A 56,577-nucleotide genomic window follows, 5' to 3' on the forward strand; every position below is an offset into this window, starting at 1 on the left:
CTCCGGCGAGCCCTGTTTCCGCCAAGCCCGGTGCCCGTCCGGCACCCCGGTCCGAAGCGCCGAGCCAGTCCCGCCCCGGTGGCGGCCAGGCACCGCGTCCGGGTGGCCCGCGTCCTGGCAACAACCCGTTCGCCACTTCCCAGGGCATGCCGCGCGGCCGTGGCGGCGACGGCGAACGTCCTCCGCGCCCGGGCAACAACCCCTTTGCAACCTCCCAGGGCATGCCACGTCCAGGCGGCAGCCGCACTGACGGCGAACGTCCGGGCGGTCCCCGTCCCGCTCCCGGTGCGGGTGGACCCCGTCCGGCAGCTGGTGCCGGCGGACCCCGCCCCGCAGCCGGAGCCGGTGGACCCCGTCCGGGTGCCCCGCGCCCCGGTGCACCCCGTCCGGGCGCTCCGCGCCCCGGCGGTCCGGGCGGCAACCGGCCTAGCCCGGGCATGATGCCCAACCGCACCGAGCGTCCCGCTCCCGCAGGCGCAGGCCGTCCGGGCGGAGCCGGTCGTCCCGGCGGCGGTCCCGGTCGTCCGGGCGGCGGTCCGGGCGCAGGCACCGGTGGCGGAGCTCCCGCCGGCGGTGGCTTCGGCAAGGGCGGTCGCGGTCGCGGCGGTACCCAGGGTGCCTTCGGCAAGGGCGGCGCAGGACGCGGCAAGCAGCGCAAGTCGAAGCGCGCCAAGCGCCAGGAACTCGAGCAGATGAGTGCTCCGTCGCTGGGTGGCGTATCCGTACCCCGCGGCGACGGCAACACCGTTGTTCGGCTCCGTCGCGGTTCGTCCATCACCGACTTCGCTGACAAGATCGAGGCAAACCCCGCAGCGCTTGTCACCGTGCTTTTCCACCTCGGTGAAATGGCTACGGCTACCCAGTCGCTCGACGAAGACACGTTCGGCCTGCTCGGTGCCGAGCTCGGCTACCAGGTCCAGGTTGTCTCGCCGGAAGACGAAGAGCGCGAGCTCCTCGATTCCTTCGATATCGACCTTGAGGCAGAACTCGAAGCCGAAGGCGACGATGTCCTCGAACCGCGCCCGCCGGTTGTCACCGTCATGGGCCACGTTGACCACGGTAAGACCCGACTGCTCGACGCCATCCGGAAGACCAACGTGGTTGCCGGCGAACACGGCGGCATCACGCAGCACATCGGTGCCTACCAGATCAGCCACGTGCACGAAGGCACTCCGCGCGACATCACGTTCATCGACACCCCGGGTCACGAGGCGTTCACCGCCATGCGTGCGCGTGGTGCGAAGGTCACCGACATCGCCATCCTGGTTGTCGCAGCCGACGACGGCGTCATGCCGCAGACGGTGGAAGCGCTCAACCACGCCCAGGCTGCCAACGTGCCGATCGTCGTCGCGGTCAACAAGATCGACAAGGAAGGCGCGAACCCGGACAAGGTCAAGGGCCAGCTCACCGAGTACGGCCTGGTTCCCGAAGAATACGGTGGCGACACCATGTTCGTTGAGGTTTCTGCCCGCCAGAACCTGAACATCGAGGAACTGATCGACGCCGTCCTGCTTACCGCAGACGCCGCCCTGGACCTCCGCGCCAACCCGGACAAGGACGCTCGAGGCATCGCCATCGAAGCGAACCTGGACAAGGGCCGCGGTTCCGTGGCCACCGTCCTGGTCCAGTCCGGTACCTTGGCTGTCGGTGACACGATCGTGGCCGGTACGGCCCACGGCCGCGTCCGCGCCATGTTCGATGAAGACGGCAACGCCCTCGACATCGCACTCCCGTCGCGTCCGGTCCAGGTCCTCGGCCTGTCCAACGTGCCGCGCGCAGGTGACACCTTCCTGGTAACCGCCGACGAACGCACGGCCCGCCAGATCGCCGAAAAGCGTGAAGCAGCGGACCGCAACGCCGCCTTGGCCAAGCGCCGCAAGCGCATCAGCCTCGAAGACTTCGACAAGGCTGTCGCCGAAGGCAAGATCGACACCCTCAACCTCATCCTCAAGGGTGACGTTTCCGGTGCCGTGGAAGCCCTCGAAGACGCCCTGCTCAAGATCGACGTCGGAGACGACGACGTTCAGCTGCGCGTCATCCACCGCGGTGTGGGTGCCATCACGCAGAACGACGTCAACCTCGCCACGGTGGACAACGCCATCATCATCGGCTTCAACGTCAAGCCCGCCGAGCGCGTGGCCGACCTCGCCGATCGCGAAGGCGTGGACATGCGGTTCTACTCCGTCATCTACTCGGCAATCGACGACATCGAGCTGGCCCTCAAGGGCATGCTCAAGCCGGAGTACGAGGAAGTCCAGCTCGGTACGGCCGAAGTCCGCGAAGTGTTCAAGTCCTCCAAGTTTGGAAACATCGCAGGCTCGATCGTCCGCTCGGGCATCATCCGCCGTAACACGAAGGCACGCGTCAGCCGCGGCGGCAAGGTCATCGGCGAAAACCTCACGGTTGAAACGCTCAAGCGCTTCAAGGACGACGCCACCGAGGTCCGCACGGACTTCGAGTGTGGTATCGGTCTTGGCTCGTACAACGACATCGTCGAAGGCGACATCATCGAGACCTTCGAAATGCGCGAGAAGCCGCGCTCGTAGGGCGTTCGCTTTGGGTGGGGCCGTTGGATCTTTCCGGCGGCCCCGGCCCGTTCCGCCGATATGGGGGCCCCGCCCCTTCGCTGGGTGGCCCGATGCCACTCCCGGGCCCCCATATCGGCTCCACGGGCCTCTGCGGGGAGCTCGCCGTGGGCTGTTCTCGGCTGCCACGGCATTTTTGAACTTAAGTGCGTTGGTTTGTATCGCCGTCGTACGGAACTTTAGGAGTAAAAATGGCTGATCCGGCACGCGCTGCCAAGTTGGCGCAGCGGATTAAGGTTGTCGTGGCCGAGGCGCTCGGCCGGCGGATCAAGGATCCGCGCGTCGAGAACATCACCATCACCGACGCACGCGTCACCAACGATCTTCAGCACGCCACCGTGTATTACACCGTCTTCGGTGACGAAGCCGCCCACACCGATGCCGCCAAGGCGTTGGAAAAGGCCAAAGGCGTGCTGCGCCAGGAAGTCGGACGCAACATCACCGTGCGCCTGACGCCCACCCTCGAGTTCGTTGCAGACCTCATTCCGGTCAACGCCTCGAACCTTGAGGAATTGTTGCGCGTCGCCAAACAGCGCGACGCCGAAGTGGCCGCGCTGGCCGCCGGCGCCACGCACGCGGGCGACGCCGATCCTTACAAGAGCGATGCCCCGCAGGACGAGGACATCGACGAAGACGACTTCGACGAAGAAGACATCGACCTGCGGGCCGATGAGGATATCGACGAAGACAGCGGCGTATAACCCAAGGATTCGGGGGAAGGCCGGCCCCACGTGGAGCCGGCCTTCCCTGCCTTCAAGCGCCTTCGATGGCTAAGATCGGAGCATGGCGCCGGACGAAGCTCAACAGCGGGGGACTTATCTCGACCACGCGATCAGGCTCGCCGTGCAAAACGTGTCCGACGGCGGCGGTCCTTTCGGCGCCGTCGTGGTCACCCCGGACGGACGCATCCACGAAGGCGTGAACAGGGTCACCCGCGACAACGACCCCACCGCGCACGCGGAAGTCGTCGCGATCAGGCGCGCCGCCCTTGAAATCGCTTCGTTCGACCTCAGCGGCTCCGTGCTCTACGCGAGCTGCGAACCGTGCCCGCTTTGCCTTTCGGCCGCCCTCTGGGCCAGGATCGGCCACATCTATTACGCCGCCGACCGCCAAGGAGCTGCCCGCGCGGGCTTCGACGACGCTCTCTTCTACGAATACTTCGACGGTGCCCGTCCCACGCTCCTGCCGGTGGACCACACGCCACGGACGACGTCGGAAGATCCCTTCGACGCGTGGCGGAACGACGCGGAACGAACTGACTACTGACGGCGGCCGATCACTGACGAGCGGCTACCGCCGCGGCGGGAGGTGTTTGACGCCGTCTAGCAGTTCCTGCTGGTCGCCGCACAAAGCGATGCGGATCCAACCCTCGCCGATGGAACCGAACGCGGTGCCCGGCGCCACCGCCACGCCTGATTCCGCGAGGAACCGGTGCACCCACGCGCGGACGTCGCCGCCGCTGGCATGCGAGACGTCGGCCCACAAGTAGAAGGCCCCCTGCGCGCCCAGGAACGGGATGCCCTTTTCAGAGAGGACCGCGGAAGCCGCGTCACGGTTGGAACGGTAGTGCTCGCGCGCAGCGTCGACGTAGTCCTGCGGGCCCGTCAACGCCGCAATGGCCGCGTATTGCGACGGCGAAGCAACACAGGAAACGATCGCCTCCATGACGTTGTTCATGGTCCGCTCCAAGCCGGGCGGGCAAATGAGCGCACCGATCCGCAAACCCGTCAGGCCATAGGTCTTCGACAGCGTGAGTGACGTGAAGACCCGTGCTTTCCCGGGCTCGACGCTGTCGAAACGGGCAGGGCTCGTGTGCGGAACCTCGAAAGTGAAGGCCTCGTAGCATTCGTCCGAAATGATCCACAGATCGTGCTTGACCGCCAGTTCCACGAGTTGCCGCGTCACATCCTCGCCGATCACGGCGCCCAACGGATTGGACGGCGAATTCAGGATCAGCACCTTCGTCCGTGGGGTGATGAGCGCCTCAATGTCCTCGATGTGCGGTTGGAACGCGTTTTCGGGGTAGAGCGGGTAGCGCACGGGCACGGCATGAATGAGGCGGCTGGTCATCACAAAGGTCGGGTACCCGGGATTCGGGATCAGGACTTCGTCCCCGGGCGCGAGGAGCAGGCTCATGGCGAAGTGCAGACCCTGCTGCGCGCCGTCCACGACGTAAACCCGCTCGGCGCCGACCTCAACTTGGTTGTGGGCCCGGAACCTTGCGGCGAAAGCTTCGCGCAGCGCCGGGATTCCGGCATTCGGGGTGTAGTTCGTCTCGTCGCGATCGAGGCAGGCGATGCCTGCCTCCAGGACATGCCGGGGGAGTGCGAAGCCGGGTTCGCCGATGCTGAGCGTTATCGCTCCCGGAGTGCGCCATGCCGCCTCGGTGATTTCTCGAATCTGGTTCACGGGGACGTCCGGGATGTGCGCGGCTAGCTCAGGCATGGGGCCATCTTAGCTGCGGCCGCCCAACTCCTTCGGCAGTCCGGCGGGGACGGGCGGGCATCGGCAGGCCGCCGGACGCATGCCTCGGCGCGGATATACTGGGAGGCGTGCTTTCTGGACTGGTGATCGTCGACAAGCCGCAAGGATGGACCAGCCACGACGTGGTTGGCCGGATGCGGAGGCTGGCCGGTACCCGGAAAGTCGGCCACGCCGGGACCCTGGATCCCATGGCTACAGGAGTCCTTGTCCTGGGAATCAACAAGGCCACAAGGCTTCTGACCTACATCGTCGGCACGTCGAAGACCTACTCGGCCACCATCCGCCTTGGCGAATCGACCATCACGGACGACGCCGAAGGCGAGGTCACAGCGAGCCGCAGTGCCGCCGGAGTCACCGAGGACGCCATCCGGGCAGGGGTGGTGCAACTCAGCGGCGACATTCAGCAGGTTCCCAGCAGCGTGAGTGCCATCAAAGTCAACGGCGAACGGTCCTACGCGCGCGTCCGGTCCGGTGAAGAAGTCAAGCTCGCGGCCCGTCCCGTGACCATCCACCGTTTCGATATCCACGCCATCCGAAGGCCCGACGACGGCAAGACAGTCGACGTCGACGTCACCGTTGAGTGTTCTTCCGGTACCTATATTCGAGCGCTGGCGCGCGACCTTGGCGAGGCACTCGGCGTCGGCGGCCACCTCACGGCGCTTCGCCGCACCCAGGTGGGACCGTACACCCTGGAGCAGGCCCGCACCCTCGAGCAATTGGCCGAGGAACTTGAAATCCTCGACATGTCGGACGCGGCGCGGGCACTGATGCCCAACCGCGAACTGAGCGACGCCGAAACCACCGAAATCTCCTTCGGCCGCCGCATTGCCGCCGGACCCGATGCCGGTACCGATCAAGCGGCTACCGCCGAAAACCCCGCCGCCGCCTTCTCGCCTTCCGGCGAATTGGTGGCGTTGCTTGCCGACGCGGGAAGCTTCGCCAAGCCCGTCCTGGTGTTCGCGCCGGACACCGGCAGAACGGATGCCGGCAGCCCGGCCGACGAAGGGCAGGCATCCTAGGCATGGATGGATACTTCTACGCGGTCCTGATTGTGGGCCTGTTGTCGACGATCATTTGCGTCGTCGCGGGCGTGATGAAAAAGGCGCCTAACGACGTCACGATTTTGTCCGTTGCCGCCGTCGAACTCGTTTTGCTCGTATATCTCGTGGGCTCGATTATCCGCGTGGCGCTCGGCGAGAAAATCGCCGGCGAGCCCTGGGAGTTCTGGGGATACATCATCACCGCGCTGATCCTCCCGGTCGGGGCCGTGTACTGGTCCATCCTGGAGCGGACGCGGTGGAGCAATTTCGTCATGGGCGCAGTAGGAATCACTGCGATGGTCATGGCGGCCCGCATGAACCAGATCTGGTACTGACATTGGAAGAAGAAGCAGACGAAGTGACAGTTGAGACCACCCCGAAGAAGACCCGGGACACCCGCAATACCGGTCCCGGAAGGCTGCTGATCGCGGTCTACGCGGTTTTCGCTATCTCGGCCACCGCGCGTGCCGGGTACCAGATCCTCACCAAGTTCGCCGATGCTCCCTTGGCGCATGTCCTCTCGGCCTTCGCCGCCGTGGTGTACATCGTTGCCACGATTTCCCTTGCGAAGCCGGGACGGACCTGGTTCAAGGTTTCGCTTGTGGCCGTCCTCGTCGAATTGGTCGGTGTCCTGGTGGTGGGGGCAGTGAGCCTCTTCGATCCGGTGGCGTTCCCGCACGACACCGTGTGGTCCTACTTTGGCAGCGGCTATGGTTTCGTGCCCTTGATCCTCCCTGTCCTCGGCTTGCTCTGGCTCTACCGGCGGCGTCCGTCGGGCAGCGCGTAGCAGGTAACCTTAGAGAGTTCCGGGGCCGGACCAGGCCGCCGGGCATTAGCGACTACCAGCAGTAAAAGGCGAGGTTGATGGTCCACATCTGGAACGATCCCACCGAGGTCCCCGAGGATTTCGGTCCAAGCGTCGTTACCATCGGGAACTTTGACGGCGTCCATCGCGGACACCAGCAGGTGCTGTCGCAGCTTTTGCGCACGGCAGGGCAGCACGGTGGACGGTCCGTCGTCGTCACCTTCGATCCCCACCCGTCCCAAGTCCACCATCCGGACTCCGCCCCCGAACTCATCATGGGCCTGCAGGACAAGCTGGATGCCTTGGCCGACTTCGGCGTCGACGCCGTCCTTGTCATGAAATACAACCTTGCCCTGGCCGCGATGACTCCGGAGGAATTCGTCAGCACCGTCCTGCTGGACGGCCTCCACGCGGCGCAGGTCGTGGTGGGCCACGACCTCCGCTTCGGCGTTGGCAACTCAGGCGACGTCGAAACGATGCGGACCCTCGGAGAGAAGCTTGGGTTCGGGGTACAGGTGGTCACCGAGTACGGCGCCGGAGGCTTCCCGGTACACGACGACGGCGGCACGGACCGCCGCTGTTCCTCCACCTGGGTGCGCGAGGCACTGGCCGAAGGCGACGTCGAGACCGCGGCGGCCATCTTGGGCCGGCCCCACCGGATGAGGGGCGAAGTTGTCCACGGTGCCGCGCGCGGGCGCGCCCTTGGCTTCCCGACGGCGAACCTGGATCACGGATCGACCGGATACATTCCCGCGGACGGCATCTACGCAGGCTGGCTCGTCGACGAGTCCGGCACCCGCTGGCCGGCCGCGATTTCCGTCGGCTCCAACCCGACGTTCGACGGCGTGAGCCGCCAGGTGGAAGCCCACGTCATCGACCGGCCCAACGAGGCTGTGGAAGACTTCAACCTCTACGGCCAGACCGTCGTCGTCGAATTCACGGCGCGCCTCCGCGGCATGGTCGCGTATCGGGGACCCGAGGCACTGGTCGAGCAGATGCGGCTGGACGTCGTTCAAGCCCATAAGCTGCTCCTCGACCAATAGAGAGAAAAATAGCGAAAGAAGCCCCGTGAGCGTTGAAAAGAACACCCGGCCACTCGACGAAGGCATCGTCAGGGATTTCAGCTCTCGCATGAGCTATGGCTCGTACTTGCAGCTTCCTGTGCTGCTGAGTGCCCAGCAGCCCGTGAGCCGGCCGGAACACCACGATGAGTTGCTATTCATCATCCAGCACCAGACCACTGAATTGTGGCTCAAGCTGGTCCTGCACGAACTCCGCAGTTCCGCGTTGTGGCTGCGCGAGGACGATCTGGGCGCCGCGCTCAAAGGGATTGCACGCGTCAAGCACATCCAGAAGACGCTCACTGAGCAATGGTCGGTGCTGGCAACGCTTACTCCTACCGAGTACTCCGAGTTCCGCGGGTTCCTGGGCAACGCCTCGGGCTTCCAATCGAGCCAGTACCGGGCTGTCGAGTTCATCCTCGGGAACAAGAACGCCAAGATGCTGCCGGTGTTCGAGTCCGACCCGGAGTCAAAGGGGATGCTTGAGGAGCTCCTTCACGCTCCGAGCATCTACGACGAATTCCTGGCCTACCTGTCCCGGCACGGTTATGACGTTCCGGCCTCCGTCCTGGAACGGGACGTGACCGTTGCCCACGAATTCGCTCCCGAGCTTTTGCCCCTTTTCAAGCACATTTATGAGCACGCCGCGGACAACTGGGCCGCTTACGAGGCCTGCGAGGAACTCGTGGACCTGGAGGACAACTTCCAGTTGTGGCGGTTCCGGCACCTGCGCACCGTGCAGCGGACCATCGGACTGAAGACCGGCACCGGCGGCTCAAGCGGCGTCTCCTTCCTGAGGAAGGCGCTCGACCTCACGTTCTTCCCGGAACTGTTCGCGGTCCGCACCGAAATCGGGCAGTGACCCGCCTTTGAGGAGCGTCACACGGCTCCTTTCGACATCTTTGCCGGGCTGCCGGTAAACTGGGGGATGGATCCGGCTGCAGTCCGTGGCGGCTGGACCTGTTTTGTGTGCGGTCAACGCCACTGACAACCCGGCAGTGAAGCGCTGAATCGGGACGCACGGCACAACTCTAGGAGTTCATGTGGCACTTGAAGCCGCTGTTAAGCAGTCCATCATCGAGGCATACGCAACGTCCAAGGGCGACACCGGTTCGCCGGAGGTCCAGATTGCGGTCCTGACTCAGCGGATCAAGGATCTGACTGAGCACATGAAGGAGCACAAGCACGACTTCCACACCCAGCGCGGTCTGCTGGCCATGGTCGGTCGTCGCAAGCGCATGCTGGGCTACCTCAAGAAGACTGACATCGCACGCTACCGTTCGCTCATCGAGCGCCTCGGCCTGCGCCGCTAGTTTGACTTCGGGCGGCCCGATCCCTGGACCGGGCCGCCCTCTTCACGACAACTACATCACAGACCCAAAAAGAGGAGTTCGATCGCACGCGCATTCGCGGTCCTCGGTAGTGATCCCCGGGAGGACCGGCCATCGTTTTGATGGCCTTGCCCGTGGGTCTCGATCGATGACCGGGTGTCGTCCGGGCCAGGAAAAGACGCTGGTCCCGGGTTGTGCGGCGGACTTCCGCAATCAAGAAACGGAGGTGACTCTCAATGGAGGGTCCCGAAATCCAGTTCTCAGAAGCCATCATCGACAACGGCCGTTTTGGCAAGCGGGTCATCCGCTTTGAGACCGGCCGCCTTGCCAAGCAGGCCGCCGGCGCCTCGATGGTCTACATCGACGACGACACCGCCCTGTTGTCCGCAACCACGGCAGGCAAGTCCCCGCGCGAAGGCTTCGATTTCTTCCCGCTGACCGTGGACGTCGAAGAGCGTATGTACGCAGCCGGCCGCATCCCGGGCTCTTTCTTCCGCCGTGAAGGCCGCCCGTCCACCGAAGCCATCCTCGCGTGCCGCCTCATGGACCGGCCGCTGCGCCCCGCATTCGTCAAGGGCCTGCGCAACGAAGTCCAGATCGTCGTTACCGTCCTCGCCATCAACCCGGATGAACTTTACGACGTCGTCGCGATCAACGCTTCGTCCATGTCCACCCAGCTTTCCGGACTCCCGTTCTCCGGCCCGATCGGTGGCGTTCGCGTCGCATTGATCGCCGACGAGCAGGGCAGCGAATGGGTTGCCTTCCCGAAGCACTCCCAGCTTGAGAACGCCGTCTTCAACATGGTTGTCGCCGGCCGCATCGCCGGTGACGACGTCGCCATCATGATGGTTGAAGCCGAAGCCACGGACAACTCCTGGAACCTCATCAAGGAACAGGGTGCAACCGCCCCCACGGAAGAGGTTGTGGCCGAGGGCCTCGAAGCCGCCAAGCCGTTCATCCGCGCCCTGTGCGAAGCCCAGGCCGACCTCGCTGCCCGCGCTGCAAAGCCCACGGTCGAGTTCCCGGTCTTCCTGGACTACGAAGACGACGCTTACGCCGCCGTCAAGGCCGCTGCAGCCGAGAAGCTTGCCGCTGTCTTCCAGATCGCCGACAAGCAGGATCGCGACAACGCCTCCGACGACCTCAAGGACGAAGTCCTGGGTGCCCTCGCCGGCGAGTTCGAAGGCCGCGAGAAGGAACTCTCCGCAGCATTCCGTTCCCTGACCAAGCAGGTTGTGCGCCAGCGCATCCTGAAGGACCAGGTCCGCATCGACGGCCGCGGGCTGACGGACATCCGCCAGTTGACGGCCGAAGTTGAGGTCCTGCCCCGCGTCCACGGTTCCGCCATCTTCGAACGCGGCGAAACCCAGATCATGGGCGTCACCACGCTGAACATGCTGAAGATGGAACAGCAGATCGACTCGTTGTCGCCGGTAACGCGCAAGCGCTACATGCACAACTACAACTTCCCGCCGTACTCCACCGGTGAGACCGGCCGCGTCGGTTCGCCGAAGCGCCGCGAGATCGGCCACGGCGCCCTTGCCGAGCGCGCCTTGGTTCCGGTCCTGCCGTCGCGCGAGGAATTCCCGTACGCCATCCGCCAGGTGTCCGAAGCCCTCGGATCCAACGGTTCGACGTCGATGGGTTCCGTGTGTGCCTCCACGCTGTCCCTGCTCAACGCAGGCGTGCCGCTCAAGGCTCCGGTTGCCGGTATCGCAATGGGCCTGGTGTCCGACGAAGTGGACGGCCAGACCCGTTACGCGGCCCTGACCGACATCCTCGGCGCCGAAGACGCTTTCGGTGACATGGACTTCAAGGTGGCTGGCACGGCCGAGTTCGTCACCGCCATCCAGCTGGACACGAAGCTCGACGGTATCCCCGCTTCTGTCCTGGCCGCAGCCCTGAAGCAGGCCCGTGAAGCCCGCTTGCACATCCTGGACGTCATCAACGCCGCCATTGACACCCCGGATGAGCTTTCCGAGTTCGCGCCGCGGGTTATCGCCGTCAACATCCCCGTTGACAAGATCGGCGAGGTCATCGGCCCCAAGGGCAAGATGATCAACCAGATCCAGGAAGACACCGGCGCCGACATCTCCATCGAGGACGACGGCACGGTCTACATCGGCGCTACCGACGGTCCGTCTGCCGAAGCAGCACGCGCAGCGATCAACGCCATCGCGAACCCGCAGGTGCCCGAAGTCGGCGAACGCTACCTGGGTACGGTCGTCAAGACCACCACCTTCGGCGCATTCGTGTCCCTTACCCCGGGCAAGGACGGCCTGCTGCACATTTCCGAGCTGCGCAAGCTGGCCAGCGGCAAGCGCGTGGACAACGTCGAAGACGTCGTCTCCGTGGGCCAGAAGATCCAGGTCGAGATCACCAAGATCGACGACCGCGGCAAGCTGTCCCTTTCCCCGGTTGTAGCCGAGGAAGAAGGCGCATCCTCGGAAGAAGCTCCGGCCGAAGAAGCCGAAGTTTCCGCAGAGTAGCCTCTACCGGCACAACACGCGGCGGGACCGGTGGACATGTCCACCGGTCCTTCCCGGTTTAACAACGAACCCGGGCCAAACCCGCTGGTACGATTGCACCCAGATTTGGCAACCGTGGTTTCCTGCAATGCTGAAAGGTCTTAATGACTGTCGTACCCCTCCCTCTTGCGCAGACCGTGCCAGGAGGCGAACTGATCCATGGCGCCGAAGGCGGCTCCGTTGTCCGACGTTCAGTGCTGCCGGGCGGCGTCCGAGTGCTCACCGAGGCCATGCCGGGGCAACGATCGGCAACCATCGGTTTCTGGGTGGGAGTCGGATCGCGGGATGAAGCGGAGGGCCAGCACGGCTCCACCCACTTCCTCGAGCACCTGCTGTTCAAGGGCACCAAGCGGCGGACCGCGCTGGAGATCGCATCCGCGTTCGACGAGGTCGGCGGCGAATCGAATGCCGCCACGGCCAAGGAAAGCACATGCTACTTCGCGCGGGTACTCGACTCCGACCTGCCCATGGCCATCGACGTCATCGCGGACATGATCACCGGCGCCGTGCTCGAACCTGCTGAACTCGAGCAGGAACGCGACGTCATCCTGGAGGAAATCGCGATGGACAGCGACGACCCCACCGACGTCGCCCATGAGAAGTTCGTTGCCGCGGTACTCGGCGTGCATCCGCTCGGCCGCCCGATCGGCGGCACTCCGGCGGCCATCAAAGCCGTCTCGCGCGATTCCGTCTGGGAGCATTACCGGCGTTACTACCGGCCTGAGGAAATCGTCATCACCGCGGCTGGCGGATTGGATCACGACGTCGTTTGCCGCCTCGTGCTCGACGCCTTGCGGACAGCCGGTTGGGAACTGAAAGAGGGCGCCGCGCCCGTGGAACGCCGCTCCACGGCCCGGGCAACGATCACGGGCACCGCGGGTCTGCACGTCGTCAAGCGTCCCGTTGAACAAGCGAATATCATCATGGGCTGCCCCTCGATCGTTGCTACCGACGAACGCCGCTTCGTGATGAGCGTCCTCAATGCAGTACTTGGCGGTGGCATGTCGTCCAGGCTCTTCCAGGAGATCCGCGAAAAGCGCGGCCTTGTCTACTCCACCTACTCCTTCGCATCCGCCTACGCGGACGCGGGCTACTTCGGCATGTACGCAGGATGCACGCCGTCAAAGGTCACCCAGGTCCTGGCGCTCCTCGGAGCCGAACTGGACAAGCTCGCCGCCGACGGTATTACGGCCGAGGAACTCCGCAAGGCCGTTGGCCAGCTTTGCGGTGGAATTGTCCTTGCGCTTGAGGACACCGGATCGCGCATGTCCCGCCTTGGCCGTGCCGAGCTCGTTTCGGGCGAATTCCAGGACATCGACGAAACCCTGGAACGGATCAAGTCCGTCACGGCCGAACAGGTCCAGGACCTCGCCCGCGTCCTGGCATCGGCTCCCCGCACCGTGACCGTCGTCGGGCCCTTCGACGAAACCGAAACCTTCGGCCTATAGCCACCGGCTTTGTCCCGGGAACATGATGGTGACGTATCCAACGTCGTGCATCGCGGGAGGCAGCATGAATGAGCCATCGAGGAGTCATGCAAGCGTTGCGTTGGAGGCTTTCCTGGGCCATTGGCGGGGGAGTACCGAGTTGGCTGCTTCGCCGTGGGGACCCGCTCGGACCGCTGACGCCGAAGTGACCTTTTCCCGGGCCGCCGGAGGATATGCGCTCGTCCAGAGCTATCGGCACACGGAGCCGGACGGAACGCACTTCGAGGGCCACGGCGTATTCACGGTCGACCCGGACCACGGAGACACCCTGTGGTACTACGTGGACAGCATGGGCCGCCCGCCGGAAGCGCCGGCCCGTGGACAATGGCACGACGGCAGCCTGAGGCTTGAGCGGCGCAGCCCGCGCGGCACTGCCCGGCACACGTTCAAGGTCGAAGGGGGTGTGCTCACGCACGTGGCGGAACTCCGGCTAGGTGATGCACCGACCTTCAGCCCGTTCATGGTTTCGATCTGCAGGCGGGTCTAACCGCCCGCGAATGGCGGCAAGACGTCGACGACGTCCTCGGCACCGAGGGCGGCAAGCCTGTCGCGGACCGCCACCTCGTTCCGCAGGAAGCTGCTCCGGGGGATGATCCGCGCCAACGGCGGTGTCCCGGCCGGAGGTTCGGCGCGTTCGACGGCGAGAATCGCCTCGATCAGCGCGTCCAGGCTTGTTCCTTCCGGAAGGCCGTAGTGTTCCTCTTCGACTCCCGCTGCGGCGCGTGCCGCGGCGAAGTAACGTACCAGCAAAACCCCTAGCCTCCGATTGCGCTCATGCTGCGGTCCGGCTGCACGAAATCGGGTGCGCCGAGGCCGGTGTGGTCCATGCCGTGGGCCTTCGGTTTGATCCACATGGCATCCTGCCAACGCTGGGCAAGCTCCTCGTCGTCCGCGCCTTCCCGGAGCAATCCGAGGAGGTCGAACTCTTCACGCGAGAACAAGCAACTCATGATCTTGCCTTCGGCCGTGATCCTCGTGCGCCGGCAGTCGGCGCAGAAGGGTTCGGTGACCGAGGCAATGATTCCTACGGTGCCCACCACGGGACCGGTGGTTTCGGCGCCGGCGTTGTCCCGGCGTCGTACTTCGAACCGTTCGGCAGGTGCACCGTCGCGCTCCCGGGGGTCCGGGCTCAGGACGAAATCGCGGGACAAGAGCTCACGGATTTCAGCTGCCGTGATCATGTTCCGCCGCGTCCAGCCGTGGTCCGCGTCAAGCGGCATCTGCTCGATGAAGCGGAGCTCATAGCCGCGCTCCACAGCCCAGGCGAGCAGGTCCGGGGATTCGGCGTCATTGATTCCACGCATGAGGACGGCATTGATTTTGACGGGACCCAGTCCGGCGGCCCAGGCGGCGTCGATTCCGGCCAGCACTTTGTCCAGGAACGGGCGCCGGGTCAGCTTCGTGAACGTTTCCTCGTGGAGGGAATCGAGGGAGACATTGATGCGGGTAAGGCCGGCCTCTTTGAGGGCCACTGCCTTCTTGTCGAGACCCACGCCGTTCGTGGTCATGGAGATCGGCAAGTCCGGGTGGGCTTCGCGAAGGGCGGAGACAATGTCTAAGAGGTCTGCGCGGACCAGCGGCTCGCCCCCGGTGAGGCGCAGTTCGCGGACGCCGAGGTGGTCGACGCCGATCCGCACGATGCGCGTGATTTCGGCCGCGCTCATGACGGCTTCTTTGGACAGCCATTCGAGGCCTTCGGCGGGCATGCAGTACGTGCACCGGAGATTGCACTTGTCCGTCAGGGACAAACGCATGTCGGTGGCTCGGCGCCCGTAGCGGTCGAAGAGCCCTCGGGGAGTTCCGGCGGGGCGTGGCGGGGGCACGGATAGCCCGCTTCCCGTCCCGGCACCCTGGGCGGGCGACGGCATGCCTAGCTGAATACTCATATTTCTAGGCTAAGGCAGGGAGCCGCCAAGAGTGATATCGCCCACTGGAGGGCGCTTGTCGCAATGGGCTGCGTGAGTTCTTACGGAATGCATACGGTTGGTCCGGGCGGAAGCGGATCCGGCTCCACCGGGCCGTCCCGAACCTATGCTGAAGGTGTGAACATGCAGCCCGTCCCGCACGCTGCCGATCCCGGCAATCGCCGCATCCTCCTGGTCGAAGACGAACAGACGATCGCCGGCGTGGTCAGGGACTACTTGGCCACGGCGGGATTCCAGGTAGATATCGCGGGTGATGGTTTCACGGCCCTGAGTGTGGCGGCCACGCGGAAGCCGGACCTCGTCATCCTGGACCGGATGCTGCCGGGGCTCGACGGCGTTGAGGTGTGCCGCAGGCTGCGGCTCACCATGGACGTTCCGATCATCATGGTTACGGCCCTTGGCACGGAAGACGATCGCATCCTTGGCTTGGAAACCGGTGCGGACGACTACGTCACCAAACCTTTTTCACCCCGGGAACTCGTCCTGCGCGTGAAATCGGTGTTGCGGCGCAGCATCCCGGAGTTCGCCCCGGAACCGCCGGTCGAGATTGCCGGCTTCGCCTTGGATCCGGCATCGCGAACGGTGCTGCAGGATGGTAGGCCACTGGCGCTGACCGCACGTGAATTCGACTTGCTCGCGTTCCTGCTCCGGCGTCCAAACCAGGTCTTCAGCCGCGAAGACCTCATCAAGGCCGTATGGGGGTGGGACTTCGGGGATTTGTCCACGGTCACGGTGCATGTCCGGCGCTTGCGGGAAAAGATCGAGGTCAACCCGGCCACTCCGGTCCTCCTGAAGACCGTCTGGGGAGTCGGGTACCGTTTTGATGCAGTGCTGCCGGGTACCCGGCCCGCTTCCGAAGCGGGTGAACATGCGGTCACCTGAAATGTTCACGATCCTTGCCTGGATGGTGCTCTGGGCAGTCCTTATCGGTGCTTTGACGCTTGCCTTGCTCCGGCTCCTTCGCGGAGCCTCGATCCTGGTCCAGATTTGCCTCGTCGTGGTGGCCACGGTCGGTGTCCTCGTCGCGGGGATGGTCAGCGCTTTCAACGCCATGTTCATTTCCGCCCGCGACCTCGAAGTCATGTGGTACATCCTCGGAGCGGCCTCGGTGGTGGCTCTCGGCATCGCCGTGGTGCTGGGTGCCGGCGTGTCGCGGAACGCCATCCGCCTGGTTGCCGCGGCGCGGCGCCTGGGCAGCGGCGAAACGCTTGACGGCTCAGCCTCGCCCTCGTCACCGGCCCGGCGCCATGCGCCCGCGATGAATTCCGAGCTCGCCCAGCTCGCCAACGAACTCGAGGCGAGCGGCCGGAAACTGGAGGAGTCCCGCAGGCGGGAGGCCGCCGTCGAAACCGCGCGACGCGAGTTGGTCTCCTGGATTTCGCACGACCTCCGGACCCCCTTGGCGAGCATGCGCGCCATGGCCGAGGCACTGGAGGACGGCATGGCATCCGATGTGGGCGCGTATTACCGGAAGATCATCGGCCAGACGGAGCAAATGGCCGCAATGGTCAACGACCTCCTGGAACTCTCCAAGATCCAGGCGGGCACGCTCCGGCTGAGCGCCGAGGCACTGGATGTCTACGACCTCGTGAGCGACGCGATCGCGGATCTTGCCCCGCTTGCCGCGCAGCGCGGTGTCAGGCTCGACGGCGGTGGCGACCGCGAGTGCATGGCCGTCGCCGACGGCCCCAGCGTGGGCAGGGCGATCCGCAATGTGCTCCTCAACGCGATCCTCTACAGCAAGCGCGGTGGTGCGGTCCGGGTGGGCGTCGGACGCGAAGGAAACGCCGCCGTCGTCGACGTCGTGGACAGTTGCGGCGGGATCGACGACGACGACCTCGCCCACGTTTTCGAAACCGGCTGGCAAAAGGACCGTTCCCGCGGCACGCACGCCCTGCTCGACGGCAGCGAAACCCGCTATAGCGGCGCGGGAGTCGGACTCAGCATGGTGGCCGGGATCGTGAAAGCACACGGGGGCGCCGTCACCGTTGAGAACACCGGCGAGGGCTGCCGCTTCTCGCTCCGGCTTCCGTCGGACGCGCGGGAAACACCAATCCCGGCAGTCCCGCTGGCGATTATTTCCACTGAACAGGCAGGCACGACATGAGCAGGACCATTTCGAAGAAGGAACGCACCGGAACGGCGCTCCGCTGGGCCGCTGTGTGCGGCGTGGTTGCCATCGGCCTCGGGGTGGCGGCAGGAGAATTGCTTGCCGGCTTCCTCAGCCCGTCCGTCTCACCGGTGACCGCCTTGGGCGGCGTGGTGATCGACGCGGTACCGGGTTGGGCCAAAGACCTTGCCGTCAGCCTTTTTGGCACGGGGGACAAGATCTTCCTGATCAGCACCATCGCAGCCGTTACCGTGGTCCTCGCCGCGATCGCAGGGATTCTCGAGTTCCGCCGCAACGGCGCGGGACTGGCGCTCGCCGTCCTCGCCGGAGCAGCCGGACTGGCCGCGGTCCTGACCCGGGCACAGGCAGCCCCCGCTGCGGCGATTCCGCCGGTTGCGGCAACGATTGTGGCGATGCTCTTCCTTCGGCTGCTGATCCAGCGCCTCGAAACCTGGCGACCGGGCCCGGATTCCAACGGCATGTCCCTGGCCCGCCGAAGCTTCGTTCAGATGCTCGCGGGAACCGCGATCGCAGCGGTAGTAGCCGGTACCGTGACGGCGATCGTGCGGACAGCAGGAATCGTGGCATCCGATTTCCGCCGCGCAGTTACTTTGCCAGCTCCGGCCACGCCGGCGGAGCAGGTTCCCAAGGGCGCGGCCCTCACCTTGGATGGCCTTGAGCCGCTCGTGACGCCGAACGCCGATTTCTACCGCATCGACACAGCGCTGATTCCGCCGGCCGTGAATCCGCCGGATTGGACCCTCAAGGTGACCGGCATGGTGGAACGGGAGGTCCAGATGGACTTCGCGACGCTTCTGGCCAAACCCATGATCGCTCGCTACGTCACCATTGCGTGCGTGTCCAACGACGTGGGTGGCGACTTGATCGGCAATGCCCTCTGGCTCGGCTGGCCTGTCCGGGAGCTCCTGGCGATGGCTGGCCCGAAGGCCGGGGCGGACATGGTGCTTTCCCGCAGCGCGGACGGCTGGACTGCCGGGACGCCGCTCGAAGCCCTTACGGACAACCGGGACGCGATCCTGGCCGTCGGCATGAACGGCGAGGCCTTGCCGGTGGAGCACGGCTTCCCGGTCCGGATGATTGTCCCAGGCCTGTACGGCTACGTTTCGGCCACCAAGTGGTTGACGGAGTTGAAGGTCACCCGCTTCGCTGACGACGAAGGCTATTGGGTTCCGCGCGGGTGGAGCGACCACGGACCCATCAAGACGGAGTCCCGCATCGACGTGCCCCGTGACGGCGGCTCGGTCAAGGCCGGCACGGTCCAATTCGGCGGTGTGGCTTGGGCTCAACACCGCGGCGTGTCCAAGGTGGAAGTCCGCGTCGACGGCGGCGCCTGGCATCAGGCGACCCTGGCCCCCGGCATATCCTCGGACACCTGGTACCAGTGGCAAGCCGGCGTTGAATTGGCGCACGGAAGCCACGAAGTCCAGGTCCGTGCGACCGACTCTTCCGGTACGGCCCAAACCGAAGTCCGTGCTGCCCCGGCTCCCGACGGCGCGACCGGATTCCATACCATCCACGTCACCGCCAACTGACACTAGGCTGTGAAGGTCTGAGCGAAATCATCCGGAAGGAAAACCGTGGCCAGATCTGTTGCAGCCCACCGCGAAGCCGTGCAGGAACTGCTCTCCGGCCTTGGCAGCCCGCATAGTACCGAAGTAGTGCCGCTGATGGCCGCCCTCGGCCGGGTGCTCGCCGTCGACGTCGTCGCGCCGCTCAGCCTGCCGCCGTTCGCCAACTCCCAAATGGACGGTTTCGCAGTCCGCGCCGCGGACCTCGTTTTCAATTCGGATAACGACGGCGGCGCGGAGCTGGCTGTAGTTGATCCGGTTCCGGCAGGTGCCGCTCCAGCGAAGCTGCTGCCGGGGTCTGCTGCCCCGATCATGACCGGCGCCATGATGCCCGAGGGAGCTGACGCCGTCGTACCGATTGAACAAGCGGTGCCGGATGTTTTTCCGTTGCCGGGGGTTGCGGCGACCGTGCGCCTTCCGGCAACCGATCCCGGAACGTTCGTCCGGGATGCCGGCAGCGACATCTCGGCCGGGACCGTTGCCCTTCGTTCGGGAACCACTTTGGGGCCGGGGCAATTGGGCTTGCTCGCCGCCCTTGGCCTGGGCTCCGTCGAGGTCCGAACGCCACTGCGGGTCCTCCTGGTGCCCACCGGAGACGAAGTCGTGGAGCCCGGCGAAGCCCTGCCCCCGGGCAAGATCTACGACTCGAATGGAACGTTGCTTGAAGCGGCCATGGCACAGGCCGGACTCCATGTCACCCGGGCAGGCGTCAGCGGCGACGATCCTTCCGCGCTCCTTGACCTGCTGCGGAGCCACACCGGGGGAGTCGACCTGGTTGTCAGTACCGGCGGTGTCAGCAAGGGGGCCTACGAAGTGGTCCGCCAGGCAATGGACAGCCAGCCGGTCGAGTTCGTTTCCGTAGCCATGCAACCCGGCGGCCCGCAAGGAATCGGCACCTTCGATGACGTCCCATTCCTGGGATTCCCGGGCAATCCGGTGAGCTGCCTCGTGTCGTTCGAAATGTTCCTTCGCCCCGCGCTCACTGCCCTGCTCGGTAGCCCCGCCGCACGAATCACCTTGCGCGCACCCCTCGCAGAGCACCTGACCTCGCCCGCCGGAAAGCACCAAGTCCGTCGCGGCACCGTGCTCCCTGACGGCACGGTCCGCTTGGAAGGCGGACCCGGATCCCACCTCATCCACGCGCTCGCCAACTCGAATGCCCTGGTCCAGGTCCCCGAGGACGTCACGGAACTCGAGGCCGGGGCTGAAGTGGAAGTATGGATGTTGTGAACAACACTCCAGACCCCGCCGGCGCCACGGCGCAGGTGCGCCATGACGGACCGGGCGCCCTGACGCACTTGCGCCATGACGGTACAGCCCAGATGGTGGATGTCTCCGCCAAGGCCGTAACCACACGCGAGGCCACCGCAACTGCCACCGTCCACAGCACTGCCGAGGTACTCGCGCTTCTTGGGGCCGGTGAGCTCCCGAAGGGCGATGCGCTCGCTGTCGCGCGTGTCGCCGGGATCATGGCCGCCAAGAAAACTCCGGAACTCATTCCGCTGTGCCATCCGTTGCCGATTTCCAAGGTCACGGTGGACTTCGAGCTTGGCTTGGATTCGGTGGGCGTGCTCGCGACCGTCAAGACCAGAGGCGTCACCGGCGTGGAGATGGAGGCCCTGACGGCCGTGTCCGTGGCGGCCCTCAGCGTGTACGACATGATCAAAGCAGTAGACAAGCACGCCGTCATCAGCGGGATCCAAGTGCTGGCCAAGAGCGGCGGCAAGAGCGGCGATTGGACACTCGGCGCGGATGCCCTCGACGGCGGGACTCACCTTGACGCCAGGACGCACCTTGGCGCCGGGACCCCTGACGAAGGAACCAGGGCATGAGCGGCTGCGAGCCCGCCCGCGGTCCGCGGAAGGCCGGCGTCGTCATCGCTTCCAACCGGGCAGCGGCAGGAATCTACGAGGACAAAACCGGTCCGGTGATCATGGATTGGCTGGTCGAACACGGCTACGAGACGTTCCCGGTCATGGTGGTCCCCGATGGCGAGCCCGTCGGTGCGGCGATCCGTGCCCTCCTGACCCAGGAACCCGCCGTCGTGATTACGAGCGGCGGAACGGGACTGAGCCCCGACGACCTCACCCCGGAAGTCACGCTGCCGCTCCTCGACCGTGAAATTCCGGGCCTTATGGAAGGCATCCGCCGCGCCGGGGCCGCCAAGACCCCCATGGCGATGCTGAGCCGCGGACATGCCGGTACGGCTGGCAAGACGTTCATCGTGAACTTGCCGGGATCGCCCAAGGGCGTCATGGACGGCCTTGCCGTCCTGGACCCCGTCATCGGCCACCTTTGCGATCAGTTGGAGGGGAATCATGAGCACTGAAACAGACTTCGAAGTTGTCAGGGCCGTCCTGAGCGCCGAACCGATTTCGGTGGATCAAGCAATCGCGGCCGTCGAGTCGGACACAGCGGGTGCGGTGGTGAGCTTCAGCGGCGTCGTCCGCAACCACGACGGCGGCAAGCCCGTGGACCGCTTGAGCTACAGCGCCCATCCCACGGCACACCAGGTGATGTCCGATGTCGTGGCGCAACTCGTCGCCGAGCACGCCGGCGAAGCGGCCCAACCGGTCCGCATCTGGGCGGCCCATCGGGTGGGCATGCTGGAGATCGGCGATCCCGCGCTCGTTTGCGCCGTGTCGGCCGCGCACCGCGGGCAGGCGTTCGCGGTGTGCTCCGAACTCGTGGACCGGATCAAGGCGCAGGTGCCCATCTGGAAGGAGCAATTCTTCAGCGACGGCACAGCGGAGTGGGTCGGCGCGGGCGAGTAGCCGGGGCGGGGCAAGCGGCACCGTTCCGAGCCATCCCTGCGTCAACGGTAGGGTTATAGGCATGACCGAACAACTCGCTGTTGCCGTGCTGGGCGCCCACGGGCGCATGGGTATCGAAGCCGTCAAGGCGGTAGAAGCGGCCGCTGACATGAAGCTTGTCGCCGCCCTCGGACGCGGCGACTCCCTCCAGGCCCTCCTCGACGCCGGTGCCAAGTACGTTGTGGACCTGACCGTGCCGGACAGCACGGAAGCGAACGTCCGTTTCGCCGTCGAGAACGGCATGCACGCGGTTGTCGGCACCACGGGATGGGATTCCGAACGGCTTGGGGCCTTGCGTAAGTTGCTGGCCGCCAACCCGGCCGCGGGTGTCCTCATTGCCCCGAACTTCGCCCTCGGATCCGTGCTTGCGTCGGCCTTCGCGGCCACGGCGTCCAAGTATTTCGAGTCGGTCGAGATCGTCGAACTGCACCATCCGAACAAGGTGGACGCGCCTTCCGGCACGGCTGTGCGGACTGCCCAGCTCATTGCGGCCGCCCGTGCAGAGGCAGGAGTACCGGCAAGCCCCGACGCCACGGACACCGAACTTGAAGGGGCACGCGGATGCGACGTTGACGGTGTCCGTGTCCACAGCGTGCGGCTGCGCGGCCTCGTGGCCCACCAGGAAGTCCTCCTTGGCGGACCGGGCGAGCAGCTCACCATCCGGCACGATTCCTTCGACCGGGCGTCGTTTATGCCGGGCGTGCTGCTTGGGCTCCGGAAGGTCGCGTCCCACCCCGGCCTCACGGTCGGACTGGACGGCTACCTGGACCTGGGGCTGTAACCGCATGGCTTCGCTGTGGAATGCCTTCAAGGAGAACCGCACCAAGATCTGGGTCGGCGCGGTCACTTTGTTGCTGCTCCTCTATTTGGTGGTGACTTTCCAACGTTCCATCCTGCTGCTGAGTGATCCGAGCCTCGTGGCAAAGGGAATAGGCGCCGGCTACCTGGTGCTCCCGATCATTGGAGCGTGGGCCTTGATCCGCGAGCTCTTGTTTGGCGCGCGCACGGAAAAGATGGCTAGGGTGCTCGAAGCCGAGGGTGGCCTTCCGGTGGACAACCTCCCGCGGACGCCGGGCGGCAGGATCGTCCGCGCCGCTGCGGACGCGGAGTTCGAAAAGTACCGTGTGGAAGCCGAAGCCGCGCCTGAAGATTGGCGATCGTGGTTCCGGCTGAGTTGCGCTTATGACGCGGCGGGCGACCGCCGACGGGCGCGGGAGTCAATGCGCGACGCCGTCCGGTTGTTCCGTGCGCAGCCCACCGCCGCGGGGGAATAGCAGGGCCCTGGCCCATATGCCTTGTATTCGAATATATGTTCGAATACCATGACTGCATGAACGAACCTTCGAAGCGGCCGAACGCATCTCCGCGTGGTTTGGATGGACCCGGCTTGGATGGACCCGGCTTGGACGGCCCCATGAAGGCGATGAGTCCGGGTGTCGTGGACTTTCTCTTCCGGCAACTCGTGGCGGGGGAGCCTCCGGAGGATGTGCAATGGCGGAAGGAAGGTTCGGTCCTGGGCGAGCAACCGGCAGGCGCTGAGCTGGCCCGGCGGCTCGCCGAGGTGGACCTCGAGTCGCTGACCCCCGGCGAACTGTTCGACTACGTGCGGGCCGCGCAGCGTTTGGGGGTGTGGGCGGACCGGCTGCGCGAAGCGGCGGTCGCGCTGTATTGTTCGCCGGAGAGGATGGCCTGAGTCTTTGCTCTCACTTCCTTGAATTTGACCACAATCACGGGGGTCCTATTCTCCTAACCCTCAGCGGACAGGGTAACGTTTTGCATATGTCTGACTCTCGCGCGAACGTCCCTGCCCTCGGTACCCTACTGACCGCCATGGTCACCCCGTTCACCACGGACGGCGAAGTCGACTACAAGCAGGCCGCGGAGCTCGCCGTGAAGCTCGTTGACGATGGCTGCGATGGCCTGGTCGTCACGGGAACCACGGGGGAGACTTCCACCCTCACGGACGCCGAGAACCTCGGAATGTTCCGCGCGGTCAAGGACGCCGTCGGGGACCGTTGCGCGATCATCGCCGGTACCGGCACCAATGACACCGCGCACTCGGTGCACCTGTCCCAGGAAGCCGCGAAGCTCGGCGTCGACGGCCTTCTCATCGTCACGCCTTACTACAACAAGCCGAGCCAGGCCGGCGTCCGGGCCCACTTCGAGACCATTGCGTCCGCCACGGACCTCCCCGTCATGCTTTACGACATTCCAGGGCGTTCCTCCATCCAGATCGCTCCCGAGACCATGATCAGCCTGGCGGCCCACCCGAATATCGTCGCTGTCAAGGACGCCAAGGCCGATTTCGCCGCCGCCACGCAGGTCATGCGCGAAACGGACCTCCTCTTCTACTCGGGCGACGACGGCCTGACCCTTCAGTGGATGGCGCTTGGCGCCGTCGGCCTCATCGGCGTCACCACCCACGTCGCCACGCGCCGGTTCCGCGAACTTGTCGACGCCGTCAACGCCAACGACCTCAGCACAGCCCGCAAGATCAACTTCGACCTGGAGCCCGTGGTCCGCGCGACCATGACACGGGTCCAAGGCGCCGTTGCGGCGAAGCAAATTCTTAAATGGCAGGGAGTCCTGCCGAACTCGGTAGTCCGTTTGCCCCTCGTGGAGCCGGACGCCGCCGAGATCGCAATCATCCGCGAGGACTTGGCGGAAGCCGGAATGGACTTCACTGTCTAGACGAATTTCCGCCGGAAAGTAGCTGCATAATGACCCAAACCGCCCTTCCCGGACTTGCCACCCCGCCCAGACTTCCGCAGGGAACGCTCCGGATTGTGCCCCTTGGCGGGCTGGGGGAAATCGGCCGCAACATGGCTGTTTTCGAAATCAACGGCAAGCTCCTGGTTGTCGACTGCGGCGTGCTCTTCCCTGAAGAGACCCAGCCGGGCGTCGACCTGATCCTGCCCGATTTCTCCTACATCGAAGACAGGCTGGACGACGTCGTCGCCATTGTCCTGACGCACGGACACGAAGACCACATCGGAGCTGTCCCGTACCTTCTTCGTCTTCGTCCGGACCTGCCTTTGGTGGGTTCGCAGTTGACGCTTGCGCTCGTTGAAGCCAAGCTCCAGGAACACCGCATCAAGCCGTACACGCTGTCCGTGGCCGAAGGCCAAGTGGAGCAGTTCGGTCCGTTCGAATGCGAATTCGTGGCCGTCAACCACTCCATTCCGGACGCCTTGGCTGTCTTCATCCGGACCGAAGGCGGCAACGTGCTGCACACGGGCGACTTCAAGATGGACCAGTTGCCGTTGGATGGCCGTATCACGGACCTCCGCCATTTCGCCCGGCTGGGCGAAGAGGGCGTGGACTTGTTCATGGCCGACTCCACCAACGCGGACGTCCCCGGCTTCACCACGGCGGAAAAGGAAATCGGCCCCACTTTGGACCGGCTTTTCGGCCAGGCCAAGAAGCGCATCATCGTTGCTTCCTTTTCGTCGCACGTGCACCGCGTCCAGCAGGTCCTCGACGCCGCAGCCAAGCACGGCCGCAATGTTGCCTTCGTGGGGCGCTCGATGGTCCGCAACATGGCGATCGCGGCGAAGCTTGGCTACCTCGATGTTCCACCGGGAATCATCGTTGACCTCAAGAACATCGACGACCTCCCTGACCACCGCGTGGTCCTGATGTCCACCGGTTCCCAAGGCGAGCCCATGGCTGCGCTGTCCCGCATGGCCAACGGCGACCACAGGGTTGTCGTGGGCAAGGGCGATACCGTGATCCTGGCCTCGAGCCTTATCCCTGGCAACGAAAACGCTGTCTACCGGATCATCAACGGGCTGCTCAAGCTGGGTGCCGACGTCGTCCACAAGGGCAACGCCAAGGTCCATGTCTCCGGACACGCGGCTGCCGGTGAGCTCTTGTACTGCTACAACATCCTCAAGCCCTTGAACGCGATGCCCGTCCACGGTGAAACCAGGCACCTCATTGCGAACGGCAAGCTGGCAGAGGACTCCGGCGTCCCGGCTGAGCGCGTCATCCTCAGCGATAACGGCACGGTCATCGACGTCCGGGACCACAAGGCCAACGTCGTGGGCCAAGTGGAAGTGGGCTTCGTCTATGTCGATGGCTCCAGCGTGGGCGAAATCACCGACGCCGACCTCAAGGATCGCAGGATCCTCGGCGATGAAGGCTTCATTTCGGTCATCACCGTCATCAACCGCACCACCGGCAAGATCGTCTCCGGTCCGGAGATCCATGCCCGCGGCGTTGCCGAGGACGATTCCGTGTTCGACGAGATCATCCCCAAGATCAACGCCGCCTTGGAAGACGCCGTCCTGCACCACTCGGACCACACCAACCACCAGCTCCAGCAAGTGGTGCGGCGCGTCATCGGCACGTGGGTCAACCGCAAGCTCCGCCGGCGCCCCATGATCATCCCGCTGGTCCTGGAAGCGTAGCCCGGCCAGGCGCAGGGCAACCCGGCAACGGCTGGACCCGCTCGAAAGAGTTGGTCCAGCCGTTGCCGCATCCGGGCTTTGGCGGATGGTGATCCAGGCACGCAAGCACGGCAACATGGCTTCCTGCGCCCCTCAAATCCGCGGCATGCAAGCCGTTCTGGGGTAGCGTGGCCAATATGGCGACTCGTACTTCCTCCGCGCCTAGAGGCAGCTCCAACAGCAAATCCGGCGGTTCAAGCGGGAGTCGCACTCCGGCGAAGTCCGGCAGGAGCGGCACCACCACGGCCCGCGGCAAGCAAGCCGCCGCCGTCGAACCCCAACAACCCTGGGCCCTCCGGGCTCTTGCCGGCGTGTGGCAAGGGATCGGCCACGTGGTTGGTGCGGGAGTCCGGCGGATCGGCCACGACGTCAGCGACCTCGACCCCGCCGACCGCCGGGACGGCGCAGCCCTCTTCAACCTCGCGCTCGGGGTTTTCATCGCGACATTTGCGTGGTGGGGATTCAAAGGCTGGTTCCCGGACGTCGTCTACAGCATCCTGAACGGAACCTTCGGCTGGATATCCCTGCTTTTGCCGTTCATGCTTTTCGTCTGCGCATTCCGTTTGTTCCGGCAGCCGTGGGACGTCCGGGGCAATAACCGCGTCGGCATCGGTTTCCTGGTCATGGCGGTCGCCGGCACAGGGCTGGCCCACATCTTCGGCGGCCAACCGACGGTGGCCGATGGGTTCGATGGCCTCCGCCGTGCGGGCGGAATGGTCGGCTTCCTTGCCGCATCGCCCCTTGCCGCCATCCACCCCGTGGTTCCGGTGATCGCGTACGGCGCCTTGGCGTTTGTTTCCGTCCTGATCGTGACCGCGACGCCGTTCGGCGCCATTCCGCGCCGCATCCGCGAAGCGTACGAGCACCTCATGGGCGTCGACCTCATGGACGCCGAGGGGAAGTCCGGCGATTCCCACGACCGCAGCTACCTCTACGAGAACGACGCCGTGGAAGCGCCGAAGAAGAAGCGCCGCAAGCGGATCTTCGGCAAGGACGACGACGGCGCCGGGATTGAGGGCTACGTCGGCGATGAAGCGTTCGAGCACGCAATTGTCGACGACGACGCCGCTGCCGGTAAGGGCGCACCGTCCGTGCCGCCGGGCGTTCGCCGCCCGACGCAGGCCGAGATCGCCGTCGAGAAGATCAAGGCTGCGCAGGGGCTTGGGAAGGCGCCTGCGGGCGATGCGACCGAAGCGATCCCGGTGGTGAGCGCCGCGGCCCCTACCGCGCCCGTTATGGTACCTTCGGCGCCGGTCAGTCCGCAGCCGCCTCCCACGCCGATCCCGCAGCGAACCGAGCAACTTTCGCTCGCGGGCGATGTCACTTACACCTTGCCGTCCGCGGACAACCTGACTCCCGGCTCGGTGCCGAAGGAACGGACGGAAGCGAATGACGCCGTCGTCGCCGCCCTGACCGACACCCTGCAGCAGTTCAATGTCGACGCCACCGTCACCGGATTCAGCCGCGGCCCCACGGTGACACGCTATGAAATCGAGCTCGCGCCCGGCACGAAGGTGGAGCGCGTCACAGCCCTGTCGAAAAACATTTCCTACGCGGTGGCGTCGAGCGATGTCCGCATCCTCAGCCCTATCCCCGGGAAGTCCGCGATCGGTATCGAAATCCCGAATACGGACCGCGAAACCGTGTCCCTCGGCGATGTCCTGCGCAGCCAGAACGCGCGGCGGACAGACCACCCCATGGTCATGGGCGTCGGCAAGGACGTCGAAGGCGGATTCGTCGTCGCGAACCTGGCCAAGATGCCCCACATGCTGGTTGCGGGTGCCACCGGTGCCGGTAAGTCATCGTTCGTGAACTCGATGATCACGTCCATCCTCATGCGGGCCACCCCGGACGAGGTCCGCATGGTGATGGTGGACCCCAAGCGCGTGGAATTGACGGCTTACGAGGGCGTTCCGCACTTGATCACGCCCATCATCACCAACCCCAAGAAGGCCGCGGAGGCACTCCAATGGGTGGTCCGCGAGATGGATGCCCGGTACGACGACCTCGCCAACTACGGGTACAAGCACCTTGACGACTTCAATAAGGCCGTCCGTGCGGGGAAGGTCGTGCCGCCGCCGGACTCCAAACGTGTCATCAAGCCCTACCCATACTTGCTGGTGATCGTTGACGAACTCGCCGACCTCATGATGGTCGCGCCGAGGGACGTCGAAGACTCCATTGTCCGCATCACCCAGCTTGCCCGTGCGGCCGGCATCCACTTGGTGCTCGCCACGCAGCGGCCATCGGTGGACGTCGTCACCGGCTTGATCAAGGCGAACGTGCCGTCCCGCATGGCCTTTGCCACCTCGTCGGTCACCGACTCCCGCGTTGTGCTTGACCAGCCGGGCGCCGAAAAACTCATCGGCCAGGGTGATGCCCTGTTCCTCCCCATGGGTGCGTCGAAGGCCATGCGCGTGCAGGGCGCTTGGGTTTCGGAATCCGAGATCCACCGCGTAGTGGAGCACGTCAAGGGCCAGCTCAAGGCCGTCTACCGCGAGGACGTAGCGGCAGAAGCGCCCAAGAAGCAGATCGACGACGACATCGGAGACGACCTCGAGGTCTTGCTGCAAGCGACCGAACTCGTGGTCACCACCCAGTTCGGCTCCACATCGATGCTGCAGCGCAAGCTGCGGGTTGGCTTCGCCAAGGCAGGCAGGCTTATGGACCTGCTCGAATCCCGCGGCGTCGTGGGCCCCTCGGAAGGATCCAAAGCCCGCGATGTCCTGGTCAAACCGGACGATCTCGCCCCGGTCCTCGCGGCCATGAAGGGGCTTGAAGCGCCGGCCGCGCCTGACGCGCACACCGCGGCCCTGAGCGAGAACGCGAACGCGAATATCGCCGTCGGAGGCTACGCGGAGGACCTGGTGGCGGCCGACCTCGAAAACCGCAAGCAGGCCACGGACTACTATGACGGAGCGGACAGCACAGACGACGGGGACGAAGGCGGCGAAGACGCTTGGTCGTTGACCGGACGGTAGCCTAGAGGGGTGACTACATCCGAGGCCAGCAACACCGGTTCGGGCAGTTCCGGAATCTGGAACCTGCCCAACATCCTGACGATGCTCCGGATCGTCCTGGTTCCGTTCTTCGTCTGGTTCCTCTTGGCGGACAACAGTCACCATGGCATCTGGCGCTGGGCAGCAGTTCTCGCCTTCGCCGCGGCCATCTACACGGACAAGCTCGACGGCGACATCGCCCGCAGCCGCAACCTGATCACCAACTTCGGCAAGATCGCCGACCCTATCGCTGACAAGCTCCTCATCGGATCGGCGCTCGTCCTCCTGTCGGCGCTGGGGGAGTTGCCCTGGTGGATCACCATCCTCATCCTGGTGCGCGAATGGGGCATCACCGCGCTTCGCTTCGTCGTGATCCGCTACGGCGTCATGCCCGCTTCGCGCGGAGGCAAGCTGAAGACCGTCATCCAGACTGTGGCGATCTTCATCTACATCCTTCCCCTGGACTCCTTCGCCCCGTGGCTTGTCATCGTGGCTTTCTGGGTCATGATCGTTGCCCTTGCCATTACGGTGTGGACCGGCGTCGAGTACGTGATTGAAGCGATCAAGCTTCGCACCGCCGGAAGCCGGGCATGAGCCGGAGCATTGGCGAGGTCGCGGAATCCGCGGTCGTCCTCGCGATCAAGCAGGGCCTTACGGTGGCCACAGCGGAATCCCTGACGGCCGGCCTGGTCGCAGCAACCCTGGCCGATACCCCCGGCGCGTCAGGCATGCTGCAAGGCGGAGTAGTTGCATACCAGAACTCCGTGAAGTCAGCAGTCCTCGGCGTGCCCGCTGACCTACTTGACGCTGTCGGATCCGTCGATGGCGGGGTAGCAGGAGCGATGGCCGACGGCGCGAGGCGCGCGTGCGGCGCCGACGTCGGAGTGTCCACCACCGGGGTCGCGGGACCCCTGGCACACGACGGAAAACCGGTGGGAACGGTTTACATCGGGATCGCGACGGCGGACGGCAGCGTGGCGTACGCCTACTCGTTCGAGGGGGACCGCCCGGGCATCCGCGCACAGGCATTGTCGGCCGCGCTGGAACGCCTGCTCGAGTGCCTTGTCCAGGCCGACCTACCGCACGTAAAGTAGCCGGGAACAAAAAACGCGGCCCAATAGTTGTTACATTGTGTCGCTTCGGAATGGCCGGGGCGCCTAGGATGTAGAAACAACCGGTCCACCTGCGAGGTGAACCGGATTCACGAGGGAGCAAGGCGATACAGATGGTTAAGCAGCCCGTATCCGTAAACGGCGTTGTCCGCTGGAAGGATGTGGGCTTGGCCGAAAAGGCACCGAGCGAACAGAAGGAGCGCAAAATGGTCGTACTACGCCACGAGATTGGTGATGTTCTGCGCGACGTCCGTCAGCGGCAGGGCCGCACGCTCCGCGAAGTCTCGCACAGCGCCCGGGTTTCGCTTGGCTACCTAAGCGAGGTAGAACGCGGGCAGAAGGAAGCTTCTTCCGAGTTGCTGTCTTCGATTTGCTCGGCTTTGGATGTCCCGCTGTCCGGCATGCTGCGCGAAGTCAGCGACCGCGTTGCCGTCGCTGAGGGCGTTGCTGTCCCTGACACCGTCCCGCAGGAATTCGCCCAGCGCTACGGTCGGGACCTCGACCGCGAACTGAGCGCCGAATTGAACGAGGACTTTACGCAGGGCATGCTCTCCGGCGCACGCTGAGCGGAAGCCGGCAGGCGAAAAGCTTGCAACGAAAGAGGGCCTCACTGGAGGCCCTCTTTCGTTGTGTATGCGGTTGTCTGGGAAGCCGGGGTCGAAGCCGCCGGGCTAGTCCTTGCCGATTCCTTCGCCGTAGGCGGCGTTGAGGCGTTCAATGTAGTCCGCGAGCGTTTGGATTTCATTGAGCGGCCATTCGCCAAGCCGTTCCCGGAACACCTGGCGGCGCGCGTCCTGGACTTGGTGCATTTTGTCCTCGCCCTTGGGGGTGAGTCGAATCGACTGGGCACGTCCGTCCTTGGGGTCCGCTTCCTTGGACACCATGCCGATCCCCTCCAGGAAGGCCACTTGCCGGCTTACCGAAGGCTTTCCGACGCCGATGCATGACGCGAGGTCCGTGAGGCGGATCGGACCTTCCGTGCGGATGATCGACAGCAGGCCGTAGGCTGCCGGTTCCATGTCCGGGTGGACCTGGCGCGAAAGCTGGTAGGACAGCGACCGGGCACGCCGCCAAAACATGCTGAGTTGGTGTTCCACCTGCTGGAGGGCGGCATCGACGTGGTCGTCCGCCTCCACCATTTCCGGCGTGTCGTCGGGAGTATTGCTCATGGCAACCATTCTATGTTCCGGCCCCATGAGAGACTCTATTGGTGCGGATCAGTGACTTCTGGCGGCTGATGGACGATGAATTCGGGGCTGGCTACTCCCGGGTCCTCAGCAGCTCCCTAGTATTAGCCGGTGTCGGCGGGCGCACCGCAGACGACGCTTTGTCTGCGGGATACAGCCCCCGCGATGTCTGGCTCGCCTTGTGCGATGTGCAGGACGTTCCTGCCGAACGTCGGCTCGGACGCGATATCAAGCCCTCGGACGGGGGACGCGGGGCGTACTGAGCTTTGGTCTCCCGAAGACACGCCCCCAATTGTTCGAATATCTGTTCGGATGGGACTATGCTCCTTACAGAGGAATTTTTGATCCTGACGGAGCACATTCCAGCCATTTGGGCGCAGTGGTTATCCACATACACAAAGTCGCACGCAATATTGTCGGTGGCTCGTAATAGCGTCAAGTGAGACAGGAAAAGGCCGGTCAGGCCAGTCCACAGCGAGAAAGCATCAGAGGTGTGAACCATGGCGGCAAATCAGGATCGCGAGAAGGCGCTCGAAGCGGCGCTTGCCCAGATCGACAAGCAATTCGGCAAAGGCTCCATCATGCGCCTGGGGGACGATACCCGGGCCCCCATCGAGGTCATTCCCACCGGTTCAATCGCGTTGGATGTCGCCTTGGGTATTGGTGGCCTGCCGCGCGGGCGCGTCGTGGAGATCTACGGTCCGGAATCTTCCGGTAAGACCACCGTGGCCTTGCACGCCGTCGCCAACGCGCAACGCAATGGCGGCATTGCGGCCTTCATTGACGCAGAGCACGCCCTCGATCCCGACTACGCCGCGAAGCTTGGCGTGGACACCGACGCCCTTTTGGTTTCCCAGCCGGACACCGGTGAGCAGGCATTGGAAATCATGGACATGCTGGTCGGGTCCGGATCCCTGGACATCGTTGTAATTGACTCGGTCGCCGCCCTGGTGCCCCGCGCGGAAATCGAAGGCGAGATGGGCGATTCCCACGTAGGCCTCCAGGCAAGGCTCATGAGCCAGGCTTTGCGTAAGATCACCGGTCGTTTGAGCCAGACCAAGACCACCGCGATCTTCATCAACCAGCTTCGTGAGAAGATCGGCGTCTTCTTCGGCTCTCCGGAGACCACCACGGGTGGTAAGGCGCTGAAGTTCTACGCTTCGGTCCGCATCGATGTCCGCCGTATCCAGACGCTCAAGGAAGGCTCGGATTCGGTCGGCAACCGCACCAAGGCCAAGATCGTCAAGAACAAGATGGCTCCGCCCTTCAAGGTTGCGGAGTTCGACATCATCTACGGCCAGGGCATTTCCCGCGAGGGCGGCATTATCGACATGGGTGTCGAGCACGGAATCATCAAGAAGTCCGGTTCGTGGTTCACCTACGACGGAGACCAGTTGGGCCAAGGCATGGAGAACTCCCGCCGCTTCCTCCGGGACAACCCTGAGTTGGCTGCGGAGCTCGAGCGGCTCATCAAGGAGAAGCTTGGCGTTGGCGTCAAACCAGCCGAAGCGGAAGAGTCGCCGAAGCTGAAGGCCGTTGACGGATAGCGGCCGGGGGCGTAAACGATATTCGGGACCTTCGCCGGATTCGTCGGTAGCGGCAGATCCGGAGCCTGACCCGGAAGCAGTGGCCAGGGCGATTGTGCTTCGCCAACTGACCAACTCGCCCAAGAGCAGGCTCCAACTGTCCCGAAAATTAGCCGAACGAAACGTCCCGGAGGCTGTAGCCGAAGCAGTCCTCGACCGCTTCGAGGACGTTGGTTTGGTGGATGATGCGGACTTCGCGGAAATGTGGGTTCGCAGCCGGGCGCAGTCGAGGAAATTGGCGCGGAGCGCATTGCGGCGTGAACTTGCAGACAAGGGCATTGACGCCGGGACCGCGGAAGAGGCTTTGGCGCAGGTCAGCGATGACGACGAGTTGAACTCGGCGAAAGAGTTGGTCGCCCGGCGGTTGCGGGCCGGTGTGGACCTTTCGGACAGGGCTGAACGGGATAGGCAAGCCCGGCGTTTGGCCTCCATGCTCGCTCGGAAGGGCTACCAGCCATCAATGGCGTTTCGAATCGTCAACGATGTCCTGGATGAGGCTGCCGGAATCTGAGAGCTCCCTGTGAGTATCGCTCTTCCCGGTGTTGGTTCGTAGGTCCGCAACGGCTTGTGGACTATGGTTCTGGAGTGTTCCGAGTCGGAAGCAGGTCAGCTCCAGTGAAACCGTTGTCGTGGCGCCTATCCGCGGTCGTTGTGCCGTTGGTTGCGGCTTCCCTCTTGCAAGGCGGATCGGCGACCGCTGATGACGACGCCCCGCCATCCGGCTATCCCAGCTGGGCAGAAGTACAACAAGCCCAAGGGAACGAAGCCGCGGCCAGCGCTGAAGTGGATCGCATCAACCAATTGCTCACCGGGCTTCAGCAGAAGTCCGGCGAACTGGGCGCCGTGGCCATCAAAGCCGGAACGGAGTACGCCCAAGCTCACGCCGCGTTGCAGCATCAGGAAGCCGTGACGCAGAAACTGGAAGAAGCGTCCCAGCAAGCCAAGGCAAAGTCGGACTCCCTGAAGAAGGCCACGTCATCCCTTGTGGAGAAGGCTTATGAGTCCGGCGGATTCGATCCCGGGCCCTGGTCCCTCGCGGACGCAGCCGTCGAGCCGGACAACATCCAGAGCTATGCCTTGCTGGACCGGGTCTTGGACCGCACCGCCAAGTTGCATGCGGACGCCTTGAGCGCCGCGCAGGCCTCGGACGCCGCAAGCGCCCAGGAAAAGGCCGCCCAGGACGTACTTGCGAAGTTGGACGCCGACGCCGCAGCCAAGTCCCAGGCAGCCGACGCCGCCAGGCGCGCTGCGGAGGACAACGTCGCCTCCACGGACGGCCAACGGAAGACGATGGTCGCGCAGCTCGCTTCCCTGACTTCCACCTCCGCTGCTGTGGCGCAGAAGTACCAAGAAGGCCAGGTTGCCCTTGCGGCGTACCAGGCGGCCCAGGAAGCGAAGAGGGAAGCTGCACAACAAGCCGCGGCACAACAAGCTGCGGCTGCAGCGGCAGCCGCAGCTTCCAACGCCCAGCAGAATCCGCCCGCCGTGGGCGGAGGCGTTGGCGACGTCGTAGGAACCGGCGTTGGTGGCGGTGGAGGCTTCGGCGGTGGGGGAGGAGTCGGCAACGACCCCGCGGGCGCCCAGCAATACGCTTCGTCACGCCTCGGCGCCTACGGTTGGGGTCAGGACCAGATGCAGTGCCTGTTCCGTCTCTGGACGCAGGAATCCAGTTGGATGACCGACGCCACCAACCCCAGCAGTGGTGCGTATGGAGTTGCCCAGGCCTTGCCGGCGGACAAGTATTACTCTGCCGGATCGGACTGGCTGACCAATTACCGCACCCAGATCGACTGGGGCCTCGGCTACATCCGCGACCGATACGGCTCACCGTGCAATGCGTGGCAGCACGAGATGGGCTTCAACTGGTACTAGTCCGAGGGGCTACCCTATATTGGTGAGTTCTCCTTCCGTAGCACCAGCCCAGGCACCAGATTCAGCACCGGCCTCTGATTCGACAAACGTCCAGCGCACCTACCAAGTCCGGACCTTCGGCTGCCAAATGAACGTCCATGACTCCGAACGAATGGCCGGCCTCCTCGAAGAGGCCGGATACGTTCCGGCGGACGGAGGGGTGGCCGACGTCGTGGTCTTCAACACGTGCGCTGTCCGCGAGAATGCGGACAACAAGCTTTACGGCAACCTTGGAGAACTCAAGCAGGTCAAGGCCGCCCACCCGGGAATGCAGATCGCCGTCGGCGGATGCCTGGCGCAGAAGGATCGCGAGACCATCGTACGGAAGGCGCCGTGGGTGGACGCCGTTTTCGGCACCCACAACGTGGGGGCGTTGCCCGCGCTCCTTGACCGGGCGCGCCACAACAACGAGGCACAGCTGGAAATCCTCGAATCGCTGGATGTCTTCCCGTCCACCCTGCCCACCAAGAGGGACTCCGTGTATTCGGGCTGGGTATCCATCTCTGTCGGTTGCAACAACACGTGCACTTTCTGCATCGTTCCGTCTCTGCGCGGTAAGGAGAAGGACCGCCGTCCCGGCGAGATCCTCGCCGAAATCCAGGCGCTGGTGGACGACGGCGCAGTCGAGGTCACCCTGCTCGGGCAGAACGTGAACTCGTACGGTGTGGAATTCGGAGACCGCTTGGCGTTCTCGAAGCTCCTGCGGGCATGCGGCGAGATCGAGGGCCTTGAGCGGGTGCGCTTCACGAGCCCGCACCCGGCCGCATTTACGGACGACGTCATCGACGCCATGGCCGAGACGCCCAACGTCATGCCGCAGCTGCACATGCCTCTGCAATCAGGCTCGGACAAGGTCCTCAAGGACATGCGCCGTTCGTACCGCTCCACCAAGTTCCTCGGGATCCTCGACAAGGTCCGTGACAAGATCCCGAATGCCGCGATCACCACGGACATCATCGTGGGATTCCCTGGCGAGACGGAAGAGGACTTCCAGGCCACCCTTGACGTCGTCGAGAAGTCCCGCTTTGCCTCGGCCTTCACCTTCCAGTACTCCAAGCGTCCTGGCACCCCTGCCGCGGATCTCCCGGAACAGCTGCCCAAGGCCGTTGTCCAGGAACGCTACGAGCGCTTGACCGCCCTTCAAGACCGCATCGCGGCAGAAGAGAACGCCAAGCAACTCGGCCGCAGGGTCGAACTTCTCGTGACCGCTCAGTCGGGACGCAAAGCCGAAGAAACGCACCGCCTTTCCGGCCGTTCCCAGGACCAGCGACTCGTGCATTTCTCCGTGCCGGAAGGCGCCGAGGTCCCGCGGCCCGGGGACTTCGTCACGGTGACCATCACCGAAGCAGCGGCCTTCCACCTCGTGTCGGATCCAGCGACGACGGCGGACTACACTCTGCGGCGATCCCGTGCCGGAGACGCGTGGGACCGCTCGCAGGCCGACTCGTGCGGCGTCCCGGCTCCGGGAAGCGGCTCCGCGAAGGGCGTCTCGCTCGGCATGCCGTCCCTTCCCATTCGACGCGCCTAGCGTGGGAACGGCCCAACCACCCGCCGGCTGGCCCACCACCACGAAGCCGGTGATCGCCGTCGTCGGCCCTACCGGATCGGGCAAGTCCGATCTCGGCGTCGAACTCGCCCTTGCCCTCGACGGCGAGGTGATCAACGCGGATGCCATGCAGTTCTACCGTGGCATGGACATCGGAACGGCCAAGATCAGCGTCGCAGAACGCAAGGGAGTCCCGCACCATCTCCTGGACACCATGGACGTCACGGAGGAGGCCAGTGTCTCCGCGTTCCAAGCAGAATGCCGGGCGGCGATCGATGACATCCACGGCCGGGGCAAACGTGCCATCCTGGTGGGCGGTTCCGGGTTATATGTCCGGGCAGCGCTCGACGTCCTTGAATTTCCCGGCACCGACCCCGAGGTGCGGCAGCGGCTGGAACAAGAACACGAAGCAACGGGTCTCCATCGACTCCAAGAACGGCTTAGGACCGTGGACCCGGTATCCGCCGAGCGGCTGGGCGACGCGCGCCGCGTCATCCGTGCGTTGGAAGTGTTCGAGCTCACGGGGCGCGCGTTCAGTTCCTTCATGCCCACCCGGGAGTACTTCCAAGCGGCTGTACAGATAGGGCTCGACGTCGACCGCGCGGTTTTGCGCGACCGTTTGGCGGAGCGGGTCCGCAGGATGGTGGACGCAGGCCTCCTCGACGAGGTTTCCCGGCTGGACGCCGTCGGCCTTCGCCGCGGTAAGACTGCTTCCCGTGCGCTCGGCTATGCCCAGTTCCTCCGGGTCCTGGACGGCGAGGCAGACGTTGCGGTGGCGTCGGAGGAAACCATTGTCGCGACCCGGCAATTTGCCCGGCGCCAGCTCACCTGGTTCCGCGCGGACCCGAGGATCCACTGGCTCGATTGGCGTGATCCGGGATTGCTGGCGAAGGCAATCGAAATATGCGAGGCCCAAGTGCCGGTGATTTAGGCGCAACCCGCGCTGCAGGTAGCCTTGACCCATGGACGAAACCCTTGCCGCTTCCACTCCGCAGCCTGCTGCCACCGACGGCGCCATGCCCGCTTCCGGACTCCATGGATTGACCTTTTCCAAAGGACATGGGACCGGCAACGACTTTGTCCTCATTGCCGACCCCGAGGACGCGCACCAGATCTCTCCCGAGCAGGTAGTTGTCCTTTGCGACCGCCACCGCGGAATCGGCGGCGACGGATTGATCCGGGCCGTGCCTTCCCGTTTCCTGCCCGAGGGGCGATTGCTGCTCGAGGCCGATCCTGCCGCGGAATGGTTCATGGACTATCGCAATGGCGACGGTTCGCTGTCTGAAATGTGCGGCAACGGCGTGCGCGTCTTCGTTCACTTCCTGCTCGAGCAGGGCCTCGCCTCCCTCGAAGCGGGGGAATCCCTGACCATTGGAACCCGTGGAGGGATCAAGAAGATTGTCCGCACCGCTGAGGGCTATGCGGTGGACATGGGCCCGTGGGAGTTCATTTTCCCCAAGGACGCCACCAGCAAGGCGATGGATTCCCTGGTGAGCGCCGACGGGCTGGAGGTTGCCCGCCCCGGTCTTTCCGTCAGCATGGGGAACCCCCACACGGTAGTGGCGTTGGCAGAGCTCTCGGAACTCAATTCCACGCAACTCTTCAAAGCTCCCGTCGTGGATCCGAAACCCGTCAACGGAACCAACGTCGAATTCGTCGTTCCGGCGGAGCCGCTGGTGCATGACGGCATAGGCAACATCACGATGCGCGTCCACGAACGGGGCGTCGGCGAAACCCAGTCGTGCGGCACCGGAGCGTGCGCGGCCGCCGTCGCAATCCGTCACTGGGCAGGAGAAGGCGCGCCGGACACGTGGCGCGTGAGCGTACCTGGCGGCGTCGTCGGCGTCCGGTTCTTCCGGGGCGAGACGGGCAAGGAACACGTCGAGCTCAGCGGCCCGGCCGTGATTGTGGCTACCGGCTCGCTTTCCTGACCCGCAGGATGCGGAAGGATTTCGAGGTGCTTTCACGCGTAATCGTGAACGAGTCGTCGAGGGTCTCGGCCATCCAGCGCTGAAGCGAGTCCGAGCCGAGGTTCTTCTGGACCACCAGCCACGCGTTGCCGCCTGGCGCAAGCCTCGGCAACCAGCGCAGCAAAAGGCCATGGAGTTCGTCCTTGCCGATGCGGATGGGCGGGTTGGACCAGATGGTGTCGAACATGATGGCGGGGTCGACGTCGTCAGGCAGGCTCGCGGTGACGTTCCGGAGCTCAAGGAGTTCGGCGTTCTCGTTGGTCAGGGCCACGCAACGCTCATTGACGTCCACAGCGTGGACCTTTGCGTGCGGGGCCATGAGGCCCATCGTCAAGGCAATGGGTCCCCAGCCGCAGCCGATGTCCAGGAGGTTACCCTGCGGCGCCGGTGCCGGAACGTCCGCGAGCAGGATCGCCGTCCCTTTATCGATGCCGTCCGGGCTGAAAATTCCGCTTGACGTGTGGAGGCGGCGGGTGGCTCCAACCAGTTCCACCGTGAGTGGCTTGCGGGTGAACGGCCCCGCGGGCTGTGCGCTGAAATAGTGTGCAGACTCCATAGCTTGCCAGATTAGTGGCCAGCGGCAGGCAAGGGAAACCGCGCCGGACGGCAGGCCAGGTTGACAACGGATGATAGCGTAGTAGCCATGTTCTTGATCTTTGAGTAAGCGACTCTTCGCAGTCGGTATTGCCCGCGATGCAGGCCTGCCCTTCCGGCAGTGCCATTCCGCCTTGGCATGACCGTTCCCGGTAATCGCGATGGTTGCCCGGATACTCAGCAGATCGTCTACCTTTCCAACGGTTCCGTGCGGGCTTGGGCTTTTGGCCTAATTGAGTCAGCTCACACGCATGCGGTCCCGGATGGACACCCAGGCGTCGCAAGCCTTGCCAAGGCCTCAGCCCAGCGCGAATTCCGCGCCATCAGACCCGAATCGGCACTATTCTGGATATGCCGAACCCTCATAAGGAGACCATGACCACGCAGAAGAACACCGGACCCGATTCCGACGCCCAGGACATGAGTCCTGAAGAAATCCAGGCGGTTATCGACCGGATTCTCTCCAAGGACGCACCTGCCACGACGCAGGAGCGCGATGCACAGAGAGGCGTGTTCGGCAAAGCCCAGGCAATTTCCCACCTGGACGAAGAGCACAGCGCCTACGACGGCGAGCAGGAAGACCTCGCCGAAAGGCGGGCCTTGCGCCGCACGGCAGGGCTCTCGACGGAACTTGAAGACGTCACCGAAGTCGAATACCGGCAACTCCGCCTGGAACGGGTGGTCCTTGCCGGCCTCTGGACCGAAGGCACCTTGGCCGACGCCGAGAACTCGCTGAGGGAGCTCGCCGCCTTGGCCGAAACGGCAGGATCGGAAGTGCTTGACGGAATCGTCCAGCGACGCATGAAGCCGGACCCCGGAACATTCCTCGGCTCTGGAAAGGCCCAGGAACTCAAGGACATCGTGATGTCCACCGGCGCGGACACCGTAGTGGTGGATACCGAACTCGCGCCGTCCCAACGCCGTGGGCTGGAGGACATCGTCAAGGTGAAGGTGGTGGACCGCACCACGTTGATCCTCGACATCTTTGCCCAGCACGCAAAGAGCCGGGAGGGCAAGGCGCAAGTCGAGCTCGCTCAGCTCGAGTACCTGCTGCCTCGACTCCGTGGTTGGGGCGAGTCCATGTCCCGCCAGGCCGGTGGCCAAGTGGGCGGGGCCGGTGCAGGCATGGGTTCCCGTGGCCCTGGTGAGACGAAGATCGAGTTGGATCGTCGCCGCATCCGTACCCGCATGGCGAAGCTTCGGCGCGAAATCGCCGCGATGAAGCCCGCCCGCGAAACCAAACGGGCCAACCGCCGTCGTAATGCCGTTCCTTCCGTTGCTATCGCCGGCTACACGAACGCCGGAAAGTCCTCGCTGCTCAACCGCCTCACGGATGCCGGAGTACTCGTGGAGAACGCCTTGTTCGCCACCTTGGACCCCACTGTCCGTAAGGCGCAAACTCCGGATGGGATCGGCTACACCCTCTCCGACACGGTCGGCTTCGTCCGTTCGCTGCCTACGCAGCTCGTGGAGGCTTTCCGCTCCACGCTCGAAGAAGTGGCAGACGCCGACCTCATCCTGCACGTCGTGGATGCTTCACACCCGGACCCGGAAGGCCAGATTGCCGCGGTGCGTTCGGTGTTCAGCGAAGTCGACGCCCGGAAGATCCCGGAAATCATCGTCTTGAACAAGGCGGATGTGGCAGATCCCTTCGTCGTGGAGCGGCTCAAGCAAAAGGAACCGCGCCACGTTGTGGTGTCCACCAGGACGGGGCAAGGCATTGCGGAACTCCTGGGAGCCATCAGCACGGCAATTCCCCGCCCGGGCGTGCGGCTCGAAGTCTTGATTCCGTACAGCCGCGGTGAGCTCATCAACAAGCTCCACAACGGCGATTCCGAAATCCTCAGCCTCGAGCACGAGGAAGACGGCACGCGCGTGGTCGCGATGGTCCACGAGAACCTGGCAGCCGAACTGGAGTCGTTCGCCAACAATGATTGAGCCGGAGACGGGGGAACGGGGCGGGACCATGGGGGAGCGGACCGCCCTCGAACTCCTTGATAAGGCGGTCGCCGGCATGGGCGGGCAGAACCGTGAAGGCCAGCACCAAATGGCCCTGCACGTAGCCCGGGCGATCGAGACGGGCGAGCACCTCCTGGTGCAGGCAGGCACGGGCACGGGTAAATCCCTCGCGTACTTGATACCCCTGATTGCGCACGCGATGGAGAGCAATAAACCCGCGCTCGTGTCCACTGCCACGCTCGCGCTCCAATCGCAGATCGTTGGCTGGGACTTGCCCCGGCTCCTGGAAACCATCAACCCGGAGCTGGAGCGCCCGGTCAGCGTCGCGCTGGTCAAGGGCAGGGCGAATTACGCGTGCTTGCACAAGCTGGAAGGCGGCTTTCCGAGCGAGGAACCAGCTGAAGGGCAGTTGTTCTCGCTCGGCGAGGACACGAGCGTTCCGCATCTCGCTGCGGCCATTGGCGGACCGTCCTCGCAACTCGGCAAGGAAGTGCTGCGGCTTCGGGAATGGGCCGCGAAGACCGCGACCGGGGACCGCGACGAACTCATGCCCGGAGTTACGGACCGGGCGTGGCGCCAGGTTTCGGTCACGTCCATGGAGTGTCTCGGGGCCCAGAAGTGTCCGATGGCCGAGGAGTGCTTCAGCGAATTGGCCCGGCATCGTGCCGCCGAGTCCGACGTCGTGGTCACCAACCATGCAATGCTCGCCGTCAGCGCCTTCGAAGGCCTCGCGGTGCTTCCCGAGTACGACGTCGTGGTGGTTGACGAGGCGCACGAGCTCCAGGACCGCGTAACCGGAGCAGTTTCCGGCCAGCTGTCCGTCGCAATGGTCCATGCTGCCGCGTCGAGCGCACGGAAGCACACGGCCATCACGGTGGACGCATTGAACGCGTCGGCCGACCGTTTGGAACTCGCGATTGCCAGTGCACCGTCCGGGCTGCTGCCGAACGGACTTAACGACGAGCAGCTTGATTGCGTTGATCAATTGCGTGAGGCCTGCCGCGCTGCCCTTTCAGATTCGAAGGGCGACTCTTCAAACGCGGTCGACGGCGGACGGCAGCTTGCGCGCTCACGCCTGATGCTGATCCTCGAACTCTGCGAACGCTTGCTCAGCGCACGGGAGAACAAGGAAGTCGTGTGGTTTTCGCGGAGCAGTACCTTCGACCCGCAACAGGGCTACTCCGCCCCTGACGAATTTTCGCCTGCGCTCATCAACATCGCCCCGCTCAGTGTGGCCGGGCGGCTACGTGACGGGCTATTCGCGGGCCACACGGTGGTACTCACCTCGGCAACATTGGCCATTAGTTCGGCTTTCGACGCTACCGCCGGAGGACTGGGACTGAGCGGCCAGGGCGCCCCGAGCTGGACCGGCATCGACGTCGGTTCCCCGTTCGATTACCCGAAGCAGGGCATGCTCTATGTGGCAAAGCACTTGCCCAAACCCGGGAGGGGCAGCTCGCCTGAGGCCCTTGATGAGCTCGAAGGCCTCATCAGGGCTTCCGGCGGAGGAGCCCTATGCCTCTTTTCTTCCCGGCGCGCCGCGGAGGAGGCTGCCGAGGAGATGCGTTCACGGCTGGATGTTCCCATCCTGTGCCAGGGCGAATCCACCATGGCGGCGCTCGTCAAGCAATTCGCCGACGAAAAGGACACGTGCTTGTTCGGCACCATGTCCCTGTGGCAAGGCGTGGACGTTCCAGGCGGCTCATGCAGGCTCGTTGTGATTGACAGGATTCCGTTTCCCCGCCCGGACGATCCGTTGATGACGGCCCGGTCGCGCGCAGTGGCGCAGGCGGGAGGCAACGGCTTCATGGCGGTTTCCGCAACCCACGCGGCTATTCGCCTGGCGCAAGGAGCCGGGCGCCTTATCCGATCGACCGGGGACAGGGGAGTGGTGGCCGTCTTGGATTCCAGGCTCTCCACGGAACGATACGGCGGATACCTCCGGGCTGCACTGCCGCCCTTCTGGGCAACCACGGACCGGACTGTAGTGCTTGGCGCACTCGAGCGGCTTGCGGCCGGCTAGAGCGACCTCAGGACCGAGACCACCTTGCCCATGATGGTGGCTTGGTCGCCCAGGATGGGTTCGTATTGGGTGTTTTGCGGCAGCAGCCAGGTGTGCCCGTCCCGCTGGCGGAAGGTCTTCACCGTGGCTTCGTCGTCGAGGAGGGCGGCCACGATGTCGCCGTTCACAGCATCGTTCTGACGCCGGACCACTACCCAGTCACCGTTGCAGATGGCTGCGTCGGTCATCGAATCACCGGCAACCTTCAACATGAAGAGCTCGCCGTGCCCCACGAGCTGGCGGGGCAAGGGAAGGACGTCTTCCACGGTCTGGTCGGCCAGGATGGGTCCACCTGCGGCAATGCGGCCGACGAGCGGCACCATGGCGGTATCGCTTGCACTCGCGAGTTCCGTAACGGCCAGTCCGCCCGTGCTCCGGAGCGTTGCCGTCGCTTCGACGCCAGGTATTTGCGCGCCGCCGTCCAGGGTCAATGGCATCAGGACTTCCATGGCGCGCGGACGCTTGGGGTCCCGGCGAAGGTATCCGAGCTTCTCGAGCTGGGACAACTGGTGCGTGACGCTTGAAAGGCTGGCCAAGCCGACCGTGTCACCGATTTCACGCATCGACGGCGGGTAGCCGTGATCATTCACGGAACGTTGGATGGTCTCCAGGATCTTCTTCTGGCGGACAGTCAGGCTCTTGGGAGACTTTTGCGGCTGCTGGCTCCGCGCTGCAGCGGACCCGCTGCCGGTGGCTTTCGCTGCCATGTTCGCCAACGCCCTTCTGTTGCGTCCGGTCCGCGCGGGAGCGCCTGACGGGATCCGTGGCCTGAAAATGTCAGACCCTCCTGATGCACTGAATCAGTGCCTTTCCTTCCCTCAAACGTAGGGCAGGCACAGGTGTTTATCAAACATTTGTTCTAGCGAGTCTCGACACCGTTCGTTGATAAGTGCTAAAAATGTTGTAGCAAAGTTCGAATATGTGTTCTAAAGAGGACCGTGAAGCCCGGATTTTCGATCAATCGTTCGAAAACGTTGACGAACGCCAGGGCCGACGGCGCTCACTGAAGGCAAGAATTGGCTGCCGCGTTCCGGAGTTCCGGACGGCAATTGTTCAGAAGGGCCCAGCTCATGACCGCAATCTCCACCGTCCACGTTTCCGGCAGTGCCGAAGCAATGGGCAGGCTCCACCTGACCCGCAGGGGCCGCGTGGTCTTCTTTGGCGTGCCGGCGATGCTCTTGGTCGCAGTGCTGCTCAGCATGGGGGGATTCCTGAATTCTCCTGCCAAGGCCTCCGATTCGGTGGCTGAACTGCAGCCCACTAATACGGTGAGTGTCACGGTCCAGGCGGGACAGTCGCTGTGGGGGATCGCCGGAGTGGTCGCGCCGAGCCGGGATCCGAGGGAGGTCGTCGCCGAAATCATCCAGTTGAACAACCTGCTTGACGGTCGCATCATCCCCGGCCAGCGCCTGTTCGTCCCGTCGGCATGACGCATTCCGGTCCGAACCGGGAACGGTGTCCGCGCCGTCACAGTTTCAGGGCACAGCCGACGCCCCTTAAACTGTCATGGTGAGTGACCAGCTTGAGCGACTTGACCGACTTCCCCTCCGGACCAACCTTCGAGGCCTGAGCCCTTATGGCGCCCCGCAGCTTGATGTTCCGATCCTGCTCAATGTCAATGAGAACACTCATGGCGTGCCCGCTGACGTCCAGGCAGCCATTACCGCGGCGGTCGCGGAAGCCGCCACCGGGCTGAACCGCTACCCGGACCGGGAATTCACCGAGCTCCGTGAGGCCTTGGCTGAGTACCTGGGGCACGGACTTGTCGCGGACAATATTTGGGCGGCCAATGGCTCGAACGAAGTCCTGCAACAGATCCTCCAGGCTTTCGGTGGTCCCGGACGTACTGCCCTCGGCTTCCCCCCGACGTACTCCATGTACCCCCTGCTGGCCAGTGGAACGGACACCGAGTACATTGCCGGGGTCCGTGCCGATGACTACGGCCTCGACGCCGAGTCCGCGGCCGCGCAGGTCCGCGAACTCCAGCCGAACGTCGTGTTCTTGTGCTCGCCGAACAACCCGACCGGCACCGGCCTTGGCCTCGACGTCGTCGAGGCTGTCTATGAGGCTGGCGAGGCCAGCCAGGCCATTGTCATCGTCGACGAGGCTTACCACGAGTTTGCCCACGACGGCACCCCGAGTGCGTTGACGCTCCTTCCTGGCCGCGAGCGGCTCATCGTTTCGCGGACCATGAGCAAGGCGTTTGCCTTGGCCGGCGCCCGGATCGGCTACATGGCGGCGGCACCCGAAGTTGCCGACGCGATCCGCCTGGTGCGGCTTCCGTACCACCTGTCGGCCATCACCCAGGCCACTGCGCTGGCTGCCCTCCAGCACCGCGAGGCCCTCATGGCCGACGTCGAAGACATCAAGGTCCAGCGCGACCGCATCGTCAGCGAGCTGACCCGCCTGGGCTTCAAGCCGGCGGCCTCGGACTCCAACTATGTGTTCTTCGGCGGAGTCGAGAACCCGCACACATTGTGGCAAGGCTTGCTGGACCGCGGAGTCCTCATCCGTGACGTCGGCATTCCGGGCCACCTGCGTGTCACCGCCGGCACCGAGCCGGAAACCACCGCCTTCCTTGAGGCGCTCGAAGCCTTGGTGGACGGGCATCTTTCCGCCCCGGCCTAGACTTGAACCTGACCTTTCCCTCCTGCCTCCAAAGGAAATATCAATGAGCGAAAACGGCGCCGGCACGGCGGCCGCCCGGACAGCACGCATGGAACGCACCACCAGCGAGTCTTCGGTCCTGGTTGAGATCAACCTCGACGGCACCGGAGTCTCGGACATCAGCACCTCGGTGCCGTTTTACGACCACATGCTGACGGCGCTCTGCAAGCACTCGCTCATCGATATGACTGTCAAGGCAACCGGCGATACCCACATTGACGCCCACCACACGGTGGAGGACGTGGCCATTACGTTCGGCGAAGTATTGCGAACCACCCTGGGCAACAAAGCCGGGATCCGCCGCTTCGGCGAGGCAACCGTGCCGTTGGACGAAGCACTTGCTCACGCCGTCGTTGATGTCTCTGGTCGTCCCTACCTGGTGCACGGCGGCGAACCAGCTGGGCAGGAGTACCACTTGATCGGCGGCCACTTCACCGGCTCGCTCACCCGCCATGTTTTCGAGGCGATCACGCTCCACGCCGGTATCTGCCTCCACATGAACGTTCTGGCAGGCAGGGATCCGCACCACATCGTCGAAGCGCAGTTCAAGGCGTTTGCCCGGGCGCTTCGCGCCGCCGTCGAATCCGACCCGCGGGTCGAAGGTATTCCGTCCACGAAGGGCGCCCTATGAGCGCGCAGATCCTCAAGGACGGAGCCATCGTGGATCCGAAGGCCGCGGGCCGAATCGTTTCGGTCGAAGGCAAGCCGACGGTCACTGTCCTGGATTACGGCTCGGGCAACGTTCGTTCGGCCGTCCGGGCGCTGGAACGGGCCGGGGCGGAAGTCACACTCAGCGCGAAGCCCGAAGATATCTTGAACGCAGACGGGCTCCTGGTGCCCGGAGTCGGCGCGTTTGAAACCGTCATGCGCGAGCTCAAGGCGGTTGACGCCATCCGGTTGATTGGTCGTCGCATTGCCGGTGGCCGCCCGGTCCTTGGCATCTGTGTCGGCCTCCAAGTGTTCTTCGAAGCCGGAGTCGAACACGGCACCGAGGCCGAAGGCATGGGAGAGTGGCCCGGCAAGGTGGAACTCCTTCCCGCGCCTGTGGTCCCGCACATGGGTTGGAACACGGTGGAGGTTCCGGAAGGATCCACGTTGTTCGCCGGGGTGGAGCACGAGCGCTTCTACTTCGTGCACTCGTACGGCGTACAGAAGTGGGAATTCGACGTCGCCCAGCCCAGGATGGCTCCGCCGAAGGTCACGTGGTCCGAACACGGCGCACCCTTCATTGCCGCAGTGGAAAATGGTCCGCTGTGCGCAACCCAGTTCCACCCGGAAAAGTCCGGCGACGCCGGTGCCCGGCTCCTGCGCAATTGGGTCGAAAGCCTCCGTCCGCACCGGCCGGTGCCGGAGGCCGTTTCCTAAATGTGGTCCGTCATTTTCATGGGTGCTGCCGGCCTGTTGGTGGGCGGCGGAATCTCGTTCCACCAGCAGAGGCGCCCCGCGTGGGTTTCCATTTCCTTCTACGTGCTCGCGGGCCTGGCACTGCTCGCGGCCTACCTTTTCACCCTTCCCGGCAAATAGCCCGCGGAGCGATGGCACTGCCCGCCCCACAACCTCGAGGACTTCAATGACCACCGAACAGCCCGTATTGGAACTCCTGCCTGCCGTCGACATCGTTGACGGCCAGGCGGTGCGCCTCTTGCAAGGCGAGGCCGGTTCCGAAACCAGCTACGGCACTCCGCTCGAAGCCGCGCTTAACTGGCAGGAAGCCGGCGCTGAATGGGTCCACATGGTAGACCTCGACGCCGCTTTTGGCCGCGGCAACAACGCGGACCTCATCAGCGAGGTTGTCTCCCGGCTCACGGTGAAGGTTGAGCTTTCCGGCGGACTCCGCGACGACGAATCCCTCGAGCGCGCCCTCGAACTGGGGGTTGCCCGCGTGAACCTCGGAACAGCGGCCCTTGAGAACCCGGAATGGACCCGTCGTGCAATCGCGCGCTTCGGCGACAAGATCGCCGTCGGGCTTGACGTCCGCGGCACCACCCTCGCCGGCCGCGGCTGGACCAAGGAAGGCGGAGACCTCTGGGAGGTACTTGCGCGCCTGGAAGACGCCGGCTGCGCACGGTACGTGGTCACTGACGTCACGAAGGATGGGACGCTCCAGGGACCCAACGTCGATTTGCTCCGCCAGATGGTCGAGAAGACCGGAAAGCCGGTGGTCGCGTCCGGCGGAATTTCGAGCCTGGAGGACCTCCGCGCACTGCGGGAGCTTGTTCCGCTCGGCGTCGAGGGAGCGATTGTGGGCAAGGCGCTTTACGCCGGCGCCTTCACCCTCCCGGAAGCGCTGGACGTAGCCGGCCGCCGCTGATGTCCCACGAAGCACAGCCCTCCGGTTCGCCCGCACCCGAAGCAACGGGACGTCCTCCGCACCGTGCGTTGCCGGGCCACATCGCAGCAGCCCTCGCAGGGGCCGGGGGAGTCGGCGACTCCGCGGGGCAGCCGTGGTCGGGCCGGGACCTGAGCGGTGACGCGGCCAAGATCCACAACTTCGAGGACGACGACGGAATGGCCGACGCCGGCTACCTTGCCGCCGTCGGGGCCTTGCTTGCCGGCGAGGGGACCGAAGCCGGGGTCGTCGCTTCCTTGGCGACCGCCCGTGTCTTCGTCCCCGTGGTGGCGCAACTCGCCGAGGAAGCTGAAGGTGTCGATGGACTCCATGCCGACAAGCAGGCGGACATGGCCCTCGTGACCCTGACGGCTCCTGACGGCAGGACCGCGATGCCCGCCTTCACCTCGGCCGCGGCCTTGGAAGCCTGGCACCCGGACGCCCGTCCTGTCGCCGTCTACGCAGCCCGGGCGGCGCTGTCCGCCGTTTCGGAGGGAGCGCAGCTTCTTGTCCTCGATCCCGGTTCGGACGTTACCTTCGTGGTGCGCCGCCCGGCGATGTGGTCACTTGCACAGCAGCGGGACTGGACGCCATCGTACCTTGATGATGAACTGGAGTCTGCTCTCAATTCCTTGGCCGGTGCATACCCGGCCGTGCGGCGGATCGCGGTTCAGCCGGGCTCGGGTGTCGCCGCTCGCACGGCGGACGGATCAACCATGGCGGGCGGGGGACCGGGGCCCGAACTGCGCGTGGTTCTCTATCTCGAAGACGGCCTTGACGCCGCCGGGGTCCAGGACCTGGTATCCGGGCTGAACGGACGTTGGGCGCAGAACGAATTGTTCGCCGAACGGGTTGACTCGATCGAGGTCAGCTTGCAACGGGCGGCACAGTAGCCGAAGGCGCAGGGGGAACCTCCCTTTCCTGCTTTCGCAGGACAGGGGGACTTAGCTCGTGAATTTCGCTCTCTACCGAGAGATGCTTTCCATTGCTTCCGTACGGCGGCTCTTGATTGTCGGGATGATTGCCCGCATACCGCACTCCGCGGCGGGAGTCCTGCTCACGCTGCATATCGTGCTGACGCTGGGCAAAGGTTATGCGGCCGCCGGCGCCGCGGCAGCCGTTTTCACTATCGGTATCGCCATCGGCGCGCCGTGGCGGGGACGGCGCGTAGATACTGTGGGCCTGCGGCGTGCGCTCATCCCGTCCGTGGTGTCCGAACTGGTCATCTGGTCGATCGTGCCGCACGTCAGTTACGAATGGATCCTGCCGCTCGTCTTTGTAGGCGGGCTGCTGACACTGCCCATTTTCAGCGTCATCCGGCAGTCCCTCGGGGTCCTCGTTGCCGGTGAACAACGCCGCTCGGCCTATGCGTTGGACTCGATAGCCACCGAAGTGGTCTTCATGATCGGTCCCGCGGTGGGCGCCGTCGTTGCCACGAGCGGTTTCACGGTGCTCGGGTTGACCGTCGTCGGGGTCTGTACGTCAGCCGCCGGGCTTTTCCTCCTCTGGTTCAATCCGCCAACGCGCAGCGAGGATGTCCTCGACGCCAAGCAGGCGGCTGATCGGGACGCCGACGAACTCCATGCGGCCGAGGCCGCAGTGGTCGCTTCGGCGCCGGCCCACCTCCAGGAGGCCGCTTCCGAGATGGTTCCGGCTGCTTCGCAGCAGGCTGGCCTGCGCGGCCGGATGGCGAGGAACTTCACGTGGTTCACGGCTGCGGTCGCCGCAGTGTTTGCTGTTGCCGCCGGTTCCGGAATGGTACTGAGCGGTACCGACGTCGGGATTGTGGCCGTCCTGCAACGCGGCGGGCACCAAAGCGAAATCGGCGTTGTTTTCTTCTTCTGGTGCGCGGCTTCGGTGGTGGGTGGACTCATTTACGGGGCCATGCACCGGCCGGTCTCGCCCATCCTGCTCCTGCTCGGAATGGCTGCCCTCACTATTCCCATGGGTTTCGCCGGTGATACGTGGACCCTTGCCCTGTTGTCCCTCTTGCCCGGCGTTCTCTGCGCGCCGGTGTTGTCGGCGGCCTCGGAATTGGTCGCGGACATCGTTGATGAGGAACGGCGTGGCGAGGCGATGGGTTGGTATGGTTCCGCGCTGACAGCCGGCGTGGCTTTTGGTTCGCCGTTCGCCGGGCTATTCATCGACGGCGTCGGCCCGTGGGCGGGATTCGTCGCGGTGGGCTCGGCAGGCGTGGTGCTATGCCTCGCCGGGCTGGTTCTCCAGCAGCGCCGCCGCCGGGTTTCCGCCGCCGCCGGCGAAAGGGCCTAGGAACGACGACGGCGGGCCGGCCAAAGCAGGCCGGCCCGCCGCGGCGGACCATACCGTTGAGGTATTGGTGCGAGTCAGGTTCAGTTGAGTGGGCCCGCTCAGTTGACGGGACCCGTGAACTTCTCGCCAGGGCCCTTGCCCGGTGCGTCCGGAATCAGGGACGCCTCGCGGAAGGCTAGCTGGAGCGAGCGGAGGCCGTCGCGCAACGGGCCGGCATGCTGCGATCCGATCTCGGGTGCTGCGGCGGTCACCAGGCCGGCGAGGGCCGTGATCAGTTTGCGGGCTTCATCCAGGTCCTTGAGTTCCTCGGCATGGGGATCGTCAGCGAGCCCGACCTTGACTGCCGCTGCACTCATCAGGTGAACGGCGCCGGTGGTGATGACCTCTACCGCGGGAACTTCCGAAATGTCGCGGATCTGCTGGCTTACTCCGGCGTCGCCGCCCTGGGGCTCGTTGTCAAGGGAATTGCTGTCTGAAGTGCTCATGCTGGTAAGCTTTACACAGACCGACTGGAAGTAGCTATTTGAGCCAGACTCCTGGGCCACCACCGTTAATGTGCGGCGGGGGCCTGTTTTCTGTAGAATTGTCTTTCAGTTTGCAAGCGGAGTTCTCTCCCACCCGCGTCAGCCGTTTCCCTTTCAGGGATGTAAGTTGCCGGGTATCTGGTCGGACGCCTTCCAAGGCCACCTTTGGCGGCGTGAACGTCCCTCTTTGAAGGGGCGTCATCCGGCCATTCGAGGCCTTCGATTGCGCCAGCAATTGGGGGCCTTCTCTATTTGCTGGTGGAATACTCATCACAACACCAGGAGCTTTGACATTAGCGAGCCAAGAATCAATGAGCGTATCCGCGTCCCCGAGGTACGTTTGGTCGGCCCTGCCGGCGAACAGGTAGGAATCGTCCGTATTGAGGACGCCCTGCGTTTGGCTGCCGAGGCTGATCTGGATCTTGTTGAAGTTGCACCGCAGGCGAAGCCTCCGGTGTGCAAGCTGATGGACTTTGGCAAGTACAAGTACGAAGCCGCTGTCAAAGCCCGCGAGGCCCGCAAGAACCAGACCAACACGGTTCTCAAGGAAATCCGCTTCCGCCTGAAGATCGACACCCATGACTACGAGACCAAGCGCGGCCATGCGCTTCGGTTCCTGGGTGCCGGAGACAAAGTGAAGGCCATGATCCAGTTCCGTGGACGTGAGCAGCAGCGCCCCGAGATGGGCATCCGCTTGTTGCAGCGCTTCGCCGAGGACGTCGCCGAAGTTGGTGTGATCGAGTCCAGCCCGCGCATCGATGGCCGCAACATGGTCATGGTGATCGGGCCGCTGAAGAACAAGGCTGAGGCCAAGGCGGAGGCCCGCCGTGCGGCGCAGCGCGCAGAGGCCAAGGCGCAGAACGAAGCCAAGGCCGCGGCGCGGATCGACGTCTCGGGCGGAGACGCTCCGTTGACCCAGTCTCTTGGAGACCTGCTCCCGGCGGGACTCCTGAACCAGCCCGAAGCGACCCCGGCCGAGGAAACCGCGGCATCGGAATCTTCGGTCTCGGAAGCCACGGCCCCGGAAACCGCAGCCCCGGAAACCGCAGCCCCGGAAGCGGTCGAGGAAGAAGCAGCCGAAGAAGTAGTTGCTGAGGAAGCTCCTGCTGAGGAAGCCCCCGCGGCCGAAGCTGCTCCCGTAGCCGCTCCGGCTCCGGTAAAGGCTCCCGAGGCGCCAGCTACTGAGCAGGTAGTTGCCAAGCCGGTTGTTCCGGCAGCTCCCAAGCCAGGTGCTGTTCCGGTGCCGAAGCCCATGGCTAAGCCTGCGGCTCCGAAGCCGACGGCAAGGCCGGCAGCTCCCAAGGCTGCCCCGAAGCCGGCTGCACGCAAGACCAACTAGTCACGCCGCGGGAGGCATTCCCTCCGCTCGGCAAGAAAAGCAGCGGCCGCTCCCCAGGGGTGGCCGCGTGAAAGAACTGCAGATTCATTCTGCGGATACGTAAGGAGATCGGTTCCCATGCCGAAGATGAAGACCCACAGCGGTGCTAAGAAGCGCTTCAAGCTGACCGGCACTGGCAAGCTGAAGCGTCAGCAGGCCAACCGCCGCCACTACCTCGAGCACAAGCCCACCACGTTGACCCGCCGCCTCGCCGGCGACCGCATCGTCTTCAAGGGCGACGCGAAGGTCATCAAGAAGATGCTCGGCGTCTAAGTTCCAAGTTCCCGGCAGCTGCCATCCGGTAGCAGCCGACTACACCAAAGCCTTCTCAGGCGAGCCGGATACCGGCTGTAGCAGCTTGGGATAAGAAATTTTGAAGGAGTACGCACGTGGCACGTGTGAAGCGGGCGATTAATGCCCACAAGAAGCGTCGGGTTGTCCTTGAACGGGCCAAGGGTTACCGCGGTCAGCGGTCCCGCCTGTACCGCAAGGCAAAAGAGCAGCTGCTGCACTCGTTTGTGTACAGCTACGGCGACCGCCGCAAGAAGAAGGGCGATTTCCGTCGCCTTTGGATCCAGCGCATCAACGCTGCATCCCGCGCCAACGGCCTGACCTACAACCGCCTCATCCAGGGCCTGAAGGCTGCTGAGGTTGAGGTCGACCGCCGCATGCTCGCAGAGCTGGCCGTCTCTGACGCCAACGCTTTCGCTGCCCTGGTCAAGGTCGCCAAGGACGCCCTGCCGGCTGACACCTCCGCTCCGGCCGCCAAGGTTGCCGCTGCTTCGAAGGCTTCCGCGAAGGCTGCTCCCGCTGCCAAGGCTGCGCGCGCCGTCACGGCAACCGTTTCCGAGGAAGAGCCCGCTGCCAAGGCCCCCAAGGCCAAGGCTGCGAAGAAGCCTGCCGCTGACGCTGCCGAGTAGTACGCAAAGCCACGGTTCAGAGGACGGTGGCACTAGCCACTAAAGTTCTTATATGAACGAAACCGGGCGCCCGCAAGATTTCCTGATGTCCAACCCCCGAGCCGATCGGGTGAGGGATGTCGCGAAACTTGCAGGGCGCCCGGCCCGTTTAAAGCGGGGCAAGTTCCTCGCTGAGGGTCCCCAGGCCGTCCGGGAGGCGCTGGTCCTGCACCGTGAGCGACGCGCTGCAGGGGAGTCCGGCGTCGTACACGAAGTCTACGCAAGCGAAAGCTGCCTTGAACGGCTACCGGAACTCGCCGGGCTGGCTGAGGGCGTGGGCTTGCGGCTTGCGAGCGATGACGTCCTTGCCGCCATGGCGGACACGGTGAATCCCCAAGGCATTGTGGCCGTCTGCGACTTCGTGGACGTGAGCCTTGAGTCGGTGCTCGACGCCGGGCCGCGGCTTATCGCCGTCATGTGCCAGGTGCGGGACCCCGGCAATGCGGGAACGGTACTTCGGGCAGCCGACGCCGCCGGCGCCGATGCGGTGGTGCTCACCGGTTCCAGCGTTGATATCTACAACCCGAAGGCCGTGAGGTCCACGGCAGGTTCCCTCTTCCATTTGCCTGTGGTGCTGGGAGCCGACGTCGAGCATCTCGTAGCACTCTGCAAGGAACGCGGCATCGGAATCCTCGCCGCGGACGGCTACGGGACTTTGAACCTCGACCAGCTTCAGGATGAGAACGCCGCACGACGCCTTGGGGCGTCCGAGGCTACTTCCGACTATCCCCTCGAGGCACCCACCGCGTGGTTGTTCGGCAATGAAGCCCAAGGACTTTCCGAGGCCGAACTCGCCCTCGCAGACCACCGGGTGGCAGTGCCCGTGTATGGATCTGCCGAGAGCCTCAACCTCGGCACCGCAGCCACTGTGTGCCTCTACGCCAGCGCGCGCTCCCAGCGGGGCTCCTGACGCTGCCTCGCATCCCTGCGGTACTCACTCACATCCCCGAACCTGAAGAGGTGGAGCTTTCGTGGCTGCAAATGGCGGTACCAAGGCGATCGTGGCGGCGTTGTCCGCCAACCTGACGATCGCCCTGCTCAAGTTCGTCGCATTCATCCTCACCATGTCATCGTCCATGCTGGCCGAGGCGATCCACTCCGTGGCCGATTCCGGTAACCAATTGCTCTTGTTGGTTGGCGGCAAACGTGCGCAACGGGCCGCGAGCCCTGAGCACCCGTTCGGCTATGGCCGTGAACGGTACATCTATGCGTTCATCGTCTCGATTGTGTTGTTCAGCGTCGGCGGCTTGTTCGCGCTCTTTGAGGCCTGGGAGAAATTCCAGAACCCGCATGCAATTGAAGGCAGCTTCTGGTGGGTTCCGCTGGCGGTTCTGGTGGGCGCGATCATCGCCGAGTCGTACTCGTTCCGCACGGCCATCCACGAATCCAATCCACTGCGCGGCAAGCAGAGCTGGGTCAAGTTCATCCGCAATGCAAAGCAGCCCGAACTGCCCGTGATCTTGTTGGAGGACTTCGGGGCGCTTCTGGGCCTGGTTTTCGCCCTGTTCGGCGTAGGCATGACCCTCGCGACCGGGAATGGTGCATGGGACGCCGCGGGAACCGGCATGATCGGCCTGCTGTTGGTGGCGATCGCAGTGGTCCTCGCTGTGGAAACTAAGTCGCTGCTGCTTGGCGAGTCGGCCACCAAGGAGGATGCTACGCGCATCGCCGAGGCCATCGAAGCGGACGGAACGCGCATCATCCATCTCAAAACGATGCACCTGGGACCGGAGGAATTGCTTGTTGCCGCCAAGATCAGCGTGGGCGTCGCCGATACCGGCCAGGAGATCGCCCGGGCAATCGACGACGCCGAACTCAGGATCCGCACGGCGGTCCCCATCGCGCGGGTCATCTACCTCGAGCCGGACGTGGAGCGCGTCCAGGCCTAGGAGCGTCTCCACCGGAGTTTGTGTACAGATCTTGCCCCTTATCCGCTGCTCCGTTAAGGGGTGCGAGCTGTACACAAACTCGCCAGCCGGGGAGGGCTATGCTGCCAGCGGCTTCTTGCGTTCCAGCCAACCACTGATGCCGGCGACGCCGAGTCCCAGGACAGCGAGGACCGACCCGACGATGGCTGGTGCCACATACCCCCAGCCCCAGGCGATGACCACGCCGCCAAGGAAAGCACCCAAGGCATTGGCGACGTTGAGGGCGGAGTGGTTAAGCGAGGATGCCAACGATGGCGCGTCCGGCGAGGCGTCCAGAAGGCGGGTCTGCAGCGGCGGGACCAACATGGAACCGATCCCGCCTACTACGAAGACCATGACGAGCGCCGACCAAGCCCAGTGGGCCGCGACGGCATAGGCCACAAGCGCCACTGCGATGGCGGGGAGGACGCGGTAGATGGTTCCCATCACCGATTTGTCCGCAATGCGCCCGCCTACGATGTTCCCTGCGACCATGCCGAGGCCGTAGAGGGCGACGACAAGCGGGATCAGGGCTTCCTGCATGCCGGCGACGGACGTCATGGTGTGGGCGATGTATGTGTACGTCGCGAAGAATCCGCCGAATCCAATGATGCCGATCAGAAGCGCCAACCAGACCTGGATTCTTTTGAGGGCGCCGAGTTCCCGGCGGATGCTGGCTTCGGGAGGGGCAGGTTCAAAGGGCACGAACTTCCACATCAGCGCGCTCGTAGTCAGTCCGATCACCCCGACCACGATGAACAGCAGGCGCCATCCGAACGCCTGGCCAAGCCAGGTGGCCACGGGAACGCCGATGACGTTGGCGATCGTGAGCCCGCCCATGACCATGGAGATTGCCCACCCACGCTTCGTCGGCGCAACCAAGCTCGAGGCGATCACTGCGGCAATGCCGAAGAACGCACCATGCGGCAGGCCGGAGGCGAACCTCGAGATCAACATGGTTCCGTAGTCCGGGGCGATGAAGGACGACAAGTTGGCGATCGACAGGAACAACATGAGCCCCAGGGCGAGCTGCTTACGGGGGAGTTTGGCACCGAGCGCCGCGAAGACAGGCGCGCCCACCACGACGCCCAAGGCATAGGCGGAAATGAGGTTTCCCGCCTCGGGCGTGCTGATCCGGAGCCCCTGTTCGACTTCCTTCAGCAACCCCATCATGGTGAACTCGGTGGTTCCGATCGCAAAACCACCCATCGCCAAGGAAAAGATGGCAAGCGCCACGTGGCGGGATCGGGTCTTCGGGGAGGTCTTGCTGACAGCAGTGGTGGTCATCGTCCTGTTTCTTGGAATGTGAGCTGAAGGCCGCTCGAAGAGGAATAAATCCGATTTTCAAGCTTAGTGTGGGACCCGGGCTGAATGCTCGTCAATGTGACAACTCCCATAGGCGGAACG

General features: G+C 64.5%; 58 protein-coding genes (1 of these 58 cut by a window edge). 50 read left to right on the forward strand and 8 right to left on the reverse strand.

Translation table 11 applies throughout. The features are described from left to right. From infB to E1809_RS03770, 3 genes are all read left to right on the forward strand, one after another. On the forward strand, positions 1-2,546 hold the 3' portion of the coding sequence (gene infB, locus E1809_RS03760; RefSeq protein WP_133202889.1) for a translation initiation factor IF-2. The gene continues 349 nt to the left of window position 1, outside the view; 2,546 of the gene's 2,895 nt are visible here — the last part of the coding sequence; its start codon lies beyond the left edge, outside the window; its stop codon occupies positions 2,544-2,546. A gap of 230 nt (positions 2,547-2,776) precedes the next feature. Next, the gene (rbfA, locus tag E1809_RS03765; protein ID WP_133202890.1) at positions 2,777-3,286 is read left to right on the forward strand and encodes a 30S ribosome-binding factor RbfA; all 510 of its coding nucleotides are present in this window, start codon (positions 2,777-2,779) and stop codon (positions 3,284-3,286) included. An 82-nt stretch (positions 3,287-3,368) separates the two neighbouring features. Further along, entirely contained in the window at positions 3,369-3,851 is a 483-nt protein-coding gene (locus tag E1809_RS03770) for a nucleoside deaminase (protein ID WP_133202891.1), read from the forward strand. 24 nt (positions 3,852-3,875) lie between these two features. Here E1809_RS03770 and E1809_RS03775 read toward each other — a convergent pair whose 3' ends face one another. Then, positions 3,876-5,030 (reverse strand): pyridoxal phosphate-dependent aminotransferase, encoded by a 1,155-nt coding sequence (locus E1809_RS03775; RefSeq protein WP_133202892.1) that lies wholly within the window; start codon positions 5,028-5,030, stop codon positions 3,876-3,878. 107 nt (positions 5,031-5,137) lie between these two features. Between E1809_RS03775 and truB the strand changes: the two genes are divergently transcribed. From truB to E1809_RS03820, 9 genes are all read left to right on the forward strand, one after another. Further along, positions 5,138-6,088 carry a tRNA pseudouridine(55) synthase TruB gene (truB, locus tag E1809_RS03780; protein WP_133202893.1) on the forward strand — a complete coding sequence of 317 codons (951 nt, stop codon included), beginning with the start codon at positions 5,138-5,140 and terminating at the stop codon, positions 6,086-6,088. A 2-nt stretch (positions 6,089-6,090) separates the two neighbouring features. Further along, the gene (locus tag E1809_RS03785; RefSeq protein ID WP_133202894.1) at positions 6,091-6,444 is read left to right on the forward strand and encodes a hypothetical protein; all 354 of its coding nucleotides are present in this window, start codon (positions 6,091-6,093) and stop codon (positions 6,442-6,444) included. Between the two features lie 23 nt (positions 6,445-6,467). Beyond that, positions 6,468-6,896, forward strand: coding sequence for a hypothetical protein (locus tag E1809_RS03790; RefSeq protein WP_133202895.1), 429 nt, complete (start codon positions 6,468-6,470; stop codon positions 6,894-6,896). Between the two features lie 77 nt (positions 6,897-6,973). Next, entirely contained in the window at positions 6,974-7,957 is a 984-nt protein-coding gene (locus tag E1809_RS03795; protein WP_133202896.1) for a bifunctional riboflavin kinase/FAD synthetase, read from the forward strand. A gap of 25 nt (positions 7,958-7,982) precedes the next feature. Then, entirely contained in the window at positions 7,983-8,837 is an 855-nt protein-coding gene (kynA, locus tag E1809_RS03800) for a tryptophan 2,3-dioxygenase (RefSeq protein ID WP_133202897.1), read from the forward strand. Between the two features lie 181 nt (positions 8,838-9,018). Continuing rightward, positions 9,019-9,288, forward strand: coding sequence for a 30S ribosomal protein S15 (gene rpsO, locus E1809_RS03805; protein ID WP_133202898.1), 270 nt, complete (start codon positions 9,019-9,021; stop codon positions 9,286-9,288). Positions 9,289-9,542: 254 nt separating this feature from the next. Beyond that, a complete protein-coding gene (locus E1809_RS03810) occupies positions 9,543-11,795 on the forward strand; it encodes a polyribonucleotide nucleotidyltransferase (RefSeq protein ID WP_133202899.1) in 2,253 nt (750 codons plus the stop codon). Positions 11,796-11,938: 143 nt separating this feature from the next. Then, complete coding sequence (locus tag E1809_RS03815; RefSeq protein WP_133202900.1) at positions 11,939-13,282, forward strand: M16 family metallopeptidase; 1,344 nt, start codon at positions 11,939-11,941, stop codon at positions 13,280-13,282. Between the two features lie 64 nt (positions 13,283-13,346). Continuing rightward, the gene (locus tag E1809_RS03820; RefSeq protein ID WP_133202901.1) at positions 13,347-13,808 is read left to right on the forward strand and encodes a DUF1579 family protein; all 462 of its coding nucleotides are present in this window, start codon (positions 13,347-13,349) and stop codon (positions 13,806-13,808) included. On the opposite strand, the gene E1809_RS03825 is transcribed toward E1809_RS03820, so the two are convergent. Both E1809_RS03825 and moaA read right to left on the reverse strand, forming a co-directional pair. After that, positions 13,805-14,071 carry a MoaD/ThiS family protein gene (locus E1809_RS03825; protein ID WP_133202902.1) on the reverse strand — a complete coding sequence of 89 codons (267 nt, stop codon included), beginning with the start codon at positions 14,069-14,071 and terminating at the stop codon, positions 13,805-13,807. The two genes, E1809_RS03820 and E1809_RS03825, sit on opposite strands and share 4 nt — an antisense overlap. Positions 14,072-14,076: 5 nt before the next feature. Continuing rightward, positions 14,077-15,207 carry a GTP 3',8-cyclase MoaA gene (gene moaA, locus E1809_RS03830; protein WP_205754083.1) on the reverse strand — a complete coding sequence of 377 codons (1,131 nt, stop codon included), beginning with the start codon at positions 15,205-15,207 and terminating at the stop codon, positions 14,077-14,079. A gap of 162 nt (positions 15,208-15,369) precedes the next feature. Here moaA and E1809_RS03835 point away from each other — a divergent pair, with 162 nt between their 5' ends. From E1809_RS03835 to E1809_RS03910, 16 genes are all read left to right on the forward strand, one after another. Beyond that, complete coding sequence (locus E1809_RS03835; protein WP_133202977.1) at positions 15,370-16,128, forward strand: response regulator transcription factor; 759 nt, start codon at positions 15,370-15,372, stop codon at positions 16,126-16,128. After that, positions 16,115-17,353 carry a sensor histidine kinase gene (locus tag E1809_RS03840; protein WP_133202903.1) on the forward strand — a complete coding sequence of 413 codons (1,239 nt, stop codon included), beginning with the start codon at positions 16,115-16,117 and terminating at the stop codon, positions 17,351-17,353. The genes E1809_RS03835 and E1809_RS03840 overlap by 14 nt, the downstream gene beginning before the upstream one ends. Continuing rightward, on the forward strand, positions 17,350-18,909 hold the full coding sequence (locus E1809_RS03845) for a molybdopterin-dependent oxidoreductase (RefSeq protein WP_133202904.1): 1,560 nt from the start codon (positions 17,350-17,352) through the stop codon (positions 18,907-18,909). The genes E1809_RS03840 and E1809_RS03845 overlap by 4 nt, the downstream gene beginning before the upstream one ends. Before the next feature lie 45 nt (positions 18,910-18,954). Beyond that, positions 18,955-20,175: a molybdopterin molybdotransferase MoeA gene (locus E1809_RS03850; protein WP_133202905.1), complete on the forward strand. Its 1,221-nt coding sequence runs from the start codon at positions 18,955-18,957 to the stop codon at positions 20,173-20,175. After that, positions 20,163-20,777, forward strand: a complete 615-nt coding sequence (moaC, locus tag E1809_RS03855; RefSeq protein ID WP_268908658.1) for a cyclic pyranopterin monophosphate synthase MoaC — start codon at positions 20,163-20,165, stop codon at positions 20,775-20,777. The genes E1809_RS03850 and moaC overlap by 13 nt, the downstream gene beginning before the upstream one ends. Then, positions 20,774-21,274, forward strand: a complete 501-nt coding sequence (locus E1809_RS03860; RefSeq protein WP_133202906.1) for a MogA/MoaB family molybdenum cofactor biosynthesis protein — start codon at positions 20,774-20,776, stop codon at positions 21,272-21,274. Before moaC ends, E1809_RS03860 begins: the two co-directional genes overlap by 4 nt. Continuing rightward, positions 21,264-21,719: a molybdenum cofactor biosynthesis protein MoaE gene (locus E1809_RS03865; RefSeq protein WP_133202907.1), complete on the forward strand. Its 456-nt coding sequence runs from the start codon at positions 21,264-21,266 to the stop codon at positions 21,717-21,719. The genes E1809_RS03860 and E1809_RS03865 overlap by 11 nt, the downstream gene beginning before the upstream one ends. 61 nt (positions 21,720-21,780) lie before the next feature. Then, on the forward strand, positions 21,781-22,539 hold the full coding sequence (gene dapB, locus E1809_RS03870; RefSeq protein ID WP_133202908.1) for a 4-hydroxy-tetrahydrodipicolinate reductase: 759 nt from the start codon (positions 21,781-21,783) through the stop codon (positions 22,537-22,539). Positions 22,540-22,543: 4 nt separating this feature from the next. After that, the gene (locus E1809_RS03875) at positions 22,544-23,032 is read left to right on the forward strand and encodes a hypothetical protein (RefSeq protein WP_133202909.1); all 489 of its coding nucleotides are present in this window, start codon (positions 22,544-22,546) and stop codon (positions 23,030-23,032) included. Positions 23,033-23,088: 56 nt separating this feature from the next. After that, a complete protein-coding gene (locus tag E1809_RS03880; RefSeq protein WP_235835418.1) occupies positions 23,089-23,451 on the forward strand; it encodes a hypothetical protein in 363 nt (120 codons plus the stop codon). Positions 23,452-23,537: 86 nt separating this feature from the next. Beyond that, entirely contained in the window at positions 23,538-24,449 is a 912-nt protein-coding gene (dapA, locus tag E1809_RS03885; protein ID WP_133202910.1) for a 4-hydroxy-tetrahydrodipicolinate synthase, read from the forward strand. Between the two features lie 29 nt (positions 24,450-24,478). Then, positions 24,479-26,170 (forward strand): ribonuclease J, encoded by a 1,692-nt coding sequence (locus E1809_RS03890; RefSeq protein ID WP_133202911.1) that lies wholly within the window; start codon positions 24,479-24,481, stop codon positions 26,168-26,170. A gap of 176 nt (positions 26,171-26,346) precedes the next feature. Further along, positions 26,347-29,190 carry an FtsK/SpoIIIE family DNA translocase gene (locus E1809_RS03895; protein ID WP_133202912.1) on the forward strand — a complete coding sequence of 948 codons (2,844 nt, stop codon included), beginning with the start codon at positions 26,347-26,349 and terminating at the stop codon, positions 29,188-29,190. 9 nt (positions 29,191-29,199) lie between these two features. After that, positions 29,200-29,802, forward strand: a complete 603-nt coding sequence (gene pgsA, locus E1809_RS03900) for a CDP-diacylglycerol--glycerol-3-phosphate 3-phosphatidyltransferase (protein ID WP_133202913.1) — start codon at positions 29,200-29,202, stop codon at positions 29,800-29,802. Then, positions 29,799-30,302 carry a CinA family protein gene (locus E1809_RS03905; RefSeq protein WP_133202914.1) on the forward strand — a complete coding sequence of 168 codons (504 nt, stop codon included), beginning with the start codon at positions 29,799-29,801 and terminating at the stop codon, positions 30,300-30,302. The genes pgsA and E1809_RS03905 overlap by 4 nt, the downstream gene beginning before the upstream one ends. A gap of 131 nt (positions 30,303-30,433) precedes the next feature. Next, positions 30,434-30,886 carry a helix-turn-helix domain-containing protein gene (locus E1809_RS03910; RefSeq protein ID WP_133202915.1) on the forward strand — a complete coding sequence of 151 codons (453 nt, stop codon included), beginning with the start codon at positions 30,434-30,436 and terminating at the stop codon, positions 30,884-30,886. Positions 30,887-30,991: 105 nt separating this feature from the next. On the opposite strand, the gene E1809_RS03915 is transcribed toward E1809_RS03910, so the two are convergent. Then, positions 30,992-31,489 (reverse strand): MarR family winged helix-turn-helix transcriptional regulator, encoded by a 498-nt coding sequence (locus E1809_RS03915; RefSeq protein WP_235835419.1) that lies wholly within the window; start codon positions 31,487-31,489, stop codon positions 30,992-30,994. A 41-nt stretch (positions 31,490-31,530) separates the two neighbouring features. On the opposite strand from E1809_RS03915, the gene E1809_RS03920 reads away from it, so the two are divergent. From E1809_RS03920 to dapF, 7 genes are all read left to right on the forward strand, one after another. Next, positions 31,531-31,770, forward strand: coding sequence for a DUF3046 domain-containing protein (locus E1809_RS03920; protein WP_133202917.1), 240 nt, complete (start codon positions 31,531-31,533; stop codon positions 31,768-31,770). 237 nt (positions 31,771-32,007) lie between these two features. Further along, on the forward strand, positions 32,008-33,054 hold the full coding sequence (recA, locus tag E1809_RS03925) for a recombinase RecA (RefSeq protein ID WP_133202918.1): 1,047 nt from the start codon (positions 32,008-32,010) through the stop codon (positions 33,052-33,054). A gap of 79 nt (positions 33,055-33,133) precedes the next feature. Then, on the forward strand, positions 33,134-33,604 hold the full coding sequence (locus E1809_RS03930) for a regulatory protein RecX (RefSeq protein WP_133202919.1): 471 nt from the start codon (positions 33,134-33,136) through the stop codon (positions 33,602-33,604). A gap of 104 nt (positions 33,605-33,708) precedes the next feature. Then, the gene (locus E1809_RS27300; protein ID WP_235835420.1) at positions 33,709-34,965 is read left to right on the forward strand and encodes an aggregation-promoting factor C-terminal-like domain-containing protein; all 1,257 of its coding nucleotides are present in this window, start codon (positions 33,709-33,711) and stop codon (positions 34,963-34,965) included. A 22-nt stretch (positions 34,966-34,987) separates the two neighbouring features. Further along, the gene (miaB, locus tag E1809_RS03950; RefSeq protein WP_268908659.1) at positions 34,988-36,532 is read left to right on the forward strand and encodes a tRNA (N6-isopentenyl adenosine(37)-C2)-methylthiotransferase MiaB; all 1,545 of its coding nucleotides are present in this window, start codon (positions 34,988-34,990) and stop codon (positions 36,530-36,532) included. A 1-nt stretch (position 36,533) separates the two neighbouring features. Beyond that, positions 36,534-37,481, forward strand: a complete 948-nt coding sequence (gene miaA / locus E1809_RS03955; protein ID WP_133202922.1) for a tRNA (adenosine(37)-N6)-dimethylallyltransferase MiaA — start codon at positions 36,534-36,536, stop codon at positions 37,479-37,481. A gap of 31 nt (positions 37,482-37,512) precedes the next feature. After that, on the forward strand, positions 37,513-38,481 hold the full coding sequence (gene dapF, locus E1809_RS03960; RefSeq protein ID WP_133202923.1) for a diaminopimelate epimerase: 969 nt from the start codon (positions 37,513-37,515) through the stop codon (positions 38,479-38,481). Here dapF and E1809_RS03965 read toward each other — a convergent pair. After that, a complete protein-coding gene (locus E1809_RS03965; RefSeq protein WP_133202924.1) occupies positions 38,462-39,076 on the reverse strand; it encodes a class I SAM-dependent methyltransferase in 615 nt (204 codons plus the stop codon). The genes dapF and E1809_RS03965 overlap by 20 nt on opposite strands. A 413-nt stretch (positions 39,077-39,489) precedes the next feature. Here E1809_RS03965 and hflX point away from each other — a divergent pair, with 413 nt between their 5' ends. Together hflX and E1809_RS03975 are read left to right on the forward strand one after the other, a co-directional pair. Continuing rightward, complete coding sequence (gene hflX, locus E1809_RS03970) at positions 39,490-41,052, forward strand: GTPase HflX (protein WP_133202925.1); 1,563 nt, start codon at positions 39,490-39,492, stop codon at positions 41,050-41,052. Beyond that, on the forward strand, positions 41,045-43,096 hold the full coding sequence (locus E1809_RS03975; RefSeq protein ID WP_133202926.1) for an ATP-dependent DNA helicase: 2,052 nt from the start codon (positions 41,045-41,047) through the stop codon (positions 43,094-43,096). The genes hflX and E1809_RS03975 overlap by 8 nt, the downstream gene beginning before the upstream one ends. Here E1809_RS03975 and lexA read toward each other — a convergent pair. Then, positions 43,093-43,842 (reverse strand): transcriptional repressor LexA, encoded by a 750-nt coding sequence (gene lexA / locus E1809_RS03980; protein WP_133202927.1) that lies wholly within the window; start codon positions 43,840-43,842, stop codon positions 43,093-43,095. The genes E1809_RS03975 and lexA overlap by 4 nt on opposite strands. 363 nt (positions 43,843-44,205) lie before the next feature. Between lexA and E1809_RS03985 the strand changes: the two genes are divergently transcribed. The 8 genes from E1809_RS03985 (at position 44,206) to E1809_RS04015 (ending at position 50,402) form a co-directional block, all read left to right on the forward strand. Continuing rightward, positions 44,206-44,565, forward strand: a complete 360-nt coding sequence (locus E1809_RS03985) for a LysM peptidoglycan-binding domain-containing protein (RefSeq protein ID WP_133202928.1) — start codon at positions 44,206-44,208, stop codon at positions 44,563-44,565. Between the two features lie 79 nt (positions 44,566-44,644). After that, a complete protein-coding gene (locus E1809_RS03990) occupies positions 44,645-45,763 on the forward strand; it encodes a histidinol-phosphate transaminase (protein WP_133202929.1) in 1,119 nt (372 codons plus the stop codon). A gap of 43 nt (positions 45,764-45,806) precedes the next feature. After that, the gene (gene hisB, locus E1809_RS03995; protein ID WP_133202930.1) at positions 45,807-46,433 is read left to right on the forward strand and encodes an imidazoleglycerol-phosphate dehydratase HisB; all 627 of its coding nucleotides are present in this window, start codon (positions 45,807-45,809) and stop codon (positions 46,431-46,433) included. After that, positions 46,430-47,167 carry an imidazole glycerol phosphate synthase subunit HisH gene (hisH, locus tag E1809_RS04000; protein ID WP_133202931.1) on the forward strand — a complete coding sequence of 246 codons (738 nt, stop codon included), beginning with the start codon at positions 46,430-46,432 and terminating at the stop codon, positions 47,165-47,167. Before hisB ends, hisH begins: the two co-directional genes overlap by 4 nt. Continuing rightward, entirely contained in the window at positions 47,168-47,326 is a 159-nt protein-coding gene (locus E1809_RS26545; RefSeq protein WP_165962198.1) for a hypothetical protein, read from the forward strand. Between the two features lie 46 nt (positions 47,327-47,372). Beyond that, on the forward strand, positions 47,373-48,113 hold the full coding sequence (priA, locus tag E1809_RS04005; protein ID WP_133202932.1) for a bifunctional 1-(5-phosphoribosyl)-5-((5-phosphoribosylamino)methylideneamino)imidazole-4-carboxamide isomerase/phosphoribosylanthranilate isomerase PriA: 741 nt from the start codon (positions 47,373-47,375) through the stop codon (positions 48,111-48,113). Beyond that, a complete protein-coding gene (locus E1809_RS04010; RefSeq protein ID WP_133202933.1) occupies positions 48,113-49,024 on the forward strand; it encodes an SseB family protein in 912 nt (303 codons plus the stop codon). Before priA ends, E1809_RS04010 begins: the two co-directional genes overlap by 1 nt. 58 nt (positions 49,025-49,082) lie before the next feature. Then, the gene (locus tag E1809_RS04015) at positions 49,083-50,402 is read left to right on the forward strand and encodes an MFS transporter (RefSeq protein WP_133202934.1); all 1,320 of its coding nucleotides are present in this window, start codon (positions 49,083-49,085) and stop codon (positions 50,400-50,402) included. Positions 50,403-50,500: 98 nt separating this feature from the next. Here the strand turns inward: E1809_RS04015 and E1809_RS04020 are convergent, their stop codons facing one another. After that, positions 50,501-50,887: a DUF1844 domain-containing protein gene (locus tag E1809_RS04020; RefSeq protein ID WP_133202935.1), complete on the reverse strand. Its 387-nt coding sequence runs from the start codon at positions 50,885-50,887 to the stop codon at positions 50,501-50,503. Positions 50,888-51,266: 379 nt separating this feature from the next. Between E1809_RS04020 and infC the strand changes: the two genes are divergently transcribed. The 5 genes from infC (at position 51,267) to E1809_RS04045 (ending at position 55,152) form a co-directional block, all read left to right on the forward strand. Further along, positions 51,267-52,265 (forward strand): translation initiation factor IF-3, encoded by a 999-nt coding sequence (infC, locus tag E1809_RS04025; RefSeq protein ID WP_235835421.1) that lies wholly within the window; start codon positions 51,267-51,269, stop codon positions 52,263-52,265. Positions 52,266-52,382: 117 nt separating this feature from the next. After that, positions 52,383-52,577 carry a 50S ribosomal protein L35 gene (gene rpmI, locus E1809_RS04030; RefSeq protein ID WP_133202937.1) on the forward strand — a complete coding sequence of 65 codons (195 nt, stop codon included), beginning with the start codon at positions 52,383-52,385 and terminating at the stop codon, positions 52,575-52,577. 116 nt (positions 52,578-52,693) lie between these two features. Next, complete coding sequence (gene rplT / locus E1809_RS04035) at positions 52,694-53,224, forward strand: 50S ribosomal protein L20 (RefSeq protein WP_133202938.1); 531 nt, start codon at positions 52,694-52,696, stop codon at positions 53,222-53,224. A gap of 52 nt (positions 53,225-53,276) precedes the next feature. After that, positions 53,277-54,173 (forward strand): TrmH family RNA methyltransferase, encoded by an 897-nt coding sequence (locus E1809_RS04040; protein WP_133202939.1) that lies wholly within the window; start codon positions 53,277-53,279, stop codon positions 54,171-54,173. A gap of 61 nt (positions 54,174-54,234) precedes the next feature. Beyond that, the gene (locus E1809_RS04045; protein WP_133202940.1) at positions 54,235-55,152 is read left to right on the forward strand and encodes a cation diffusion facilitator family transporter; all 918 of its coding nucleotides are present in this window, start codon (positions 54,235-54,237) and stop codon (positions 55,150-55,152) included. Between the two features lie 96 nt (positions 55,153-55,248). Here E1809_RS04045 and E1809_RS04050 read toward each other — a convergent pair whose 3' ends face one another. After that, a complete protein-coding gene (locus tag E1809_RS04050; RefSeq protein WP_133202941.1) occupies positions 55,249-56,457 on the reverse strand; it encodes an MFS transporter in 1,209 nt (402 codons plus the stop codon). Positions 56,458-56,577: the final 120 nt, after the last annotated feature.

It is taken from the genome of Arthrobacter terricola, assembly GCF_004354015.1.
Lineage (GTDB): Bacteria > Actinomycetota > Actinomycetes > Actinomycetales > Micrococcaceae > Arthrobacter > Arthrobacter terricola.

Bases quoted from the DNA above. Each gene is read 5' to 3' on its own strand.
- E1809_RS03985 (WP_133202928.1), top strand. From the start codon at position 44,206: ATGACCGCAATCTCCACCGTCCACGTTTCCGGCAGTGCCGAAGCAATG.
- E1809_RS03910 (WP_133202915.1), top strand. From the start codon at position 30,434: ATGGTTAAGCAGCCCGTATCCGTAAACGGCGTTGTCCGCTGGAAGGAT.
- E1809_RS03875 (WP_133202909.1), top strand. From the start codon at position 22,544: ATGGCTTCGCTGTGGAATGCCTTCAAGGAGAACCGCACCAAGATCTGG.
- E1809_RS03965 (WP_133202924.1), bottom strand. From the start codon at position 39,076: ATGGAGTCTGCACACTATTTCAGCGCACAGCCCGCGGGGCCGTTCACC.
- lexA (WP_133202927.1), bottom strand. From the start codon at position 43,842: ATGGCAGCGAAAGCCACCGGCAGCGGGTCCGCTGCAGCGCGGAGCCAG.
- dapF (WP_133202923.1), top strand. From the start codon at position 37,513: ATGGACGAAACCCTTGCCGCTTCCACTCCGCAGCCTGCTGCCACCGAC.
- recA (WP_133202918.1), top strand. From the start codon at position 32,008: ATGGCGGCAAATCAGGATCGCGAGAAGGCGCTCGAAGCGGCGCTTGCC.
- priA (WP_133202932.1), top strand. From the start codon at position 47,373: ATGACCACCGAACAGCCCGTATTGGAACTCCTGCCTGCCGTCGACATC.
- hisH (WP_133202931.1), top strand. From the start codon at position 46,430: ATGAGCGCGCAGATCCTCAAGGACGGAGCCATCGTGGATCCGAAGGCC.
- E1809_RS03845 (WP_133202904.1), top strand. From the start codon at position 17,350: ATGAGCAGGACCATTTCGAAGAAGGAACGCACCGGAACGGCGCTCCGC.
- dapA (WP_133202910.1), top strand. From the start codon at position 23,538: ATGTCTGACTCTCGCGCGAACGTCCCTGCCCTCGGTACCCTACTGACC.
- dapB (WP_133202908.1), top strand. From the start codon at position 21,781: ATGACCGAACAACTCGCTGTTGCCGTGCTGGGCGCCCACGGGCGCATG.
- rbfA (WP_133202890.1), top strand. From the start codon at position 2,777: ATGGCTGATCCGGCACGCGCTGCCAAGTTGGCGCAGCGGATTAAGGTT.
- E1809_RS26545 (WP_165962198.1), top strand. From the start codon at position 47,168: ATGTGGTCCGTCATTTTCATGGGTGCTGCCGGCCTGTTGGTGGGCGGC.
- E1809_RS03775 (WP_133202892.1), bottom strand. From the start codon at position 5,030: ATGCCTGAGCTAGCCGCGCACATCCCGGACGTCCCCGTGAACCAGATT.
- E1809_RS03905 (WP_133202914.1), top strand. From the start codon at position 29,799: ATGAGCCGGAGCATTGGCGAGGTCGCGGAATCCGCGGTCGTCCTCGCG.
- E1809_RS03815 (WP_133202900.1), top strand. From the start codon at position 11,939: ATGACTGTCGTACCCCTCCCTCTTGCGCAGACCGTGCCAGGAGGCGAA.
- E1809_RS03860 (WP_133202906.1), top strand. From the start codon at position 20,774: ATGAGCGGCTGCGAGCCCGCCCGCGGTCCGCGGAAGGCCGGCGTCGTC.
- E1809_RS03880 (WP_235835418.1), top strand. From the start codon at position 23,089: ATGAACGAACCTTCGAAGCGGCCGAACGCATCTCCGCGTGGTTTGGAT.
- E1809_RS03835 (WP_133202977.1), top strand. From the start codon at position 15,370: ATGCAGCCCGTCCCGCACGCTGCCGATCCCGGCAATCGCCGCATCCTC.
- rpmI (WP_133202937.1), top strand. From the start codon at position 52,383: ATGCCGAAGATGAAGACCCACAGCGGTGCTAAGAAGCGCTTCAAGCTG.
- moaC (WP_268908658.1), top strand. From the start codon at position 20,163: ATGGATGTTGTGAACAACACTCCAGACCCCGCCGGCGCCACGGCGCAG.
- E1809_RS03795 (WP_133202896.1), top strand. From the start codon at position 6,974: ATGGTCCACATCTGGAACGATCCCACCGAGGTCCCCGAGGATTTCGGT.
- E1809_RS03890 (WP_133202911.1), top strand. From the start codon at position 24,479: ATGACCCAAACCGCCCTTCCCGGACTTGCCACCCCGCCCAGACTTCCG.
- moaA (WP_205754083.1), bottom strand. From the start codon at position 15,207: ATGAGTATTCAGCTAGGCATGCCGTCGCCCGCCCAGGGTGCCGGGACG.
- hflX (WP_133202925.1), top strand. From the start codon at position 39,490: ATGACCACGCAGAAGAACACCGGACCCGATTCCGACGCCCAGGACATG.
- E1809_RS03820 (WP_133202901.1), top strand. From the start codon at position 13,347: ATGAATGAGCCATCGAGGAGTCATGCAAGCGTTGCGTTGGAGGCTTTC.
- E1809_RS03770 (WP_133202891.1), top strand. From the start codon at position 3,369: ATGGCGCCGGACGAAGCTCAACAGCGGGGGACTTATCTCGACCACGCG.
- E1809_RS03915 (WP_235835419.1), bottom strand. From the start codon at position 31,489: ATGAGCAATACTCCCGACGACACGCCGGAAATGGTGGAGGCGGACGAC.
- E1809_RS03785 (WP_133202894.1), top strand. From the start codon at position 6,091: ATGGATGGATACTTCTACGCGGTCCTGATTGTGGGCCTGTTGTCGACG.
- E1809_RS03810 (WP_133202899.1), top strand. From the start codon at position 9,543: ATGGAGGGTCCCGAAATCCAGTTCTCAGAAGCCATCATCGACAACGGC.
- E1809_RS04050 (WP_133202941.1), bottom strand. From the start codon at position 56,457: ATGACCACCACTGCTGTCAGCAAGACCTCCCCGAAGACCCGATCCCGC.
- E1809_RS03895 (WP_133202912.1), top strand. From the start codon at position 26,347: ATGGCGACTCGTACTTCCTCCGCGCCTAGAGGCAGCTCCAACAGCAAA.
- E1809_RS04020 (WP_133202935.1), bottom strand. From the start codon at position 50,887: ATGAGCACTTCAGACAGCAATTCCCTTGACAACGAGCCCCAGGGCGGC.
- hisB (WP_133202930.1), top strand. From the start codon at position 45,807: ATGAGCGAAAACGGCGCCGGCACGGCGGCCGCCCGGACAGCACGCATG.
- E1809_RS03840 (WP_133202903.1), top strand. From the start codon at position 16,115: ATGCGGTCACCTGAAATGTTCACGATCCTTGCCTGGATGGTGCTCTGG.
- E1809_RS04040 (WP_133202939.1), top strand. From the start codon at position 53,277: ATGAACGAAACCGGGCGCCCGCAAGATTTCCTGATGTCCAACCCCCGA.
- E1809_RS04010 (WP_133202933.1), top strand. From the start codon at position 48,113: ATGTCCCACGAAGCACAGCCCTCCGGTTCGCCCGCACCCGAAGCAACG.
- E1809_RS03865 (WP_133202907.1), top strand. From the start codon at position 21,264: ATGAGCACTGAAACAGACTTCGAAGTTGTCAGGGCCGTCCTGAGCGCC.
- E1809_RS03975 (WP_133202926.1), top strand. From the start codon at position 41,045: ATGATTGAGCCGGAGACGGGGGAACGGGGCGGGACCATGGGGGAGCGG.